Raw genomic sequence first — 57671 nt, forward strand, 5'->3', positions numbered from 1 at the left:
GTGGCCGAGTGGTTAAAGGCAGCAGACTGTAAATCTGCCCGCGTTAGCGTACGCTGGTTCGAATCCAGCCCCTTCCACCATCGCATTCAAATAGAGAGCGTCCGGCGAACGGAACGGCCCTCGCGTTTCAAAAATCTGCCGCCTACAGCGGCAGCGGTTCGGCCGGAGTCACGCGCGGGAAGCGCAGCGTGAAGGCGGTCCCCGCCCCCGGTGTGCTGTCCAGCCGCAGCCGACCGCGCAGGGTCCGCATGACCAGCGTATAGACGATGTTCAGCCCCAGCCCGCTGCCGCCGCGGTCGCGGCTGGTCGTGAAGAAGGGCTCGAACACCTTGCCATGCAGTTCCGCCGGAATGCCGCGTCCGTCATCGGCATAGACCAGCTCCACCTCTCCATCCATCGCCGTGACGGTCACCGTCAGCTGGCCGCGCACCCCCGGGTCGTAGCCATGCAGAAGCGAGTTGATGACGAAGTTGGTCAGGATTTGGCTGAACGCCCCCGGAAAACTGTCGATCGTCAGATCGTCCGGGCAATGGACGGCAACCGTATGACCGCTGCGGCGGATGCGCATACCCAGGCTGCGCAGAACCTCGTGGATGTAGGTGTTCAGTTCGAAGACGCGGCGCTCCTCGCTCGCCTGATCGACGGCGATCTGCTTGAAGCTCTGGATCAGTCGGGTGGCGCGCTCGATGTTCAGCAGCATCAACTGCGTCGCCTCGTCGGCGATGTCGATGAACTCGGCGAAATCGCCCCGCCGCAGCGCACCGGCCTCGAACAGGTGGCGCAGCGCGCGAGTCTTCTCCGCCAGCAGTGAGGCGCCGGTCAGGGCGATGCCGACCGGCGTGTTGATCTCGTGCGTCACCCCGGCCACCAGCGAGCCCAGCGCCGCCATCTTCTCCGCCTGGATCAGCTGGACCTGCGCCTCCTTCAGGTCCTGCAGCGCGCGTTCGGCCTCCTCCTTGGCGGCGCGCACGGCTTCGGCCGCGCGCACGCTCTCGGTGACGTCGGTGTGGGAGCCGACGATGCGGAAGGGCTTACCGTCGCCGCCCGCGACGGCAAGCGTTCGCGTCTCCAGGAAGACCGTGGCGCCCGAGCGGTGGTGAAAGCGCTGCAGCAGCCGGCCCTCCGACCGCCGGCCGGCCGCCAGATCCCGTTCCATCTCCAGTGCGGCGCCGAGATCCTCGACGTGGATCAGTTCCTCCCAGCGGCGGCGGCTGTTGTCCATCTCCGCCTCGGAATAGCCCAGCAGGCCCCACCATTGCAGGGAGAACCACACCTCGCCGGTGCGGAGATCCCATTTCGAGATGCCCTCGCGCGCCGCTTGGATCGCCAACTCCAGCAATTCCCGGCTGGAGGCGACCTCGCGCTCGGCCTGCTTGCGCTGGGTGATGTCGGTGTAGGTGGTGACGAATCCGCCGTCGGGCAGCGGCAGGGTCACCGTTTCGATGACGACGCCGTCAGGCCGCACGCGCTCGTTGTAAAAGGGCCAGGAGGCCTTGCGGATATAGTCCAGCCGCTGCGCCACCAGATCATCGACTTCGCCGCGGCCATAGCCGCCCTGCTCCGCGATGTGGCGGACCACCACCTCATAGGGCTGGGCATAGCGCGGAAATCCGGGATCGATGTAGAGCAGTTCCAGCACGCGCCGGTTCCAGGCGACCAGCCGCAGGTCATGGTCGAAGGCCATCACCCCTTGGCTGAGGCAGTCCAGCACCGAACTGGTCTTCGCCCAGGGCTCCTGCTCGGCCGGCGTCGCAACCGCATCGATCGCCGTCAGCAGCCATTCGTCCGCCCCGCCGCCGCCCAGCGCCAGGGTCACGGCGCTGCCGTCGGGGAGCCCCCGCGTCAATGGACAACCGCGGCGCAGGTCGGCAACGGCGGCACAACCCAGCAGGCCGCCGAACAGCCCCTCCAGCGTCGCATCGGCCGGCACGGCGAATCGGGCCGCGAAGGCGGCATTGGCCCATACCAGGCGTTCGTCGGCGTCAAAGCGGGCGAACCCGGTCTCCCCCATGCCCGTGCCTACTCCCTCCGCTGAAAGGCGGGTTGAATTCACGATCGGCGTCCAACCGACGGGAGAAACCCGGCGGCAGGACACGCGGCGTGACCCGCGATCGCATTCTTGTCTCTTGACGGTTGACGGGCAAGCGTCATTCCGCACCTGCCGGCGTCCGGACCCGGCCGGGAGACCGGTTGTTTTTACGAAACAGTGAAGCTTAATCCTGCGCCTGTCCAGGGGCCGTGGCGGCCAAGCCGTTGTCCAGGATAAGGATTTGCACGATGGCGGATGCGGCGGCCTGTGGAAGCACGTTCCTGGCGGAGCCGACCGCCGCGACGATTTTTCCTGCCCGGTCCGCGCTTCGGCCGGCAGGACCGCATGCATCGGCCAACCATCACGACGATATCCTGACACTGGTGGCCGACATCCTGCGCGTCGCGCCTGCGCCTGTCCTTCCTGTCGGTAACCGTCGGCAAGCCCTGACGGTGCGCTTAACTGATTGCTTTGCTGCAACACAGTATAGTCTCAGTATTGTGCGTGATACCTTTATTGCCGAACAATAATCAGCTTGTCGATTGGCCATCTGGCACAGTATTAACGGACCCCGAAACGCGGATCCCTCGAACCGGTGAAAAGCCTTAGATCTGGAATGGCTTTTCGGAATATCGACGTTGTTTGACAGAGGTCAAACACGCCGCACTGGTGGTCGAATATGCTCCGCGCCAACGTGGAACCGGAAATCAGGCGCATCGACATGCCAGACGGAAGCATCGTTCAGCAGGGCTCAGCCCAACCCGCCAAGGTCCCGCTGTACGAAAGCCATAAGACGATTCATCCGAAGGCAGTCAAGGGCCTCTATCGACGCCTGAAGACCGTCACCTTCTCCGTTCTTCTGGCGCTGTTCTTCATCGCTCCCTGGATCCGGTGGGAACGCGGTCCCGACGCGCCCGCCCAGGCGGTGTTGTTCGACCTGACCACGCCCCGATTCTTCCTGTTCTGGATCGAAATCTGGCCGCAGGAAATCTACTACCTCACCGGCATCCTGATCGTCGCGGCGCTGGGCCTGTTCCTGGCGACGGCGCTGGCCGGCCGCGTGTGGTGCGGCTTCGCCTGTCCGCACACGGTGTGGACCGACCTGTTCGTCTGGATCGAGCGCATCTTCGAAGGCGACCGGGCCGAACGCATCCGCATGGAAAAACAGCCCTGGACGACGCGCAAGGCCCTGCGCAAGGCCGGCAAGCATGCGGGCTGGCTGACGCTCAGCCTCGTCACCGGGTTCGGCTTCCTCGCCTATTTCACCGACGCCCCGGCCCTGCTGCATGATCTGCTGACCTTCCAGGCCAGCTACGAGGCGGTGTCCTTCTTCGCCATCTTCGTCGGCATGACCTATGTGATGGCCGGCTGGGCGCGCGAGCAGATGTGCATGTACATGTGCCCGTGGCCGCGCATCCAGACCGCGATGCTGGACGAACATTCGCTGATCGTCACCTATCAGGCCGACCGCGGCGACAACCGCGGCCCCAAGCGCAAGTCGCAGAATTGGGACGAGCGGCGCGCCCAGGGCTTCGGCGACTGCATCGACTGCGGCCAGTGCGTGCAGGTCTGCCCGATGGGCATCGACGTCCGCACCGGCGAGCAGGCGGACTGCATCAATTGCGGCCTGTGCGTCGACGCCTGCGACAGCATCATGATCCAGCAGGGGTTGCCCACCCGCCTGATCGCCTTCGACAGCCTGGCCGCCCAGGACACCCGGGCCTCCGGCAAGACCTATCAGTGGCGTCTGATCCGCCCGCGTATCATCGTCTATGCCCTGCTGATGCTGGTCATCGGCGGCGCAATGGCCTGGAGCTTCGCGCTGCGCCCCAGCCTGAACATCACGGTGCTGCGCGACCGCGCGCCGCTGTTCGTGACGCTGTCGGACGGCTCGATCCGCAACGCCTACACCTTCAAGGTCGCCAACAAGACCCGGCAGGACCGCTCCTACACCCTCAGCGTCGCCGGCCTGCCCAATGCCGAGATCAAGGTGATCGGCGAGGCGGAGGATGAGGCCGCCGCCCACACCGCCACCATCTCCGCCTCGCCGGACAGCGTCGCCACCTATCGCGTCTATGTTACGGCCCCGCGCACGGCGGTCTCCGCCACGTCGCTGCCGCTGACCTTCCAGCTGTCCGACACCGGAACGAACGAGAAGAACAGCCACGACAGCGTCTTCATGGGTCCGGCGAACTAGCGTCCGAACCCTCCTTGGCACGAGCGCGAAAGGCGGGGGCCGGCGGATCGGCCTACCGCCTTTCGTGTTTCTGCGCAAAGGGAGGGCACCCGCATGGGCAGTTTGCGCGAGCTGGCAAGCCACTCACCTGACTCAAGCGAACGAAGGCTGGGCCGCGGCGACGCCGGGCCTGCCTGTAGCGAGGTGGCAGAGAGGTGAGACACCCATGCTTTTCGACTTCGAGCCATCCGGCATCAACGACACCTACCTGCGCCTGACGCGGAACGGGCTGTCCTGCATCGTCGCTCCGGCCGGGGCGTGGAACGGACTTCTGCGGGTCAATTACATCGTCGCCGGCGCCCCCGGCGGCGGCGAGCCGCACATGATCTTCCGCAGCCTGGATGCCGGCTGGGACGATGGCCGCTTCTGCTGGAAAGGTCGGGCGGCGCCGGTGATGACCAGTTCCGCCATGGTCGACATCCTGCTGGAACGCGGGATGGTGACCGACGCGGAGGCGGAGCGGCTGCTGTTCGGCATCAACACGCCGGCGGCCGGCGCCACGTCGGACGAGACGCTGATGATCCGCGCGCTGCTCAGCGGCTGCAGCTTCACCCCCGTCTACGACCAGCAGCCGCTCAGCACCGAGCCGCCGGTGGTCGCCGGATTCGCAATGCGCACTCTGGCCGATCCCGGCGCCTACATGCTGGAGGCCCGCAACGGCCTGCCGGTTCTGGACGGCGAAGCCCGCGACGCCCTGCGCCGGCTGGTCGGTCTGGTGATGTGACGCCCTCCTTCTTTGGTCGAAGACGGGGGCGAAATCGACCGAATCCCACCCCTATGGCGTAGGGACTAGACCTTCGGGCGATAGAAACTGTCACGTTGCCGGGACATTCTTATTGCAACTGCTCACAGGAGCCATGCTGCCGCCGACCCCGATCCCTTGCGAGAGAGCCCGACCGCCATGAACGCCACTCTGTCCCATCGCTGCACCGCCCTGATCGACCGCGCCCGCGCCGCCTGGCTGAGCCAGCCGCTGGCCCGCAAGCTGGCGTCCCGCAATACCTCCGGGCGACGCCGGATGTCGATGGAACTGCTGGACATGGAACTCTTCCGCATCGACATCGGCGGCTGAAGGGGGCGGCTGAAAGGGTCTGCCCTATTTCGCCAGCAGGTGTTCGTACCGCGAGTCGGTCAGCGTCTTCATGAAGGCGACCAGCGCCTTGACGCGGCGGGTGTCCAGCGCCGGCGCCGATTCCAGTTCCTTCGTCGACAGATTCGCCGCCACCTCCGGCAGTCCCCAGGGCTTGCCGGCCTCCGGATTGATCGCGGCCTTTTCCGTCCGGTTGTTGTAGTGGTCGTAAAAGCGCACGACCGTCTCCAGATCCTTGAAGACGCCATTGTGCATGTAGGGGCCGGTCACCGCGACGTTGCGCAGGGTCGGCGTCTTGAACTTCCCCTCATAGGCGGGCTTGGCCGCGGCCGGATTGTCGTGCAGCCCGCGGTCGGCGAAACCAGGCTTGCCGGAGGCGTCGCGCAGGGCCGGATTGGCGGGCACGCCGATGTTGTGATGTTCGTAATTGGTGAACATCTCCCCCTCCGCGGCCGGCATCGCCTTCAGCTTGTGACACTGGTTGCAGTTGGTGAACTGGGTGGAGAAGAACAGGGTCATGCCCAAATCCTCCTCCGGCGTCATCTTGTAGTCACCGCGCAGATAGCGGTCGTATTTCGAATCGAAGGGCGCGAAGCGGTCGGTCTTTTCAAAGGCGGCGAGGCTGTCGGTCATCGCGTCATAGGCGCGCCCGGCATCATCCAGCACCCCGGCGCCGTAGAGCGCCACGAAGGCGCGGGCATAGTCGGGATTCTCCGCCAGCCTGTCTCGCGCCTGCTCTTTGGAGGTCAGCCCCATCTCCGCCGGGTTCAGCGGCGGCCCGCCGGCCTGATCCTTCAGCGTCGCGGCGCGGCCGTCCCAGAACTGGCCGCCGACCGCCTTGCCGTCCGCCTTGATGTGGAAGGCCGGCGTGAAAGCCGCATAGGCCGCCGTCGGCGCGTTGCGGTCGCCCACCGACTTGCCGTTGTCGCCGACCGACGCCGCCCCGCCCGCCCCGCCGGTGCGCGGATCGGCAAAGCCGAAATCCGGGTTGTGGCAGTCGGCGCAGGATTGCGTACGGTTGGCCGACAGCGCCGTTTCGGAGAACAGCGCCTCCCCGAGTTTCTCCTTGCTCGACAGATCCGCGGCATGAACGGACCCGCCCCCGGCCAGACCGGCCGACAGCAACGCCAGCGCAAGCGCGTGGCGGGACAGGGGAAAAAGACGGACGGACATGACGACGCTCCTGGCAACGGCCGCTGACTGGGGCAACAGACTGGGGCCAACACTGAGCGTCAAAGGTTAATCGAGAGTGAGAATCGTTATCAATTTGTCCGCGCATAAGGAGGGTGGGGCGAAAGGTCGCTGGCCCGCAAAGGGCGATGGCCGGTCAGACCGGCTCGCTCCCCTCCCCCTCCGTCAGCAACCGGCGGATGGCGTTGACCAGCGGCTTCATGTGGAAGGTCGACTCCGGGGAAACCGCGACGGTGCCGCCGGCTGACTCCACCGCTTCCGCCACCACCGGGCCAACGGCGGCGATGCGCGTCCTGGCAAAGCCCTGACGGAAGGCGTCACCGAGACCGCAGGCCTCCGCCACCTCGTGCAGGCGCCGCACCTGGGGCGAGGCGGTGAAGGCGACGAAGTCGATGCGCCCATCCGCCATGTCGCGGATCGCCGTCTGGACGGCGCCGGTCTCCGAATCGTTGGCGTAGCGGTAGGGAGTGACCGCCACCGGACTGCCGCCGCCGGCCCGCACCGCCTCCAGCAGAGGTTCGTTCGGGTTGTCGGGGTAGAGTTGGACGCCGACGCGGCGGCCGGTGAGGTTCTCCTCCCCCAGCATGGCGATGACGCCGTCGGTGGTCGGGGCCGGAGCGGATTTGTAGGGGGCGCAGCCGATCTCGCGCAGAGCCTTCACCGGCTTCGGCCCACGGACGAAGACGCGCGCGCGGCCAATGGCGGCGACCACGTCAGCCTCACGCTCCATGGCGCGGGCGACGGTCATCAGCCGCCGCAGCCCCTCGCCGGTCAGCAGGACGATGTCGTCGAACCCTTCGGTCAGCAGCCGCTCCAGCCAAGCCCTTGCCGGCGCCGGATCGTCGAGGTCGAGGATCTTGACCAGCGGGCAGCGGATCGTCTCGGCGCCATGCTGCTCCATCATGCCCGCGAACAGGTCGAGGTCCCGGCTTTCCGGCACCAGAATCCGCTTTCCCGCCAGATCGCCGCCCTGCTCGGCCATATTCCCGCTCCCATGATCGCGTGTGTGGTGACGGCGAGACCAGATCGGATCGCGTAAAATCGGAATCGATTTGGAGCGTGAATCCAATCGCCAACCATAAAGCTACAGCAGGCGGCGGACCCGGTCACGCGCGACGAACGGCCTTCTACCCCCGCCGGCAATGCAGCAGGCTGAACAACCCGAAGGGCGGCAGAGTGCGGATGCTTTCCACCGCCAGCCGCGAGCCGGCCATCATCGCGTCCAGCGTGAAATCGGGCCGCCAGCCGAGCTTCTTCGAAAGCGGCGACAGCCAGCCCTCCACCGCGCGGCGGACGCCGGGGCGGGGGGCGGCGAAATGGTTGACGATGACGATGTCGCCGCCGGGTTTGCAGACGCGCTCCAACTCCGCCATCGTGCCCTGGGGGTCGGGAACGACGGTCATCACATACATGGCGACCACCACGTCGAAACTGCCGTCGGCGAAGGCCAGCTTGCCGGCATCCATTTCCAGCAGCCCTTCGACATGGTCGAGCTTTTCGCGCTCCACCCGCTCCTGCGCCACCTTCAGCATGTCGGTGGACAGGTCGATGCCGACGACGCGGTTGTCCTTGCGATAGTCGGACAGCGACAGGCCGGTGCCGACCCCAACCTCCAGGATGCGCAGACCACCGCGGCGGTTCAGCCACTCCACCGCCGCATGCCGGCCGGAGGCCAGCAGCACGCCGAACACCCGGTCATAGAATCCGGCATAGCGGCGATAAGCGGCGCGAATGGATTCGGCGTCCATGATCCTGTCTCCCCCGTTTCGATCCCGTTGCCTGCATGCGCCGCAAGGTCCAGCCCAAGCCGGCAGCGGCGCACCATACCCGCCTTTTGCATGCCATGAAAGTGACGCAAACAACAGAAGCCCGCCAATGTCACCGCTGTCGGACCCGTTCATTTGTCATATCTGCTTGGTTGATTTGTGTTCGCACGACTCCTCGATATTTTTGATTGGACGTTCATTCAAGAACCCCGACCGTTTTACCAACCCGTCCGGCCGCCGGAAAAGGCGCTGGACAGCATCGCCCCGGCGGTCCCATAGACAGGCCATGGCCGACCCCGTTTCCCCCCGTTCGCTGCGCCACCGCCGGCTGGCGATCCTCGTCGCGGCGCTGGCCGCGGTGACGGCGCTGGCCTGCTGGGGCGCCTATCGCTGGGCGGAGGCGGAGGCGCGGGCGGCCCTGACCCTGAACGGCGACCAGCGGCTGGGTCTCTATGCCAGCAGCATCCGCAACGCGGTCGGCCGCTACGACTACCTCCCCTTTCTGGTCGCCCGCGACCATGAGGTGCTGGACCTGCTCGATGCGCCGTCGGAAGCGCGGCGCGACGCGGTGAACCGCCGGCTGGAGACGGCGAACGAGGCGGCGGGATCGGCCGCGCTCTATGTCGTGGACCGTTCGGGCCTCGCTCTGGCGGCCAGCAACTGGGCCGATCCGGCGCAGAGCTTCGTCGGCCAGACCTATGACTTCCGCCCCTATTTCCGTCAGGCGGTGGAGTCCGGCAGCGGCCGTTACTTCGGCATCGGCGTCACCACCGGCCTGCCCGGCTATTTCCTGTCGCATGCCGTGCATCGGGGGGAGGCGCTGATCGGCGTCGCCGTGGTCAAGATCGACCTGGAGCCGCTGCAACGCGATTGGGCCGCCGGTGGCGAGCGGGTGCTGGTGACCGACGAGAACGGCATCGTCTTCCTGTCCAGCCACGCCGACTGGAAATACCGCGCGCTACGCCCGCTGCCCGACACGGTAAAGGCCCGTCTGGCGCAGACCCGCCAGTATGACCGCAGCGACCCGGCCCCGCTCGGCCTGCGCGACGGCCCGCTGGCGGAAAATGGCGCGCGCCAAGTCAGCCTGCCCGATCTCAGTCTGCCCGACCCCCTCTCCCACGGCGCCCGCCACGCCTACCTGATGCAGGAACTCCCCCTGCCGGAATTCGGCTGGACCATCCGTTTCCTGTCCGATCTGGAGCCGGTGAAGGCCGAGGCGGCGGGCGCCGCCGTGCTGACAGCGATGGGAATCCTGCTGCTGGCCGCCGCCCTGGCGCTGGGCTGGCAGCGGCGCCAGACCCTGCGGCTTCAGCACGAGGCCCGCGTGACGCTGGAACGCCGGGTGGAGGAGCGCACGGCCGAACTGCTGACCGCCAACCACGTCCTGCGCGAGGCGCAGGAGGAGCTGGTGCAGGCCGGCAAGCTGGCGGCTTTGGGCCAGATGTCGGCGGCGCTGGCGCACGAGATCAACCAGCCGCTGGCCGCCATCCGCACCTTCGTCGCCTCCACCCGCCTGCTGGCCGAGCGGGGCGAGACGGCGATGGTCCGCGACAACCTCGCCATGATCGGCGATCTGGCGGAGCGGATGGCGGTGCTGTCCGGTCATCTCAAGGACTTCGCCCGCAAGGGTCCGGCGCGGGTGGAGGCGGTGCCGGTCGCCCGCGCCATGGACCGCGCGCTGGCCCTGCTGGCCTCCCGCCTGCGCGAGGAGGAGGTGCAGGTGGAGCAGAGCATCCCACCCGACGCCCGTGTGCGCGGCGACGCGGTGCGGCTGGAACAGGTCTTCGTCAACCTTCTGCGCAACGCCGCCGACGCCATGGCCGAGTGCGAGGAACGGCGCCTGACCCTGACCGCCGACCGGAATAGCGAGGGCTGGGAAATCCGCATCCGCGACACCGGCACCGGCATCGCCGAGGCGCACCAGTTCCAGCTGTTCGACCCCTTCTTCACCACCAAGGAGGTCGGCCAGGGGCTTGGCTTGGGGCTGTCGCTGTCCTATGGCATCGTGCGCGACTTCGGCGGCACGCTGCGGGCGGAGAACAATCCCAACGGCGGCGCCTGTTTCGTCGTCCAGTTGCCGGAAGCCCAATCGCCGACCGCCCAATGAGGACCAGATGAAGACCGATCCGCTCGCCACCCCCGTCCTGTTCATCGACGACGAGCTGGCGATGCGCGTGTCGGTGACGCAATGGCTGCAGCTGGCCGGCTTCGCTGCCCAAGGCTTCGAGACGCCGCAGCCGGCGCTCGACCTGCTGGCGCCCGACTTCCCCGGCGTGCTGGTCACCGACGTGCGGATGCCGCGGATGGACGGCATGGCGGTGCTGGAGCGGGCGCTGGAGCGTGACGCCGACCTGCCGGTGATCCTGGTGACCGGCCATGGCGACGTGGCGCTGGCGGTGGAGGCGATGCGGCGCGGCGCCTACGACTTCATCGAAAAGCCCTTCGAACCCGACCATCTGGTCGCCGTCATCCGCCGTGCGGCGGAGAAGCGGCGGCTGGTGCTGGAAAACCGCGGCCTGCGCCGCCGGGCCGGCGGTGGCGGGATCGAATCGAAGCTGATCGGCACCTCCCCCGCCATTGCCGAACTGCGGCGCGACCTGATCGACCTCGCCGCCACCAGCGCCAGCGTGCTGATCCATGGCGAGACCGGCACGGGCAAGGAGCTGGTCGCCCGCTGCCTGCATGATTTCGGTCCCAGGGGGGCGAAAGGTGCCTTCGTCGCCGTCAATTGCGGCGCCATCCCCGACAGCATGGCGGAAAGCGAGCTGTTCGGGCATGAACCCGGCGCCTTCACCGGCGCCACCCAGCGCCGCGCCGGCAAGCTGGAGCATTCCAGCGGCGGCACCCTGTTCCTCGACGAAATCGAGAGCATGCCGCTGGCCATCCAGGTCAAGCTGCTGCGCGCCCTGCAGGAACGCACCATCGAACGGCTGGGCTCCAACAAGCAGGTTCCGGTCGATCTGCGGCTGGTGGCGGCGACCAAGATCGATCTGCTCGACCTCAGCGAGGAAGGGCGGTTCCGTGCCGACCTCTATTACCGCCTGAACGTGGCGGAGCTGCACATCCCGCCGCTGCGGGCGCGGGCGGAAGACATTCCGCTGCTGTTCGACTATTTCACCGCGGAGTTCGCCGCCCGCCATGGCCGCGAGCCGCGCCCGCTGGAGCCGGCCGACATCGACGCGCTGCTGGCCCATGACTGGCCCGGCAATGTGCGGGAGCTGCGCAATCTGGCCGAACGCCATGTCCTGTCGGTCGGGCGCAGCGGCGTCGCCGGCCTGCTGCGCCGCCGTCCCGTCGGCGGAGAAGCGGCGGCGGCACCGCGCGCGCTGGCCGATCAGGTCGACGCCTTCGAGAAGCGGGTGATCGAACAGGCGCTGGACCGCTGCAAGGGCGACATCAAGTCGGTGATGGACCTGCTGGACATCCCGCGCCGCACCCTGAACGAAAAGATGGCTCGCCACGGGCTGGACCGCACGCGCTTCCTGCCCAAGGGATGACGGCGGCGACCGGTCACCAATGCCGCTGGTGGCGGCCGGTGCGCAGGCGGGCCATCTCGACGGTTGCTTCCGCCGGCTCCGCCGGCTTGCGCAGATCCTTCACCACCGCCAGCAGGGCGCCGTCGCGTTCGACCTCCGCCACCGTCGGACCGGTCATCAGCGCGTCGCAATCCTCCTGCGTCGGCGCGATGAAGAAGTCCGCCTTGTGCCAGTCGGTAACCCAATGCAGGTTGGCCGGCGCCAGCTTTTCGAATGCCAGCGGCTCGGCGCAGACGGCGACGCTGTAGGTCTTGTGATGGTGGGTGCGCGCCTCTTCCGCCGCGATCACCTCGGACAGGTCCTCCACCGCTTCCGGCAGGCTGTTGACCCAGTAATCGACATCATACTTGCGCACCGCGCCGGCGACGCCGCCGACCAGCTCGTTGAAATAGACATATTCGTCCGGATGCAGCGACTCCAGGACCGTTGCCTCGCGGCCCAGCACCAGCGCCAGCGCAACCCCGGCCAGGGCCGCCGCCGACAACCCGCGTCCGGTCCGCTGCGACACGCCGAACCTCCAGGCCCCGGCCCAACCGAGCAGCCGGTCGAGCCCGATGCCGCCCACCACCGCCAGCGGCGGCAGCACGAACAGGAAATGGCGGATCGCGGTGTAGCCGGGCGCATGGGTGATGGTGAACCATGCGACCGGGAACAGCGCCGCCAGCGCCACCAGCCCGCAGCCGACCGCGCGGACCCGCCCCTCCTCGCCCATCAGCCGGTCGCGATACATCATCATCGGCAGCACCAGCAGCCCCAGCGCCACCCCGCCCAGCATCACCAGCGGCAGCTTGACCCCGAGATACCAGACCAGATAGCTGCGCGGCACCTCGTACATCCAATATTCGGTGCCGCCCAGCATGGTGCGGATCGGGTAATGGAAATGCGAGAAATCGGCCAGCGCCCGCAGCGGGTTCAGCGGCTCCAGCACCGCCCAGGGCCAGAAGAGCGCCATCAGCCCATAGGCGACCGGCAGCGCCGGCAGCAGCCGCAAGGCCCCCCGTCCGGCGTCGCGCAGCCGTCCGGCGGAAACTCCGCCCACCAGCACCCAGCCCGCCAGCGCCGCCGCCGCATAGCCGGCCACCAGCAGCGCCCCGACCCGGATGCCCAGCGCCAGCCCGACGACCACGCCGAATCCCAGCACCGTGCCCCAACGCGGCCGCGGCATCTGCCCGACCAGCCGGATCAGCATCGCCACCGAGGCCATCATCAGCACGCCGAAGGGCACGTCCTTGGTGTGGTTGAACAGCCCGCCATACCAGGGTCCGCACAGCGCCAGCAGCGCCCCGGCCAGGAACCCGGCCCGCGACCCGGCGACCCGGCGGCCGACGCTCCAGACCACCGCGATCCCCGCCACCCCGATCAGGGCGCACAGCAGGTGCCGCGTCTCATAGGGGTCGAAGGGCAGCAGCGGGGCCAGCGCCACCGCAGCCATGTCGAACAGGCCACCGTAGAGAAAGAGGTTCTTGTAGGTGAAGGCCGAAGCGTCGGTGAAGCCGCTGCGGTACCAGTCGATCAGCTTGGCGCCATAGACATGCTGCACCTCCTCGTCGTTGGAGATGCCGTACTGCCGGAAGGTGACGGCGACCAGCACGATCAGGGCCAGCAATCCCAACGCCGCGGCAAGATCCCACGGCTCGCCCATCAGCCGGCGCAAAACGCTGCTCTTCCCCCGCACGCCCGGCTCCCCCGCTTCCCGTCCGCAAGCCCCCCAAGGCCAATCTGCAGAAAGCACCGGCCGCCGCAGCTTGTCATGTGAAATCTCTGACATGACCGTGGATGCGCGGACGCTCCTCACGACGCGACATAAAGTCCGCTTTAGCTCATTGACGTTGACTTCCCCCCGGCAGCCGTGGCGAAATCGTTGACGCAGGGGATTGTCCATGGCCGAACGGGATCGGGTGTATGGCGTGACGGAGTTGGCGGCGGAGTTCGACCTCACGCCGCAGGCGTTGCGCTTTTACGAGGAAAAGGGACTGCTGGCGCCGCAACGGGCCGGGGGACGGCGGGTGTTCACCTACCGCGACCGCGCCCGGCTGATGCTGATTCTGAAATTCCGGCGGGTCGGCTTCTCGCTGGAACAGATCGCCGAATACCTTGCCCATTACCGCTCCGGCCGGCCCAGCGCCGGGCAGTACCGCGACGGCCTGCGCAAGATCCGCGCCCGCCTGACCGAGCTTGAGCGCATGCAGTCGGAAATCGCCGAGGTGATCGGCGAGTTGAAGGCAATGGAGGGCGATGCCGAACGGCGGCTCGCCGCCTGCTTGCCTGACTCCTGCTTGCCTGACGAAGACCCAAAACAGACCGTGCCCACACAGAAGAGAAATGAACCGGGAGTGAAACGATGCTGCGCGGAATGATGATGAATGGCCCGCTGCTGGTGACGTCGATCCTGCGTCACGCGGCGCTCTACCATGCCGACACCGAGATCGTGTCGCGCACCACGGAGGGGCCGATCCACCGCTACACCTATGCCGACGCCTGGGTCCGCGCCCAGAAGCTGGCCAATGCGCTGGCGGCGCTGGGGATGCAGCCGGGCGACCGCATCGGCACGCTGGCCTGGAACGGTTACCGTCATCTGGAATGCTATTACGGCATCGGCGGCTCGGGCATGGTCTGCCACACCATCAACCCGCGCCTGTTCCCGGAACAGATCGCCTACATCGTCAACCACGCCGAAGACCGGCTGCTGTTCACCGACCTGACCTTCGTGCCGCTGCTGGAGGGCATCGCCCACGAACTGACCGGGCTGAAGGGCATCGTCGTGATGACCGACCGGGCCAACATGCCGGCCTCCAGCCTGCCCAACCTGCTGTGCTACGAGGATCTGCTGGCCGAACAGCCGGACAGCTTCGAGTGGCCGGAGCTGGACGAGAACACCGCCTGCGGCATGTGCTACACCTCCGGCACCACCGGCAATCCGAAGGGCGTGCTGTACAGCCACCGCTCCTCCTACCTGCATGCCATGGCCGCCTGCATGCCGGACGTGTTCGGCCTGTCGGCGTCGGACGTGGTGCTGCCGGTGGTGCCGATGTTCCACGTCAATGCCTGGGGCGTCCCCTATGCCGCACCGATGGTCGGCGCCAAGCTGGTCTTCCCCGGCGGCAAGCTGGACGGCGCCAGCCTGTACGAGCTGTTCGAAAGCGAAAAGGTCACCAACACCGCCGGCGTGCCGACCGTCTGGCTGGCCCTGCTGAACTGGCTGGACGCCAACAAGAAGAAACTCACGACCATGCGCCGCATCGCCATCGGCGGCTCCGCCTGTCCGCCGGTGATGATCCAGCGCTTCCAGGAGATGGGCGTGGAGGTTCTGCATGCCTGGGGCATGACGGAGACCAGCCCGCTCGGCCTCGCCAACATGCCGAAGGGCAAGCATCGCGGGATGGACGCCGACGCGGCGCTGGCGCTCGCCTCCAAGCAAGGGCGACCGATCTGCGGCGTGCAGTTCCGCGTGGTCGACGGCTCCGGCAACGACGTGGCCCGCGACGGCACCAGCTTCGGCCGGCTGCTGGTGCGCGGGCCCACAGTCTGCTCCGGCTATTTCGGCGTGACGGAAAGCCCCGCCCATCAGACGGTGCCGGGCTGGTTCGAAACCGGCGACGTGGTGACGATGGACGCCGACGGCTATGTCCAGATCGTCGACCGCACCAAGGACGTCATCAAGTCCGGCGGTGAATGGATCAGCTCCATCGACCTGGAGAACATCGCCGTCGGCCATCCCGGCGTCCAGGAAGCCGCCGCCGTCGCGGTTCCCGACGAGAAATGGGGCGAGCGCCCGGTGCTGGTCGTCGTCCGCAAGCCGGACTCCACCCTGACCCGCGAGGAATTGCTGGCGGTCTTCGACGGCAAGGTCGCGAAGTGGTGCATCCCCGACGACGTCCGCTTCGTCGACAGCCTGCCCCACACCGCCACCGGCAAGCTGCTGAAGAGCGAGATCCGCCACATACTGACCAGCCCGGACGGGGTGTGACCGAGCACGGCCGGGGGCGGTCTTCTTCCGTCCCCGCCGCGTTCATTCGGCAGCGATCAATTCGGCAAGCCGCCGCCGCTGGATGTCGGCACCGATCTTCGATGCGATGCGCGCAAGCTCGACCGACCGGGGATCCGGGTGGAGATCGGTGTTGCGGTCGAACCAGACCAGCACCTCTGCCAGACGCCACAGGCTGGGATTGCCGGTATAGACCGGATCGGGGAAGGCGGCTGCCACCGTCCTGATCTCGCCCGCGGCATATTTCCGGATGTTCTGGCGCGAACAGCCGACGATCTCCGCCAGATCGGCGAGGTTGACCAGATCGGGCGAGATCTCGGTCAACTGCGCACCGGGGATCGCGGTCAGCACGTCGGCGATGGCGGAGCGGACAGCGGCATCGGCCGAGACCGCCTCCCGCGAGAAGTCCAGCGCGATGGCCCCACGTCGCCCCACGCCGATGGTGGCGTCATCGCAGCCGGCTTCGAACAGGGCATCCAGCCACGCCGTCGGCTCTTCCCGGTCGGGCGGCAGGCGGAACTTCAGCACGAACTCCCACATCTCGCACCCACTCCCTAGGGTTTGCCCGCGGTCGGGCGGCCCGCATAAATACAGCCGTCGACCGCCCGGCGAATCTTGCGCGCCTCGTTCTCCGGCACCCGCGGTGTACTCCAGACCGAGATCTAGCAGAACTCCCCGCACCGGCAGTCGGCCTCGTTTTCCGGGCAACGCAGCAAGCCCCAGCAGTGTCCATGGCCCTTCTGCCACGTCCAGCCCCGATGCTCCGCATAGAGGACGGCCTCCTCGATCTCCTTCTTCGGATGCCTGTTCCGCGGCACGCCCGTCTCCAGCACATGATTATGGGATAGGCCATATGGTTGTCAACAGACAACCGGGTTGTTTATGACCCTTCCCTGTTCTCTCTTTTCATGCCGACGACCATCATGCAAGTGGATGGCATTGCGGTCGTGCCGGAAAAAGAAATCGGGCCGGACGGCATGAACCGTCCGGCCCAGTGTCCTCGCGGGAATGGCGAGGACGACGCACCCGAGGGAGGAGCGCGCAACCAAGGTCAATCTACCGGCCGACGAAGATGGCGACTTGTTCGTCTGCGCCACAAACTCTGCAAATTCACGCCATCAAGGCTGCTTCAGCGCTCCGACCGCACCCGCGCTACGGCATCGCGCCAGCCGCCATAGAGGCGGTCGCGCCTGTCCTGCTCCATGTGCGGTTCGAACCGGCGCTCGCTGCGCCAAGCGTCGGACACAGAATCCAGCCCGTCGAACACGCCGACCCGCAGTGCCGCGAGGCAGGCGGCACCCAGCGCCGTGGTTTCGATCACCTTCGGCCGTTCGACCGGCATGTTCAGCAGGTCGGCCAGGAACTGGCAGAGCCAGTCGTTGGCGGCCATGCCGCCGTCGATGCGCAGCGCGTTGATGGTGCCGCCCCAATCACCGGCCATCGCCTCCATCAGGTCGCGGGTCTGGTAGGCGACCGCCTCCAGCGCCGCGCGGGCGATGTGGGCGGGGCCGACGTCCAGCGTCATGCCGAAGATCGCGGCGCGCGCATCCGAATCCCAATGCGGCGCTCCCAAGCCGACGAAAGCCGGGACGAAATAGACGCCGTGGCTGTCGGGAACGCGGGTCGCCATGTCGTCGGTCTGGCTGGCATGGGTGATGATGCCGATGCCGTCGCGCAGCCACTTGATCGCCGCCCCCGCCACGAAGATCGAGCCTTCCTGAGCGTAAGCAGTCTTGCCGTTCAGCCGATAGGCAACGGTGGTCAGCAGCCGGTTCTTCGACACCACCGGCGTCTCTCCGGTGTTGATCAGCGCGAAGCAGCCGGTGCCGTAGGTCGATTTCGCCATGCCCGGCGTCAGGCACGCCTGCCCAAAGGCCGCCGCCTGCTGGTCGCCCGCCACCCCGGCAATGGGGATCGGCCGGCCGAGCAGCTCCGGCTCGGTGGCGCCGAAATCGTCGGAGCTGTCCAGCACCCGCGGCAGCATGGCGCGCGGCACCCGGAACAGCGCCAGCAACTCGTCGTCCCAATCCTGGGCATGGATGTCGAACAGCATGGTGCGCGAGGCGTTGGTCGCGTCCGTCGCATGCACCCGGCGTCCGGTCAGGTGATAGATCAGGAAACTGTCGATGGTGCCGAAGCACAGCTCGCCGCGTTCGGCCCGCGCACGGGCGCCCGGCACATGGTCGAGAATCCAGGCGATCTTGGTGGCGGAGAAATAGGCGTCGATCAGCAGGCCGGTCTTGGCGCGCACCAACTCGGCATTCCCTGCGGCGACCAGATCGTGGCAGAGCGACGCGGTGCGGCGGTCCTGCCAGACGATGGCGCGGTGGATCGGCTCGCCGGTGGCGCGGTCCCACACCACGGCGGTCTCGCGCTGGTTGGTGATGCCGATGGCGGCGATGGACGCGACATCGACCCCGGCCTTCTCCACCGCCTCGCGCGCCACGGTGCGGATGTCGCGCAGGATGTCGGCGGGATCATGCTCGACCCAGCCGTCGCCGGGGTAGTGCTGAGGAAACTCGCGCCGCGCCTCGGCCAGCGGAGTCCCCCTGCCATCGAACAGGATCGCCCGCGACGAGGTGGTGCCCTGGTCGATGGCGAGGATATGGCCGGCCTTGGTCATGGAAGCGTTCCCTCGTGATTTCTTGGGCTTTTATACCCTCTCCCGCCCCGGGAGAGGGAGGGACCCGCCGAAGGCGGGAGGGTGAGGGGTGATCCGAACATGGATTTCTATCATTGGATAACCCCTCACCCTTCCCAAGCTTTGCTTGGGCCCCTTCCCTCTCCCGGGACGGGAGAGGGGAATTAAAGAAAAGGGGCGACGGCATGCCTTTTAAAGAATGGCCGCCGCCCCAGGGTCACCTCCGACGCAACCAGGACGCCCGCCGGAAGGGTAAACCCGTCACCGCATCCCGGATCAGCGGGCGCGGCCTTCCTTCCAGGCCTTCAGCAGGTCGTCATAGGCAACGGTCTCGCCCTTCGGCTTCTCGTTGGCCAGCTTCGGCTTCGGCGCGCCCGGCTTGTCGAACCAGACCTTGGCGTCCTCCGGCTTGTTCAGCTGCGGGGCGCACTCGCCGCCGATCTTGGCGCGCTCCATGCGGGCCATGACCTGCTCCATCTGGTCGGCCAGATTGTCCATCGCCTGCTGCGGGGTGCGCTCACCCGTGACCGCCTCGGCGATGTTCTGCCACCACAGCGGGGCCAGCTTCGGATAGTCCGGCACGTTGGTGCCGGTCGGCGTCCAGGCGACGCGGGCCGGGCTGCGGTAGAACTCGACCAGACCGCCCAGCTGCGGCGCGACCTTGGTCATCGCCTCGGACTGGATGTCGCTTTCGCGGATCGGGGTCAGGCCGACCAGCGTCTTCTTCAGCGACGCGGTCTTCGACACGGTGAACTGGGCATAGAGCCAGGCGGCCTTGCGGCGTTCCAGCGGGGTGGACTTCAGCAGCGTCCAGGACCCGACGTCCTGGTAGCCGAGCTTCATGCCCTCTTCCCAGTACGGGCCGTGCGGCGAGGGGGCCATGCGCCACTTGGGCGAGCCGTCCTCGTTGACGACCGGCAGGCCCTTCTTGGTCATGTCGGCGGTGAAGGCGGTGTACCAGAAGATCTGCTGCGCGACCGCACCCTGGGCCGGCACCGGACCGGCTTCGGAGAAGGTCATGCCCGAGGCTTCCGGCGGCGCGTACTTCTTCAGCCAGTCGATGTACTTGGTCAGCGAATAGACGGCGGCCGGGCCGTTGGTGTCGCCGCCGCGCTTGACCGAGGCGCCGGCCGGGCGGCAGCCCTCGACGCGGATGCCCCACTCGTCCACCGGCTTGCCGTTGGGCAGGCCCTTGTCGCCGGCGCCGGCCATCGACAGCCACGCATCGGTGAAGCGCCAGCCGAGCGACGGGTCCTTCTTGCCGTAATCCATGTGGCCGTAGACGCGGGTGCCGTCGATTTCCTTCACGTCGTTGGTGAAGAAGTCGGCGATGTCCTCATAGGCCGACCAGTTCTGCGGCACGCCCAGATCGTAGCCGTACTTGGCCTTGAACTTCTCCTTCAGGTCCGGACGGGCGAACCAGTCGGCGCGGAACCAGTAAAGGTTGGCGAACTGCTGGTCGGGCAGCTGGTAGAGCTTGCCGTCCGGGCCGGTGGTGAAGCTGGTGCCGATGAAGTCCTTCACGTCCAGCGTCGGCAGGGTGACGTCCTTGCCCTCGCCGGCCATGAAGTCGGACAGCGCGACGGCCTGACCGTAGCGGACGTGGGTGCCGATCAGGTCGCTGTCGTTGACATAGGCGTCATAGACGTTGCGGCCCGACTGCATCTGCGTCTGCAGCTTCTCGATGACGTCGCCTTCCTGGATCAGGTCGTGCTTCAGCTTGATGCCGGTCAGCTCGCTGAACAGCTTGGCGAGAGTCTTCGATTCGAATTCGTGCGTCGTCAGCGTCTCGGAGACGACGTTGATCTCCATGCCCTTGTACGGCTCGGCCGCCTTCACGAACCATTCCAGCTCCTTCATCTGCTCGTCCTTGGAGAGCGTGGAGGGCTGGAGTTCCTCGATGATGCGCTTGGCGACGGCTTCCTGGTCCGGCGTCATGGCGGCGGACGGGGCCGCCGAGGCCATCGCCAGCAGAACGCCGATGCCGCCGGCCATCACGGCCCCGGTCAGGCGGCGCCGCAGAGTCTGGTGCTGAAGCATGCTTCCTCCCACTTGTCGACTTGGTGTCTGGTTGACGTTTGATTGTTGAGCTACCGGCGGAAACCACCGTTCTTCCCGTCACCCCCGCAGCCCCGCGGAGGAACGGATCCCGTGAAAACCCTGTCTCTTCGCCCTCAGCCGAAACGGATCACGAAAGCGACCCACAGCAGCGAGACCGCGGAGGCGCCCCACAGCGACACGTCGGTCGCGGCGAGCCAGCCCAGATGGATGAAGGCGCTGCCGAGCAGGCCGATGAACAGGCGGTCGCCGCGGGTGGTGCGCATCGGCAGGAAGCCCTTGGCCTCCACCGTCGGCGACAGCACCTCCCACACCGTCATGCCGGCCAGCATCAGGGCGATGCAGACGAAGAAGATCGCGGTCGGCGCGGTCCACGCCATCCAACCCATATCCATGACGCGGCCTCCCTCAGACCCGGCCCAGGGCGAAGCCCTTGGCGATGTAGTTGCGGACGAACCAGATCACGAGCGCGCCCGGCAGGATGGTCAGCACGCCGGCGGCGGCCAGCAGGCCCCAGTCCATGCCCGACGCGCTGACGGTGCGGGTCATGGTGGCGGCGATCGGCTTGGCGTCGACCGAGGTCAGCGTGCGGGCCAGCAGCAGCTCGACCCAGCTGAACATGAAGCAGAAGAAGGCGGTGACGCCGACGCCGGCCCGGATCATCGGCAGGAACACCGTGCCGAAGAAGCGCGGGAAGCTGTAGCCGTCGATGTAGGCCATCTCGTCGATCTCGCGCGGCACGCCCGACATGAAGCCTTCCAGGATCCACACCGCCAGCGGCACGTTGAACAGGCAGTGGGCGAGCGCCACGGCCAGATGCGTGTCGAACAGGCCGACCGTCTGGTACAGCTGGAAGAAGGGCAGCAGGAAGACGGCCGGCGGCGCCATCCGGTTGGTCAGCAGCCAGAAGAACACATGCTTGTCGCCGATGAAGCGGTAGCGCGAGAAGGCGTAGGCCGCCGGCAGCGCCACCGTCAGCGAGATGACCGTGTTCAGCGTGACGTAGTAGATCGAGTTGATGTAACCGCTGTACCAGCTGGGATCGGTGAAGATGGTGACGTAGTTCTGCAGCGTCGGATTGCGCGGGAACAGCGTCAGGCCGGACAGGATCTCCTCGTTCGTCTTGAAGGACATGTTGACCATCCAATAGATGGGCAACATCAGGAAGACGATATAGCAGACGAGAACGATCGTCCTGTTCGACACCCTTGCGGTGGACCGGCGGACATTGGCCGGAGCGGCCAGCGAGCCGGGAGCGAGAACCGCAGCCTTGCTCATTTCTTCTCTCCCGATCCGGAGTTGGTGATGACGGTGTAGAAGATGAAGCTGAACAGCAGCACGATCAGGAAGTAGACGATGGAGAAGGCCGCGGCCTTGCCGATGTCGAACTGCCCCACCGCCATCTGCGTCAGATACTGGCTGAGGAAGGTGGTGGAGTTGCCGGGGCCGCCGCCGGTCAGCACGAACGGCTCGGTGTAGATCATGAAGCTGTCCATGAAGCGCAGCAGCACCGCGATGATCAGGACGCCGCGCATCTTCGGCAGCTGGATGTAGCGGAACACCGCCCATTTGGACGCGCCGTCGATCTTGGCTGCCTGATAGAAGGCCGGCGGGATCGACTGCAGCCCGGCATAGCACAGCAGAGCCACCAGACTGGTCCAGTGCCAGACATCCATGACCAGCACGGTCATCCAGGCATGGGCCGAATTGTTGGTGTAGTTGTAATCAATGCCGAGGGCGCGGAAGGTGGCGCCCAGCAGGCCGATGTCGCCGCGGCCGAAGATCTGCCAGATGGTGCCGACCACGTTGAACGGGATCAGCAGCGGCAGGGCCAGCAGAACCAGCGTCAGCGACGTCTTAGCGCTGCGACCGCCGGGCATGCCGAGAGCGATCAGGATGCCGAGCGGGATCTCGATCGCCAGCACCGCCAGCGAATAGATGATCTGGCGCACCAGCGCGTCATGCAGCCGGTCGTCGGTCAGCACCGCCTCGAACCATTCGGTGCCAACGAAGAAGGTCTGGCCGGGGCCGAAGATCTCCTGCACCGAATAATTGACCACCGTCATCAGCGGGATCACCGCGCTGAAGGCGACGATCAGAAAGACCGGGATGATCAGGAACCAAGCCCGGTTGTCCTGGACCTTATCCATGGCTTGTGCCTCCGACCAGATGGCTGTCGCGGTAGAGCTTGGTCCACCGGGTGGGGAAACGGATGGCGGCGTCCAGCGCCGGGATCTCCTGCTCCTCGCTCAGCCGCGCCTTCAGCGTGTGGCTGCCCATCCGGACCGTCGCCAGCTTGGAGGTGCCGAGATCGTCGACACCGGTGACCTGCACCGGGATCGATCCGGCGCTGCCGCTGCGGGTCAGCTCCAGGAATTCCGGCCGGATGCCCAGCTCGAACTTGCCCCCAACCGCAGGCACGGCGCGGTCGGGCAGCGGGATGGCGATGCCGTCGACCAGCGCATGGTCATTGCCCAGCGTGCAGGGCATCAGGTTGATGCCGGGACTGCCGATGAAATAGCCGACGAAGGTGTGCTCCGGGTTCTCGAACAGCTCCTGCGGGGTGCCGAGCTGGACCATCGCGCCCTCGTACATCACCGCGACCTTGTCGGCGAAGGTCAGCGCCTCCACCTGGTCGTGGGTCACGTAGATCATGGTCAGGCGGTATTCCTCGTGGATCTGGCGCAGCTTGCGGCGCAGGATCCACTTGGTGTGCGGGTCGATGACGGTCAGCGGCTCGTCGAACAGGATGGCCGCCACGTCCGAGCGCACGAGGCCCCGCCCCATCGAGATCTTCTGCTTGGCGTCCGGCGTCAGCCGCTGGGCGCGCTTCTTCAGATCGTCGGTCAGGTCCAGCGCCTCGGCCACCTGCCGCACCCGGCGGTCGACGTCGGCGGCCGGAACCTTGCGGTTGCGCAGCGGGAAGGCGAGATTCTCGTACACCGTCATGGTGTCGTAGATCACCGGAAACTGGAACACCTGGGCGATGTTGCGCTCTTCGGGCGTGCAGCGGGTCACGTCCAGCCCGTCGAACAGCACCCGTCCCTCGCTAGGCACCAGCAGGCCGGAGATGATGTTCAGCAGCGTGGACTTGCCGCAGCCCGACGGCCCGAGCAGCGCGTAGGCCTTGCCGTCCTCCCACTCCTGCGACAGGCGGCGGAGCGCGTAATCCTCCGGCTTCGTCGGGTGCGGGTGGTAGGAGTGGCCGAGATTGTCGAATTGGATGGTCGCCATCGCTCCCGCCCCCCTTAAGCGATGTTGCGCAGCGCGCCGCGCCGCCAGTTGGGTGCCGCCACCAGCTGCCCGGCGGTGGAGAAGACGAAGATGCGGTCGGGATCGGCATAGACCTGGATGTCGCTGCCGATCGGATGGCTGTGCACCCCCTCCTCCCGCGCGATCAGCGTGGTGTCGCCGTGGCGCAGATGGACGAAGGTCTCCGACCCGCTGATCTCCGACAGGGCGACCCGGCCCTTGATCGGCACCAGCCGCTCGCTCCGCCGCAGCACCGTCAGGTGGTTGGCGCGGATGCCGACCTTGCAAGGGCCGGCCGGCAGGTTGCGGTCATGGGCGGACAGCGGCAGGCTGGTGCCATCGGACAGGGCGACGCGGTCGTTGGTCAGGATCGCGTCCATCACGTTCATCGGCGGATCGCTGAACACCTGCGCGCATTCCAGCGAGGCCGGCGTGTGGAACACGTCGCCGGTCGCCCCGGTCTGCAGCATCCGCCCCTCATGCAGCACCGTGACGTTGCCGCCAAGGATCAGCGCCTCCTGCGGTTCGGTGGTGGCGTAGACCACTGTGGTCTTGCCGTCCGCGAAGATGTCGCGAAGTTCGGCGCGCAGCTCCTCGCGCAGCTTGTAGTCGAGGTTGACCAGCGGCTCGTCGAGCAGAAGCAGGCCGGCGCCCTTCACCAAAGCCCGCGCGATGGCGCAGCGCTGCTGCTGGCCGCCCGACAGTTCGGCCGGCAGACGCTCCAAATAGGGCTCGATGCGCAGCATGGCTGCGGTCCGGCGCACCTTGGCGTCGATCTCCGCCTTGTCCTTGCCCTGGCGGCGCAGCGGCGAGGCGATGTTCTCGTAGACCGTCATCGCCGGGTAGTTGATGAACTGCTGATAGACCATCGCCACGTCGCGATGGCGCACCGACGTGCCGGTGACGTCCTTGCCGTTTTCCAGCACGCGCCCGGCGGTCGGCTTGTCCAGCCCGGCCATCAGCCGCATCAGCGTCGTCTTGCCCGCCAGCGTCCGCCCCAGCAGGACGTTGAAGCTGCCGGCTTGCAGCTCCAGCGACAGGGGGTGGAGATGCTGCTCGGCGCCGACGCGCTTGGCCACGCCTTCCAGTGTGAGTGTCACCGCATTCCTCCCATCGACCGCAGGCCGGCGGTGTCACCGCCCGTGTCCCTGTTGGCCGTAGCTTCTCGGCGCCGGTCGAACCAGCCGCCGATGGCGTCCCGGATCGCAGCGTCCAGGTGCAGCCCAAGTTTGGAACGCCGCCACAGGAAGTCGTCGCCGGTCATGGCGAACTCCTCCCGCGCGGCATAGTCGAGTTCGGCCTCGTAAACGCCGCCCCCGAAATCGATGCCCAGATCGTCCAGCCCCTTGGCGTCGCCCAGCAGCCGCTCCACCCGCGTGCCGTAGGCCCGCGCCAACCGGAGGGCCAGCGCCTCGGGCAGCCAGGGCCGGCTGCGCTTCAGACCGGCCAGGAAGCCGGCGAAATCGGCGTTGGCGATGTCGCCGCCGGGAAGCGCCACGGCGGCGGTCCAGGTGACGCCGCCCTTGCCGAGCGCCTTGCCCAGCTTCTCCGTCGCCTCCTCCGCCAACCGTCGGAAGGTGGTGATCTTGCCGCCGAAGATCGACAGCATCGGCGCCTGCCCGGCCGGCTCGTCCATCTCCAGCACATAGTCGCGGGTGACGGCCGAGGCGTTGCCGCTGGCGTCGTCGAACAGCGGCCGGACGCCGCTGTAGGTCCACACCACGTCGCTCTCGCGCACCGGCTTGGCGAAATAGCGCGACACCGCCCGGCACATGTAGGCGATTTCGTCCTGGCTGATCGCCACCGCACCGGGATCGCCCGAATAATCGAGGTCGGTGGTGCCGATCAGGGTGAAATCGCGCTCATAGGGAATGGCGAAGACGATGCGGCGGTCGTCATTCTGGAAGATGTAGGCGTGTTCGCCTTCGAACATCTTCGGAACGACGATGTGGCTGCCCTTGACCAGACGCACCGACTTGTCGACGGTGACGCCGGTGCGCTTGGCGATCATTTCGCGCACCCAGGGACCGGCGGCATTGACCAGCGCGCGGGCGCGGACGGTGCGGGTGGCGCCCGTGGTCACGTCGACCAGCGTCGCTTCCCACAGCCCGTCACGCCGCTCGGCCTTCTCGCAGCGGGTGCGCGTCAGGATTTCGGCCCCGCGCGCCTGCGCGTCCATGGCGTTCAGCACGACCAGCCGGCTGTCCTCCACCCAGCAGTCCGAATATTCGAACGCCTTGGTGAAACCGCCCGACAGCGGCTTTCCCGCCGGCGCGCTGGTCAGATCGACCCCGTGCGAGCCCGGCAGCAGCTTGCGCTTTCCCAGATGATCGTAAAGGAACAGGCCGATGCGCACCATCCAGGCCGGGCGCATGCTGCTGTCGTGGGGCAGAACGAACCGTAGCGGCCAGATGATGTGCGGAGCCGCGCGCAACAGAACCTCGCGTTCCTGCAGAGCTTCGCGCACCAGACGGAATTCGTAATATTCGAGATAGCGCAGGCCGCCATGGATCAGCTTGGTGCTGGCCGACGAGGTGGCGCCCGCAAGGTCGCCCTGTTCGCACAGCACCACCGACATCCCGCGCCCGACCGCATCGCGGGCGATGCCCGCCCCGTTCACGCCGCCGCCGACGATCAGAAGGTCAGCCACCACGGAACCGGCAGCCCCGGGTCCGCTTGCACCGAGCCGGCCGTCCGTTCCTGCAGGGCTCGCGTTTGCCATTGGGTTCCTCTCCGTACCGCGCCGGTTCCTTGCGAACCCGGCCGCTTTCGTTTCGGAACATAGAATGTTCGTTCGCGTTTGAAAAGGAAAATGTTTGTTCCGCGGACCATGTTTTTGAGGCTACGCCGGATCGAGCATCTTTCCTATCGGAAATATGGCCGATCCGGCGTGGTCTGTGCGAAAGCGCTCATGCCGCGCGGATGCCGCCCAGCAGGCGGTCGATGTCGTTGCTCAGGCTTTCGGAGCGTTGCGAAAGCGCGCGGGTGGCGTCCACCACCTGGGCGGCGGCACTGCCGGTGCGGTTCACCGCGTCGTCCACCGACACCACCGTATCGGCGATGCTCTGCACCGCATCGGAGGCATGGTTGATGCTGCGCGCGATCTCGTCGGTAGCGGCGGACTGCTCCTCCACCGCAGCGGCGACCATGGCGGTGATCTCGTCGATGCGGCTGATCGTGCGGCCGATATCGTCGATGGCCGAGACGGCCCCCTGCGCTGTGCTGCGCACCGCCTGGACCTGCTGGGCGATCTCCTCCGTCGCCTTGGCGGTCTGGCCGGCGAGGCTGCGCACCTCCTCCGCCACCACGGCGAAACCTTTCCCCGCGTCGCCCGCGCGGGCCGCCTCGATGGTGGCGTTGAGCGCCAGCAGGTTGGTCTGGCCGGCGATGGCGTTGATCATGCCGACCACGTCGCCGATCTTCTGCGCGGCGGCGGCCAACGCCACCATAAGCTCGTTGGTGCTGCGCGCCTCATCCACCGCGCTGCGGGCGATCTGGCTGGAATCGCCGACCCGCCGGGTGATCTCGCCGATCGAAGCGGAGAGCTGGCTGGCGGTGGCCGCCACCGTCTGCACGTTCGTCGCGGTTTCGGCGACGGCGGAGCGCACGTCGGTCATGCGGCGGCAGGTCTGCTCGGCGGTGGCGGACATGCCTTCCGACGCCTCGCGCATGTCGGCAGAGGCGGCGGTGATGTGGCGCGAGGCCTCCTTCACGCTGGCCTCGATGCTGGCGGTGATGGACTGGATGGTGCGCGACCGCTCGGCATCGGCGGCCTGCTTCATCGCGTCCTGTTCCTCCTGCAGACGGGCGATCTCTGCGCTCTTGTCGCGGAAGACGCCGACGATCCCGGCCATTTCGGCGATCTCGTCGCGCCCGCGGACCTTGGCATCGGCCGTCAGATCGCCGGCGGCGACGGCCCGCATGGCGTCGATCACCCGCAGCAGCCGGCGGGTCAGCCGGTTGCGGACATAGAACCAGGCGATCAGCAGGCTCGAAAGCACCACGACGGCCGCGGCTCCGCCCTGGACGGCGACGGCCCCGGCAATCGCGCTTTCAGTCCGCGTCACGTCGGCGCCGGTGCGCTCCTGCTGGTGGGCAACCACCGTATCGATGGTGGCGTTCAGTTCGACGGTCAGCCGGACGGTCTCGGCGAGCGCGCTTTCGATGTCGGCGGTGATGCGCGCCTGATCGTCGCGTAGGCGAAAGACGCTGCCGGCACCACTGCCGAAGGCAGCCAGTCCGTCACGCGCCTTGACCAGCGACGGCCGGTCGGCGCTGTCCTTCGGGTAGGCCTCGATGGCATTGTCGACGCGCAGCAGCGCCCAATTGTACTTCGACCGGATGTTGTTCAGCGTCGCGCCATAGGGCACGCTGGACGCGGCGGCGATCATGCCGAAGGCGAGGTTGCCGTTGGCCTGTACGTTCATCAGTTGGGTGATGACCGGCAGTTCCTCCTGCGCCAGCCGACGGCCCAGCCCGGTGGCGGCATCGACCGTCTGCGCCGCCGCCAGATCGCCCACCACATTGTTGACCGACAGGGTCGACACCTCCAGCAGCGGCGCCACCAGATCGGTGAAGTCCTCGTGCGCCATCACCGCGTCGGCCATCAGCGTGTTGAGCTTCTCCTCCAGGTCCAGCCTCTCGGCAGTGCGCTTGCCCAACGTGTCCAGCGCCGCCCCCATGCGCTCCGCCAGCTTGGCGACCGCGTCGGCATCCGCCGCCATTCCTCCGGCGCCCGCTCCCGACTGGTTGCGCATCGCCGCGATGCGGTCGCGCAGACCCACCAGCCGCTTGGTCAGGCCGTCCATCCGCTCCGTCAACTCGGCCGTGTCGCGCGATGCCGCCACCGCCGGCGCATCGGCGGCGATCGCCGTGCTGTCCTTCGCCAGATTGAGGGAGCCGACGATGGCCGGCACGCTGCTGCGGCCGATCTGGCCCATCGATTGCCCAGTCTCGGTCAACGACCACCAGGCCATGACGCTGGCGAAGGCGGCGAGCATCGCCACCCCGCCGAAGGCCAGGAACAGCCGCCCCTGAATGCCGAGCCGAATGCTCCGCCGCTCCCCTTCCGGCGTCAGTTGCGTCATATTCCTCTCCTATACGTTAATTTTTTGTCAACAGGCCGGACCGTTTGGAGTCACGACAAGTTTGAAAGATGGCGACGATGGCCGTCAGTCGCGGCAAACCCTGATCGGGCGCATATCGGAACCGCGTGCGTCCTCTCTTAGCATGCGCGTTCATTTTCGTAAAGAAACATGCTTGTGTTGCGAACAATATCCAGCGTACATATTTGCCGTACGGGGCCGTAGGTTCACCGTGTGACCGAAACGCCCGGCCGGCCTGGACCGAAGGCGCCGCAACTCACCGTTTTTCGCTTTGACCCATTCCGCGCATCTGATTCACTGACGCCCCACCCCTAGCCGACCGGAGACAGCCCCCCGATGGATGCGCGCCTGGACGCCGAACGCCGCCAGCAGGAAATCGTGGCCCTGGTCCATGCCAAGGGCATGGTGCAGATCCAATGGCTGGCCGAACATTTCGACGTCACGCCGCAAACCATCCGCCGCGACATCGAACATCTGGCCGGGCAATCCGCCGTGCGGCGCTTCCGCGGTGGCGTCACCGTGCCGTCCAGCGTGGAGAACATCGCCTATTCCACTCGCCAGACCCTGATGGCGGAGGAAAAGCGGCGCATTGCCGAGATGGTCGCCCGCCATGTACCGGAGGACGCCTCGCTGTTCCTCAACATCGGCACGACGACGGAGGCGGTGGCCCAGGCCCTGCTCGGCCACAAGCGGCTGCGGGTGCTGACCAACAACCTGAACGTCGCCACCATCCTGCATAAGAACACCAACTTCGCCCTCTCCATCGCCGGCGGCCTTGTGCGCGAGCGCGACGGCGGCATCATCGGCGAGGCGACGGTGGAGTTCATCCGCCGCTACAAGGTCGACATCGGCATCATCGGCATCAGCGGCATCGACGCCGAAGGCGACCTGCTGGATTACGACGAGCAGGAGGTCCGCGTCGCCCGCGCCATCATTGAAAGCTCGCGCCGGGTCTTCCTGGTCACCGACCATACCAAGTTCGGCCGCAACGCCATGATCCGCATGGCCGACGTCAGCGTGCTCGACGCCCTCTTCACCGACCGCCTGCCGCCGCCGGAATTGATGGAGGTGCTGGGCAACGCCGACTGCCAGGTCCATGTCGCCGACGGCAGCGAGCCGGCCAATGGCGACGGCGAGGATGCGGAGGAGTAAGGGGATATCCCCCGTTTCTGCGAAACTGCTTCAAACGCGGCACCCCCACCTGCGGTCCTGATGACGCTTGCCGAAGCGGGGCATCGCCTCCACTCTGTGATGTTGGGCCTTATGAAAGCGGTTGGCCCGGCAAACAGATATCAGCAGGTGTGCGGTGATCATCGAAAGCGACCTCAAGCTCGACTTCAAGGATGTGCTGATCCGGCCGAAACGCAGCACGCTGCAGAGCCGCAACGACGTGGACGTCAACCGGACCTTCACCTTCCTGCACACCCAGCGCGACTGGACCGGCTTCCCGCTGATCGCCGCCAACATGGATGTCACCGGCAGCATGGGCATGGCCCGTGCGCTGTCGCGCTTCGGCGCCATGACCGCCCTGCACAAGCATTACAAGGCCGACGAGCTGGTCGCCTTCTTCCAGGCTGAGGCGGAATCCGCCGTCCAGTCGAACGTCTTCTATTCGATGGGCATCGCCGATGCCGACCATGACAAGTTCCAGTCGGTGAAGGCGAAAGCGCCGGTGGGCAAGATCTGCCTGGACGTCGCCAACGGTTATACCGAGCGCTTCGTCGAGGTCATCGCCCGCCTGCGCGAGGAGAACCCGGAGACCGTCATCATGGCCGGCAACGTCGTCACCGGCGACATGACGGAGGCGCTGCTGCTGGCCGGCGCCGACATCGTCAAGGTCGGCATCGGTCCGGGGTCGGTCTGCACCACCCGCAAGATGACCGGCGTCGGCTATCCCCAGCTGTCGGCCATCATCGAATGCGCCGACGCCGCCCACGGGCTGAAGGGTCAGGTCTGCGGCGACGGCGGCTGCACCGTTCCGGGCGACATCTCCAAGGCCTATGGCGCCGGCGCCGACTTCGTCATGCTCGGCGGCATGCTGGCCGGCCATGACGAGTGCGAGGGCGAGATCCGCTACGAGGACCGTGACGGCGACCGCGTGCCGGTGGCCATGACCTTCTACGGCATGTCATCGGACACGGCGATGCACAAATACTCCGGCGGGGTGGCCTCCTACCGTGCCTCGGAAGGCAAGACGGTGGAGATCCCCTATCGCGGCCCGGTGGAGAACACGATGCAGGAGATCATGGGCGGCGTGCGCAGCATGATGACCTACATCGGCGCCACAAAGCTGAAGGAGGTGCCGAAACGCACCACCTTCGTCCGCGTCGGTGCCCAGCTGAACACCGTGTTCGGGGGCTGATCCACTCCGGCGCCGCATGGCAGATCCCTGCCGCCCCACCCCGTCCGATTCTTGTCTCTTGGACCCGTTCCGTTCTACTGCTTGGGTAAGCGGCGAATCGGAGCATTGCGGGAACGAGACAGCTTATGGACGGGGTGCCCGGCAGCGGAGCGGACGTCATCCGCGCCCAATTGCCGACCCTGCCGGACACGCCCGGCGTCTATCGGATGCTGGCGGCCGACGGGTCGGTCCTTTATGTCGGCAAGGCGAAGAACCTGAAGCGCCGGGTGGCGAGCTACACCCGGACCGACGGGCTGCCCAACCGCACCCGGCGGATGGTATCGCTGACCCGCGCCATGGAGTTCGTCACCACCCACACCGAGGCCGAGGCGCTTCTGCTGGAAGCGAACCTGATCCGCAGCCTGCTGCCGCCCTTCAACATCCTGGTGAAGGACGACCGATCCTTCTCCTACATCGTCATCGGGAAAGGTCATGACTTTCCCCGCCTGATGCAGCATCGCGGCAGTGCCGAGCGGCGCGGCACCTCCGGCAAGGGTAACCGCAGGGATTCCGACCTGTTCGGCCCCTACGCCTCGCCGCATCTGGTCGGCATGACCATCGCCGCTCTGCAACGCGCCTTCCTGCTGCGCAGTTGCGACGACGGCGTGTTCGCCTCGCGCACCCGGCCCTGCCTGCAACACCAGATCAAGCGCTGCTCGGCCCCCTGCGTCGGCCGCGTCAGCGAGGAGGAATATGCCGATCAAGTCCAGGGCGTGCGCGACGTGCTGTCCGGCCGCAGCGCGGAGGTGCAGGCGGAGTTCGCCCGCCACATGCTCGACAGCTCCGACCGGCTGGAATACGAGGACGCCGCCCGCTGGCGCGACCGCATCCGCGCGCTGACCGCCTTGCAGAGCCGCCAGGACATCAATCTGGAGGACACGCTGGGCGACGCCGACGTGCTGGCCCTGCACCGCGAAGGCGGTGCGGCCTGCGTCCAGGCCTTCTTCTTCCGCGGCGGCCGCAACCAGGGCACCCGCGCCTTCTTCCCCCGCATCGACGCGGAGGAGGAACCGGGCGACATCCTCGCCGCCTTCGCCGCACAACTCTATGCCGACACCCCGCCGCCGGCCCTGTTGCTGCTGAGCGACCCGGTCGAGTCACCGGACCTGCTGGAGGAAGCGCTGAGCCTGTCCGCCGGTCACCGCGTCGCCATCGAATGCCCCAAGCGCGGCCCGAAGCGCCGCGCCGTCGAACATGCGCAGACCAACGCCCGCGACGCTCTCGGCCGCCGTCTTGCCGAGCGCTCGACCCAGGCGACGCTGCTGGAGGGGGTGGCGCGCGTCTTCGGCCTGCCGGCCGCGCCGCGCCGCATCGAGATCTACGACACCTCGCACATCCAGGGGGCCTTCCCGGTCGGCGCTATGGTGGTGGCCGGGCCGGAGGGGTTCCAGCGCAACGCCTACCGCCGCTTCTACATCCGCGATCCGGAGGCCGCCGGCGACGATTACGCCATGCTGCGCGAGACCTTCACCCGCCGCTTCCACCGCAGCAGCAAGTCCGACCCCGATTCTGCCCAATGGCCCGACCTCGTGCTGATCGACGGAGGGCTGGGGCAGCTGAACGCGGTGAAGGACGAACTGGCGATGCTGCAGATCACCGACATACCGCTGGTCGCCATCGCCAAGGGTCCCGACCGCAACGCCGGGCGCGAGCGCTTCTTCCGCCCCGGCCAGCCGCCGCTGACGCTGGAGCCCAACGATCCCGTGCTGCATTTCCTGCAAAGGCTGCGCGACGAGGCCCACCGCACCGCCATCGACAGCCACCGCGCCCGCCGCATGAAGGCGATGTCGCACACCCGCATCGACGGCATCCCCGGCATCGGTCCCGCCCGCAAGAAGGCCCTGCTCCACCATTTCGGCAGCGCCACCGCCGTCGCCTCCGCCGGCCTGAAGGACCTGGAGGCCGCCCCCGGCATCAGCGAGACCATCGCGCGGAAGCTCTACGAACACTTCCACGGATAGAGGGTTACGGCACCGTCTTCCCCGTGAACGGGTTCCAGCCCACCGCCGCCAGCGCCGCCCAGGCGGTGGCGCCCAGATGGGGACGGCGGTAATAGAGGAAGTCGTCGGTCTTGCTGTCCGGCCCGATGGCAAGCCCGGTGGACAGCACCTGCGGCCTGGTGGCGTAGAGATAGCCGCCGGGGCTGATCTCCTTCAGCAGTTCGCCGAACAGCCGGTCGGCATCGCCCCGGCGGCCGACGAAGCGATAGGCGAGCGCCGCCTGCGCCGTGCCCTCCACCCACATGCCGTCGCGGTCGTCGTTGAAGTCGAAACCGCCGTCGGCGCCATGGGCGCGCTCCGCATAGGACAGGGCGGCGCGCCAGGCCTCCGGCGCCTTCGGCAGCAGCAGCGGCCAGAGCTGGGCATCGAGGCCGGAGGTGGAGGTGCTGACCGTCACCCCGTCCGGCGCGGTGCCGATGGGGAAATGGTCGCCGCCCGCCGTCCACATTTTATCGAGGAAATCGCGCGCCTCCTTCTCCGGCCCGGCAAAATCGCCGCCCATATCTCTGGCCAGCCAGCCGAACAGCGCGACCAGATCGGTGTTGTGCTCGGTCGATTTCCAGGTCAGCGGCTGCGGTGCGTCGTCGAAGCCCTGCAAACCGCCGTTGAAGCCGCCGGGGCCGCGCGGGTCGCGGGTATGCTCGACCACCCAGCGCGCCAGCTCCGCCGCTCCGTCGCGGAAGCGCGTCTCGCCGGTCGCATCGCCGAGCGTCAGCAGGGCCAGCCCGGCCCAGGCGACGTTGCCGGTGGCGGTGCCGACCTGATAGGGGTCCTCGCCCCAATGGTTGCCGACGGCATCCCACCAGCCATTCGGCGGGATCGGCCGCTGCTTCTGCGCGCCGGCTCGATAGGTGTTGCGCAGCCGCCCCTTCCAGCCGGCGCGGTCGAGCGACACGGCGTCGAGCAGCGCCTCGCCGATGCGCAAGGCCTTGTCGCGCTGGCCGCAACCGGTCAGCGCCATGATCGCCAGCGCGTTGTCGTAGGTGAAGGCGGCGTTGGACAGCGCCGGCTCCGAGGTCGGGCCGGGCGCGTAGGAATTGTCGTAGCTGCGCAGGAACAGCGGCCCGCGCCCGGACACCTCGTCGACCCGCGACGCGAGCGTGCCGCAGGTCTTCTGCGCCAGCTCCTTCGCCGGAGGGGCCGGGGCGGCCGAGGCGGGAACGGCCATCAGCGTGGAAACCCCGAGCAGGGCAGCCGCCAGCGCGGCACGGCCGAACCGCGCACCCCGCCGGGAGAGCATTCGCTTGACGCTGACACGCTTGGACATCGACACCGCCGGCCAGTTCCAGAAAGCCCCAGATATGGTCCTTTCGCCGGCCGACGGCAACCAAACGGGATGGCGTAGCCCTCCTTACAGCGGCGCCAGCCCGGCCATGATGTGCTTCTTGCGGTCGTCATAGGCGCCGCCCAACTCGGCCGCGCGGTCGTCGTCGAGGACGTCCCTGGCCTCCTCGAACAGCTCCTCTTCCTCTTCGTCCAGGTGGTGGCGGACCAGTTCGCCCAGCACCTGCAGCTTTTCCTTCCAGCCGCTGTCGGTGGTCTTCATCGCGTTCAGCTCGTCGAGCAGGCCATTGATGAGGTGATGCTCGTTCAGCCCCTCGACGGTTTCCGACTTCGCTTCCTTGGCCTTCTTCAGCGAGGCGTAGAAGACGCCTTCCTCCACCTTCGAATGGGCCCACAACTCGCGCTGCAGTTCCTCGAACACGGCGCGGCCGCTGCCGTTGGCCTTCTCGGTCTTGTCCAGAAGGCTGCGGATGGTGTCGTGATCGGTCTTGATGCGGGCGAAGATATCAGCCTGGGTGCCGGTGGTCTTGCTGGCCATCGTCGGGGTCCTTGGCAATTGTCGAGAGGCGGCTGCCGGAGGGCAGTCGCGAAAAAGCTTGCCAGTAGAACCCCGCCGCAGCCGGACTGTTCCCGGCCTTCTCACCCTCAGCCTTGCGGATGCGTTTCCACGAATTCCCGCAGGGTGTGCATCAGTTCCACCGCATGGTCGACATGGCCGTGGGCACAGGCGTCCGCGATGTCGTCGGCGATGATATGGGCAATGCGGTCGGGTCCGCCGGGGCAGTGGGCAAGGCAATGGCCCATCTCCACCGCCACCATTTCCGGCAGATGTTCGTGTTCGGCGATCGCGTCGATCTCCGCTTCGGTGAGATCGCTCAGAGCGATGCAGTCCTTGATCGTCAACATGGCGCGTTCCTCCCGGGAACGGCCGGGATGCCCTGCGGGCAGGGTCGAAAACGGTCCTGCTGATCGCCCCACCGCAAATACCGGAGCCGCACGGGATCCCCGCCAGAAAAAGCGGCAGGGAAACCCGCGCGGCCGAAGACCGGCGACTATCAGTGAGCCATCAGAACCGGCAGCCCGGCGTGGTTCAGCACGTAGCGCGTGACACCGCCCAGGATCATTTCCCGCATCCGGCTGTGGCCATAGCCGCCCATAACCAGCAGGTCGGCGCCCAGCTCCACGGCTTTCTTGGTGACCGTCTCCCCAACGGGTTCCGATCCCGGATGCAGTATAGTTAACTCCGGGTTAACTCCCTGCCAAGCGAGATATTGGGCAATGCGGCGTCCTGTCGCGCCTTCCGTCACCGAAGTTTCGGCGGTCAGCACATGGGCGCGGTCGGCGCTGCGCAGGAAGGGCAGGGCCGCGGCGACGGCGCGGGTGGCCTCCGTCTTGCCGTTCCAGGCGACGGCGACGGTGTGGCCGATCTCCGCCGGCAGGGTCTTCGGCACCAGCAGCACCGGCCGGGCGGATCCCAGCAGCGCCGTTTCCATGGTGGTGTAGCCCTGCGTGTCCGCTTCGATCGAGGTGTGGGCGCAGACGATCAGGTCGGCAAGACGGCCCTCGGCCGGCACCACGTCCTCGATCCGGCCGACGACCTCGCGCCAGGAGGCGGACGGCGCCTCGACCCCGCCGGGGACCTCGCGCATCTCGAACCCCGCCTCGGCGACGGCGGCGTCGAAGGAACGGCGGGCGGCGGCGCGATGGTTGTTCGATTCCGTCTCGGCCGCGCGCATGATTTCGTCGACCATGGCGCCGGACATGCCCTCGCCCAGCATCGGAACGGCATCACGCGGGTCGAGGCTGACGAACAGGCCGACAAGGTGGGCGTCGAAATCGCGCGCCACCGAAATCGCGCCCTTCAGGGCCACCGGATCGTTCTCACTGCCGCAGAGCGGCACTAGGATGGTCTTGTAGGTCATGGACTCCTCCCGGACCGGTTCGAGCGGCCCTTCCCGGACGGCGGCGGTCCGTCCGCCGGTGTGGCGGGCGATTCTCACCGGGCCGTCATTCGCCCCATCGTCGCTGCGGTCCGCGGTCCGGGGCAAGGGCCGCAAACCTTGAAGATTCAGTCCATAAGATGCTGTCACTCCTGGAATTAGGCCAAGCTTGCACGGGCGTCGTCCAGCACATCCGCTGCAACCCTGCCAGAATCCAGGCGCGTCCAATCGATTGTACCCAAATCATAGGATTCCTGCCGTTCGACCACGTCGGCTGTGGCGTCGGACGCATCGTTGCGACGATTGGTCACACGCTCCACCCGTTCCGACAACGGCGCCTCCATCCAGATCCCGTCGAACCGCACCCCCGCCTCCGCCGCGACCGCTTCGATCCGGCGGCGCTCGTCCGGCCGGGCGCTGACCGCATCGACCACCACGGCTTGGCCCGTTCCCAGCACCGCCGCCGCCCTCCGGTACAACTCATCATAGACCCGTTCCGTCACCGCCGGGGCATAGCCGTCGGCCGGCAGCCGGTCGGTGTCCGCGACTCCGTACAGCCGCTTGCGCAGCACGTCGCTGCGCAGCACCACCGCACCGGGCGACGGACCCAGATCGGGCGCGATCCCCTTGGCCAGCTTGGTCTTGCCGGTGCCGGACAGCCCGCCGACCGCCACCAGCCGCGCCGGCGTCGGGTCTAGCGCGGCGAGCGCTTGGTCCAGATAGCGCCGCGCCTCTCCGGCCAGCCCCTCCGCCTTTCCGCCAAGCCGCAGCGCCGCAGCCGACACCTTGGCCCGCACCGCCGCGCGCAGCGACAGGAACAGCGGCAGCGCCGCCAGCCCGCCGTAATCCTCCGTCTCCTCCAGATAGCGGTTCAGCACGGCGTTGCCCAACGGCCGCAACCCGCGGTGATCCAGATCCATCAGCAGGAAGGCGAGGTCATAGAAGACGTCGGCCACCGCCAGCGCCTCGTCGAATTCGATGGCGTCGAACAGGGTCGGCTCGCCGTCCAGCAGGACGATGTTGCGCAGATGCAGGTCGCCATGGCCGTGGCGGACGAAGCCGTCCCGCCGCCGCGTCTCCAGCAGCGGCGCCAGCCGGTCGAGCGCGTCGCCGGTGCGCTCCGCCAGCCGGGCCACAGCGTCGGCGGGAAACAGATCCGGCGCGGCGCGCAGGTCCTCCAGATTGCCGTCCGCCACCGCGCGCAGCGCTTCCACCCCGCCGCCATTCGGCCGCGGAGCGGCGTCGCGGTGGAAGGCGGCGATCCGCTCTGCCAGCCGGCGCATCAGGACAGGGGTCAGGCCGCCCCGCTCGGCCATGCGGTCGAACAGCGCCTCGTCGGGGAAGCGCGCCATCGACACCAGCCAGTCGGTGGCGTCCCTTGGCACATCCCCTGCCGCGTCCCCACCCTCTTCGTCCAGCCGCAAGCGGCCATCGGCCTCGCGGCGGATTGCGACCACGCCCCGATAAAGCGTCGGTGCGGTGCGACGGTTGATCGCAAATTCCGCGACGCAGGCCGCATGGCGCTTCGCAACCGTCGAATAGTCCAGATAGGGATAGCGCACCGCGCGCTTCAGCTTCAGCGCCCGGTCACCGGCCAGGAACACCAGGGCGGCATGGGTGTCGATCCGCTCCACCGGCTGCCCGCCATGGGTGCGCGGATCGCCGAGGAAGGCGATCGCCTCCTCCTGCGGCGCAGGGCAGGACGCTGGCTCGGCGGGATGCACGCTCATGAGCATATGGTAACAGACAACCGTCCCGCACCGCTCATGCTTTCATGGTTGAAACGCGGATGGCGATCACGACATCCTAGGGGTAGTGCCGATACTCCATGGGTCAGTCGCCACGCCCCATCGTTATAGTGGCCGGACCGCGTGGTGCGATCCGACGCGTCACCGGGAGGGGGTGCCCGTGAACCGCCTGTTCAGCCGCCAGGGGAATTGCCGCCATAGGATTTGCCGGCCGGCCGTCTTGGCCGCCTGCCTGCTCGCGCTCGCCGTCACTCTTCCGGGCGCCGGATCGGCGCGGGCGGAGTCGATCGACGCGGACGGCCGGTTCGGCAACTGGGCGGTCGGCGGCCTCGCCTACAGCCTGCAGCCGCCGGCGGAAAGCAACCTCACCATCCTGAACAGCAAGATGCGGATCGGGTCGTCGCTGGTCCCGCAGGCCGAACCCTATGTCAGCATCCAGCCCTGGATCGGGCCGGGCAGCGGCAGCAGCCTGACCCCGCGCGGCGCCGTGACCGGTGTCGGCACGGGACTGACCGGTGGCCTGAGCGGCGGCGTGCTGGTCGACGTGCCGCTCGGCTCCTTCGTCTTCACCCCCAGTTTCGGCGCCGGCACCCTGCCCACCGCCCGGCGCGAGGGCGCCCCCACCACCGAGTTCCGCTCGCAGCTGGAATTGGGATACGAGTTCGACAACAAGTCGCGCTTCAGCCTGGGCTACAGCCGCATCGTCAACGACGCCGCGGCGGGCGATCCGGCGGCCGGCACCAACAACGTCTTCGGCTTTTATTATCGCTTGCCTTTCGGTGGCCCCTGACTGGTCGCCGAGCTCAGGACATCGTGTCGCGGCGTCTGGCGCCGGCAAAAGGCGCGCAAGGGTAGCCTCTTAACCACATCTTAAACATGGTTGGTTCAAGTGGACGCGGACCGAACGCTCCCCGGGGAACCCACCATGGCCACCAAGCGCAAGACCGCCTCCTCCGCCGCTCCCGCAACCGCTCCCGCCGCGACTGCCGCCGCCGCTCCGGTGTTCGAGGCTCCGGTGGAAAGCTGGGCCGACACCATCCTGCGCACCAACTTCGCGTCGGTGGAACAGGACAGCATCGTCCTGCTGCAGGCGGCCAGCACCCTGCTGGAATCGGATGAGCCGGAAAAGGTCAACCTCGCGCTGGACCAGAACCTGAAGCTGTGGATCGCCATCAAGACGGTCCTGCTGAACGATGACTGCCCGGTCGAGCCGGAGGTGAAGGCCAACCTGCGCAATCTGGCGCAATATGTCGTCTCCACCACCATGCTGGCGACCCAGGGCGCCATCGAGACGCGCAAGCTGGTCTCGCTGGCCCGCCTGAACATGAACATCGCCGAAGGCCTGCTCAGCGGCCAGCGCAACCGCATGATCCAGGAACGCGCCTATCAGATCTGGCAAGAGGAAGGCTGCCCCGAAGGCCGCGAGCAGGAGCACTGGCTGCGCGCCGAAGCCGAAATCTCCGGCCTGTTCAAGGTCTAAGCGAAGGTCGGACGCTCCGGGCCGAGCGTCGGCGCGGCTTTACGCAACACCGCCATACCGCCCCGACATGACCGCCCGCGTCGCGACATCGTGACGCGGGCGGCAACGCTTGGTAGGCTCGGCGCACCGTGACAGTCCCGCCGCAAACCATCCACAAGCCGCACAAGCGCGTCGACAACACCCCGCTCGGCATCGCCTCGATGCTGATTTCCGTGCTGTTCTTCTCGCTGATGAACGTCCTGGCGAAGCTCCTGATGGACCGCTTCCCGGTGACCGAGGTCATGTTCTTCCGCAGCCTGTTCGCGCTGATCCCGGTCTGTCTGGCGATCCATTTCGGCATGGGCTTCGTGACGACGCTGCGCACCCGCTATCCCTGGGGCCATCTGGGGCGGTCGTTGATCGGGCTCAGTTCCATGGCCGCCATGTTCTGGTCCTTCCATCTGCTGCCGCTGGGCGACGCCATCTCGCTGAATTTCGCCGCCCCGCTGTTCCTCACCGCGCTGTCGGTGCCGCTGTTGAGCGAGAAGGTCGGCATCCACCGCTGGAGCGCGGTTCTGGTCGGTTTCGTCGGCGTGCTCATCATCGTCCGGCCCAGCGGCGACGTGCTGAATCTGGGCGCGCTCATCGCGCTGTTCGGCGCGCTGACCAATGCGCTGGCGATGATCGCCATCCGCCAGCTGAGCCGGACGGAACTTCCGAACACCATCGTCTTCTACTTCACCCTGCTGACCACCGTCCTGCTCGGCCTGACCCTGCCCTTCTCCTGGATCACGCCGGCCCCGATGGACTGGCTGCTGCTGCTGGCGACCGGCCTGTGCGGCGGCGGCGGCCAGCTGATGCTGACCCGCGCCTATTCGCTGGCCCCGGCCGCCCTGGTGGCGCCGCTGAATTACACCTCGCTGCTGCTGGCGGTCGGCTTCGGCTGGCTCCTGTGGGGGGAGGTGCCGACCACGACCATGGCGGTCGGCGCCGCCGTGGTGATGGCGAGCGGCCTCTACATCCTGCACCGCGAAACCCGGCGCGGCACGGCCGTGACCAAGCCGCTCCCGGCCGGCGAAGGCGACTGACGGCACCCCGCGCGCCCCGAAATTTCGGCGGATCGCCGCGCGTCATAGTTTCGCCATGGCGCAATGATGGGCTGTAGCATTGCGCCGGTGAACGAGTCGGTGGGCAAAAGCCGCAGGCGGCACCTATATGATTGTCTCGCGCAGCATGACCGGTCGGCGGCGCCAAGCGAACCGCCGGACCGGCTGCATTTCGGCGCGGAGGGGGCGGCATGAAGCAGAACGAGCGACGCGGCGACTCCGGACCCGGCCAGAATCAGGCTGCCCAGAACCGGGCTGCCGATGATCGTGGCGACAGCGACGGCGTGACCGAACCGCGCCTCCGCCTTGCCCAGGCGCGCGCGGCGCTGCTGTGGGAACGGCTGGGGCCGGCGCTGTGGGCACCGCTGTCTGTGCTGGGCGCCTTCCTGGCGCTGGCGTTGCTGAATCTGCTGGTCCTGCTGCCGGGCTGGCTGCACGGGCTGGCTCTGCTGGTGCTTGCCGCCGCCTTCCTGCTGTCGCTCGTCATCGGGGTCCGGCGCTTCCGCAGCCCGGCCGAGGATGAGGCCCGCCGCCGGCTGGAACGGGACAGCGGCCTCGCCCACCGTCCGCTGCACACCCTGCGCGACCGGCCAGCCGGCAACGACCCGACCGCCCAGGCGCTGTGGCGCCTGCACCAGGAGCGCACGCGCGCCGCCATGCGCGGCCTGCGCGTCGCCTGGCCGGGCACCGAAGTGCCGTCGCACGACCGCTATGCCCTGCGCGCGCTGGTGATCCTGACTCTGGTGGTCGCCGGCGCCGCGGCCTGGGGTGACTGGCGCCCGCGCATCGCCGCCGCGCTGACCCCCCATTTCGCCGGCGGCACCGCCACGGCGGCGGCGACGCTCGACCTCTGGATCAACCCGCCCGACTATACCGGCCTGCCGCCGGTCTTCCTGAAATCCGGCTCTGCTGCCAAGCCGGCAAGCCAGCAGACCGCCGGTTCCCCCACCACCAACCACTCCGGCGACCACCCCGCCGACCAGCCGGTGAAGGTGCCGCAGGGCAGCCTCGTGCTCGCCCGCGTCACCGGCGGCGGCGGCACCCCCAGCCTGGAGGCCGGCGACCAGACCGGCCCGTTCGAGGCGGTGGATTCGACCAACTTCCAGGTGCAGAAGCCGGTGACCGGCGGCACCCGCATCGCCGTCACCCAGGGCGGGCGCACGCTGGGCTCCTGGCCGATCGAGGTGGTGCCCGACCGTGTGCCCATCATCGCCCATGCAAATCCGCCCGCCGCCGGAGAGCGCGGCGCGCTGAAGCTGGACTATGCCGCCCGCGACGACTATGGCCTGACCGAGGTGAAAGCGCAGATCCGCCGCGCCCCCGATGTTCCGCCGCAGCCCGGCACCACGAACAATGGCGCCGCGAAAACCGAGGCGCCGAAGGCCGAAGCCGACCCGGTACTGGAATTCCCGCTGTCGCTGCCCGGCGTCCGGCCGAAGGAGGCGCACGCCACCGCCTTCCAGGACCTGACCGCCCATCCCTGGGCCGGGATGCCGGTGACGGTGCGGCTGACCGCGACCGACGGCGCCGGCCAGACCGGCCGGTCGGAGGATGCTGCCATCATCCTGCCGGAACGGACCTTCAACCACCCCGTCGCCCGCGCCATCATCAACCAGCGCAAGGTCCTGACCCGCAATCCGCAGGAGTCGCGGGTCCAGGTCGCCCGCGCGCTGGCGGAGATTTCCTCGCGCCCCGGCACCTATGGCGACGACATCGTCGCCTTCCTGTCGCTGCGCACCGCCATGGCCCGGCTGATGCTGGACCAGAGCGCCGACTCCGTGCCGGCCCTGCAGCAGCTACTGTGGGAAACCGCGCTCCGCATCGAGGATGGCGGCTTGTCGCTGGCGGAGAAGGACCTGCGCGACGCCGAGAAGCGCCTGTCCGAGGCGCTCGACAAGAACGCCTCCGACGAGGAGCTGAACCGCCTGATGGACGAGCTGCAGGCGGCGCTCGACAAGTTCATGGACGCCATGGAACAGCGGATGATGGAGGCGCTGCAGCGCGGCGAAAAGATCCCGATGGTCCCGCCGGAAATGGCCGACCAGATGACCGACCGCAACGACCTGCAGCAGATGCTCGACAAGATGCGCGAGATGGCGCAGACGGGGTCGCGCGACGCCGCCCGCCAGATGCTGTCGCAGCTTCAGCAGATGCTGGAGAACATGCGCTCCGGCGCCATGGCCCAGATGAACCAGCAGCAGGCCCAGCAGCAGAACCAGACCTGGGAGATGATGCAGCAGTTGCAGAAGCTGGCGCAGCAGCAGCAGCAGCTCCTCGACCAGAGCTTCCGCCAGTCGCAGGAGTCGATGGACCAGCAGCAGCAGGGGCAGCAGGGCGAACAGCCCCGCGGCCGCCAGCCCAACCAGCGCCGCAACCAGAACGGCCAGCAGCAGAATGGTCAGCAGAATCCGGGCAGCCCGACCCTGCAGAAGCAGGCCGAACAGCAGGAGGCTCTCCGTCGCCAGCTGGGCGAGCTGATGCGCCGCATGGGCGAACAGCAGGGCGGCGAGATCCCGCAGCCTCTGGGCCGCGCCGAACGCGCCATGCGCGATGCCGCCCAGGCGCTGCAGCAGGGCGCCCCCGGCGCCGCGGTGCCGTCGCAGACGGAGGCGATGGAACAGCTGCAGCAGGGCATGCAGGGCATGGCCGAACAGATGGCCCAGCAGATGATGGGCCAGGGGGGGCAGGCGATGATGGGCCAGCAGGGCCAGATGCCCCGCCAGGGCCGGGGACGCGACCCGCTGGGCCGCCGCCCGTCCGGCTACGGCATGCAGGATTCCAACGACGTGAAGATCCCCGAACAGTCGGAACTCCAGCGCGCCCGTGAAATCCTGGACGAACTCCGCCGCCGGTCCGGCCAGTACGGCCGCCCGCAGGAGGAACGCAACTACATCGACCGGCTGCTGAAACAGTTCTGATACCTGTCGGGGAATTCCGGCAATTCGGGTCGGAATTCCCGCCCGCCGAACCGCTTCGACTTGCAACGCTCCGCTCCCGCCGTCATTTCCTCACAAATTCCGGCCAAACCGGAGCGGAGCGGTCGGTAAGTGGGGGAGCGGGCGTATGAAGGTCATCATCTGCGGGGCGGGACAGGTCGGGGCCAGCATCGCGCGGCATCTCGCGCTGGAAGACAACGACATCACGGTCATCGACACCTCGACCGAGCTTGCCCAGCGGATGGATGAGAGCCACGACGTGCGCGGCATGGTCGGCTATGCCTCCCACCCCGACGTGCTGGCCCAGGCGGGGGCGCGCGACGCCGACATGCTGATCGCCGTCACCCACTCCGACGAGGTCAACATGGTGGCCTGTCAGGTCGCCCATTCGGTGTTCGACATCCCGCTGCGCATCGCCCGCATCCGCAAGCAGGCCTATCTCCAGCCGGAATGGTCGAAGCTGTTCGCCCCGGAGCATCTGCCGATCAGCGTCGTCATCTCGCCGGAGGTGGAGATCGCCCACAGCATCGCGCGGCGCCTGCGCTCCCCCGGCGCGTTCGAGATGGTGCCGCTCGCCGACGCCAAGGTGCATCTGATCGGCGTCCACTGCACCAACAGCTCGCCGCTGCTGAACACGCCTCTGCGCCGCCTGACCGAGATGTTTCCCGACCTGCGCGCCGCCGTGCTGGCGGTCTTCCGCGACGGCACCGGCTTCGTGCCGAAGGGCAACGACCAGTTGCGGCTGGGCGACGACGTGCATCTGGTCTGCCGCACCGCCGACATCGTCCGCGTCGTCGCCCTGTTCGGCCACAGCGAGGCGCCGGCCCGCCGGCTGGTCATCGCCGGCGGCGGCAATGTCGGCTTCAATCTGGCGCAGATCGTCGAACGTCACATGCGCGGCATCTCGATCAAGATGATCGAGGGCAATGCCGACCGGGCGGAGCTGATCTCGCGCTCGCTGCGCTCCAGCACGGTGGTGCTGAACGGCGACGCGCTCGACCATGAGATCCTGGAGGAGGCGCAGGTCGGCCGGGCCGAGACCATCGTCGCCGTCACCAACGACGACGAGACCAACGTCTTCACCTCGCTGCTGGCCAAGCGCGCCGGCTGCGGCCGGGCGATCACGCTGCTGAACAAGACCTCCTACGCGCCGATCGTCGCCGGGCTGGGGATGGATGTCGTCGTCAACCCGGCGGCGGTCACCGTCTCCTCCATCCTGCGCCATGTCCGGCGCGGCCGGGTGGCGGCGGTGCAGACCATCGGCGACAATTTCGGCGAGGTGGTGGAGGCGGAGGCGCTGGAGACCTCACGCGCCGTCAGCGGTCCCATCGGCACCATCGACCTGCCGGCCGGCATGATGATCGGCGCGCTGGTCCGCGGCGGCGAGGTCATCATCCCCACCAGCCAGACGGTGATCGAACCGCGCGACCGCGTCATCGTGATGGCGACCGCCGATCTGGTGCGCAAGGTCGAAAAGCTGTTCGCCGTCGGGCTGGAGTTCTTCTGATCGGCCGCCTTTCCCTCCGCCGCCCGCCCCTTCTGCCGCCCGTCCAGAGACATCATGCCGAATTTCAGGCCGATCCTGTTCATCATCGCCATCGTGCTGCTGGCGCTCGCCGCGACGATGCTCATCCCGGCCGCGGTCGACTATGCCTATGGGAATCCGGATGCGCGGGTCTTCCTCTATTCCGCCGCCTTCACCGGTGCCTGCGGGGCGGCGCTGGCGTGGTCCGCACGCTGCCATCTGCACGGCGGACTGTCGCTGCGGCAGGCCTTCCTGCTGACGCCGCTGACCTGGACCACCACCGCGGCCTTCGCTGCCTTACCGTTTCAGTTCGGCCATTTCCCCGACCTGTCGCTGAACTACGCCAACGCCTTCTTCGAGACGATGTCCGGGCTGACCACCACAGGATCGACCGTGCTGGTCGGGCTGGACCTGACGACGGAGGGGATCCTGCTGTGGCGGGCGCTGCTGCAATGGCTGGGCGGCATCGGCATCATCGGCGTCGCCATCGCGGTGCTGCCGGCGCTCAGGGTCGGCGGCATGCAGCTGTTCCGCACCGAATCCTCCGACCGCTCGCAGAAGGTGCTGCCGCGCGCCCAGCAGATCGCCAAGGCCATCACGGCGGTCTACACCGGACTGACGGTGATCTGCGGTGTCAGCTATTGGCTGGCCGGCATGACCCCGTTCGAGGCGGTGGTGCATGCGCTGACCAGCCTGTCGAGCGGCGGCTTCTCCACCTCGGACGCCTCGGCCGGGCACTTCCGAAATCCAGTGCTGCACTGGCTGATGACGCTGTTCATGCTGGCGGGCAGCCTGCCCTTCGTCCTCTATGTCCGCACCCTGACCGGCCAGCGCGACGCGCTGTGGCGGGACAGCCAAGTGCGCACCTACCTGACCTTTCTGGCGGCGGTGATCCTGCCGCTCAGCCTCTGGCTGGCGCTCAAGCACGGCTACGGCTTCGCCGATGCGCTACGGCTGGTCGCCTTCAACGTGGTGTCGGTCGTCACCACCACCGGCTACGCCTACACCGATTACAGCCAATGGGGAAATCTGGCGGTCGGCGTCTTCTTCGGCCTGACCTTCATCGGCGGCTGCACCGGATCGACCGCCGGCGGCATCAAGATCTTCCGGTTCGAGGTGATGGCGACGGTGCTGCGCACCCACTTCCTCCACCTGATCTATCCCCGCGGCGTCTTCCCGCGCCAGTACGGCAACCGGCAGCTGGACGACGACGTGCTGGGATCGGTGATCGTCTTCTTCGCACTGTTCTTCACCGCCTACAGCATCACCACCATCGCGCTGATGGCGCTGGGGCTGGACTTCATCACCAGCGCCAGCGCCGCGGTGACTGCGCTGGCCAATGTCGGCCCCGGCCTGGGCGACGTGATCGGCCCGGCCGGTACCTTCGCCTCCCTGCCGGATTCGGCCAAATGGCTGCTGTCGCTGGCGATGCTGCTGGGCCGGCTGGAGCTGTTCACCGTGCTGGTGCTGTTCATGCCCCAGTTCTGGCGGGGCTGAAACGGCGACGGGACCGGCTTTCGCACGGTCCCGTCCCGAAACACCTCAACCGGTGCCCGGCATCATTCGTCAGGATTGTGGTTGGCGGCGTGGTCCTGCATCTGTTCGGTCTGCACGGCCTTGCTGTCCAGGCCGCGGGCGTCGGAATGACGGGACTTGTCGCGGTTCGACAGCACCTCGTTGTCGCCGATGGAGCCGGCGGGCAGGTCGGTGGTGGCGCCGGTGCCGGTGCCCTTGCCCTGTCCACTCGGGCTCATGTGCTTCTTGCTGGCGTTCGCCATCGCGTTATCTCCGTCGGTTGGCCGTGTCGTTTGGCTGTACGGGGCCGCCGGGAAGACGACCCCCGGCGGCCAACGGCTGAATGCGGGATCGGACGTGACCGTCAGACCCGCGCTGGCTCACTGCGGGTTGCGCGGCTTGGTGCTGTCCAGGCTGTTGGCCGTGCCATGGGCCGCGTCGCCGCCGGACATGCCGCTATGGTTGGCATTGCTGCCCGTGCTGCCGGTGTTGTGGTCGCCGTTGCGCTTGCCCAGCGAGACGGTGTTGTCGTCGTACTTGAACTCCGCCATCTGCTTGACCTGATCCTCGGTCACCTGACGGGCGACGACGCGGTCGCCGTCGGTCCGCAGCAGGTTGTAGTCCAGCGCCACCTGCTTGGCGCCGATGCCCAGCACGCCGCCGCGGTTCAGGATCACCTGGGTGGCCTTGCCGCTCTGGGCGTCGAGGATGATGTCGGCGACGTCGCCCAGCTTCTTGCCGTTCTCGCCGTAGACGTCCTTGCCCATCATCTTTTCGATGCTGGCGCCCTGCTGGGTGGCGGCGCCGGCCCCGGCACCGGCGGAGGCGACGTTCGGGCGCTGGTCGCGGGCCATGCGCAGATGCTGTTCCAGCGTCGGCAGGGTCTGCTCGGCGAAGCGCTTCAGGTCGGCGTCCTTGCCGTTCTGCGCCTGGTCGCGGAACAGGGAGACGGCGGTCTGGTGGGCGTCGACCTGACCCTGCATATAAGCGGAATCAAACTGCTCGCCCTTAGCGCCGCGCAGCTTGTCCAGCTTCTGCTGGTGTTCGGAATCGAGCTTGGTCGGCAGCGTCATCGACTTCTTCTGCGCCATCTCCTTCATGGCGTCGGAGGTCTTGGTGTGGTCGGACACCATGTGGCTGCCGAACTGCTTGACGTCCTTGTCCTTCGCCTGGTCCTGCGCCAGCTTGCCCGCCTGGATTTCGAACATGTCGCTCATCGCCGCCTTGGTGGCGAAATTCATGTCCTGCTGCGCCAGCTGGCCCTTCTCGGTCACCTTGGCGGTCGGCGTCGGCGTCTGGGCCAGGGACAGGGCGGGGGCCGCGAACAGAACCATGGCGGCGGTCGCGAGAAGATGATGGCGTTTCATGGAGGCGGCTCCTGCAATTTCATGGTTTTCCGGTCGCCGACAGTCCGACCTCGCGGCCGGGCCGAAGCGCCCTTCTTCGCCACCTCAACCGTCGAGCGCGGCGGTCGTTCCCTTCCACCCGGCAGACTGGCCGGCAGACTGGCCGGCCGCCCACCCACCCATCCGCCCCCCATCCGGACCACCCCGTCCGGTTCGTCCGGGGTGCCGCGCTTGTGCGCCGGATCGGTCAGTGGGGACGCGCCGGGGGTATAGCCAAAAGAGCACTCGGCCTAGGCCGCGCGTCCGGGGCAAGAAGGGTGGGCTTATGACCCCGGTATGGAGGCCTGCTTGCTTCGTGACGCCCGCCATGTCCTGAACGGCACGCACATCGACTGCGATCTGTGCGTGATCGGTGGTGGTGCCGCCGGCCTGACCATCGCGCGCGAACTGGCGGGCGGCAGCTTAAGCGTCGTCCTGCTGGAAGGCGGCGGGCTGGAGGTCGACGGCATCTCCCAGGCGCTGTACGCCGGCCGCAACGTCGGCCTGCCCTATGAACGGCTGACCACCGCGCGCAGCCGCTATCTGGGCGGCAGCACCAATTGCTGGGGCGGCTTTTCCCGTCCGCTGGAGCCGGGCGATTTCGCCGAGCGCCCCTGGATGCCCGGCAGCGGCTGGCCGATCCCGCGCGACACGCTGATGCCCTATTACGAGCGCTCCCACGACGTGCTCGGCCTCGGTCCCTTCCAGTACGACAACGATTTCTGGATGGAGCGGGTCGGCGGGCCGAAAACGGCGCTGATCCCGCTGGAAAACGACGGCAATGGCGGCGGCGATTTCGAAAACCGCGTCGCCCAGCTCAGCCCGCCGATCCGCATGGGCGAGGCCTATCGCGCCGAGATCGGGCGGGCGGCCAACATCACCGCCTTCCTCAACGCCAACGTCACCGGGCTGGACACCAACCCGACCGCCACCGCGGTGGAACGGGTACAGGTCCGCACCCTGGCCGGCCCCAGCTTCACCGTCGGCGCCCGGCTGTTCGTGCTGGGCTGCGGCGGGATCGAGAATGCGCGCATCCTGCTGCTGTCCAACAAGGTGCAGGCGGCGGGGCTGGGCAACGGCAACGATCTGGTCGGCCGCTATTTCGCCGACCACCCGCGCTTCAAGACCTCGCCGATCCGCCTGACCCGGCAGGGGCAGCACCGCACGCTCTACGACGTCAGCCTGTGCCTCGCCCGGCGGCGGCTGCGCCGGCCGCATCCGTCGATCGCGCTGGCCCTGTCGCCGACGGCGGAGCTTCAGGAACGGCACGGGCTGCCCAACTCGCGCACATATCTGGTCGCCTCCTACCATTCCGGGGCGCTGGACGCCTTCAAGGCGATGCGCGACCTGCGGCTCCTGCCGTCGCGGCACAGCTGCCGCCGCTTCGGCGTGTCGGAGGACGAGGCGGCGAGCCTGCTGCGCAATGCCGGCCCGCGCATCCTGCGCAGCCTGCCGCAGCTGACCCATGCGCTGTTCGACAGCACCATCGACCCCGGCTGGCTGTCCCGCCGCTTCACCCTGGAGACGGTGCTGGAACCGGTGCCCAACCCCGACAGCCGGGTGACGCTGGACCACGCCACCGACCCGTTCGGCTGCAACCTGCCGCGGGTCGACTGGCGCCTGACCGATCAGGACCGCCAGGGCGCCACCGAGACCCAGCGCCTGCTGCGCGAGGATCTGTTGCACCGCGGCCTGATCACCGTGGAGAACGGGGGCGAGGCGTCGGCCGAGGCGACGATGGCCGATGTCGGCTGGTGCTGGCACCATATGGGCACCACTCGCATGCATGAATCGCCGCGTCACGGCGTGGTCGATCCGGACGGCCGCGTCCATGGCGTCGGCAATCTCTATGTCGCCGGCAGCTCCGTCTTCCCGACCATGGGGGCGGACCATCCGACCATGACCATCGTCGCGCTCGCCCTGCGGATGACCGACCGCATCCTCGCCCTGCTGCAGGACGAACGCAGCAGTCCGCCCGCTCCCGCGGTCGCCGCCTCGCTTTGAGCGGGGCGGCGGCATCCTATATTCCTCTCCTTCGCGGAGAGGATTTCACCATGGATCTGTTCGACGATGTCCCGGCCCCACGTCCGGAGGGGTTGCCGCCTCCCGCCGGGCCGCTGCCGGACATCGTGGCGCCGGGGCTCGACTGCCTGTTCGTCGGCTTCAATCCGGGGCTGCGGTCGGGGGCGCTCGGCCATCATTATGCCGGGCGCGGCAACCAGTTCTGGCGCCTGCTGGCCGAGGCCGGCCTGACCCCACGCCTCTACCGGCCGGAGGAGGACGTGACCCTGCCGGCCATCGGCCTCGGCTCCACCAACCTCGTCGCCCGCGCCACCGCCAGCGCCGCCGAGCTGTCGCGGGCGGAATTGCGCGGCGGGGTGCCGCGGCTGGCGCGGATCGTCGCCTTCGTCCGGCCGCAAGTGCTGGCCTATACCGGAAAGGGCGTCTATCTGGCGGCGACCGGCCTGCCCGACGCGCCTTGGGGGCTGCAGGACCGCGGCCTGTTCGACGGCGTCGCCGACGTGGTGGTGCCTTCGCCGAGCGGCCTCGCCCGCCTGCCCTTCGAGGAAAAACTGCGCTGGTTCCGCGAGGTCCGGGCCGAGATTGGGCGGCGGCGGCCCGGCTCCTTTGCAATTCCTGGCTAGGCGGTAGAGATAACGATCCGGACGGGGAATGCCGGCCGGCGGTGGGGGAACGCGGGTGGCAATCCCCCTGCCCTGGCGGTTCGCCGGGAAAGGCTGGAGGCAACGGCACCGCCTTGAGCGATGCTGTGCCCCGCATGACCGCCATAGAACGCCACAGCACCCGTCACGATCCACTGCCCCCGCCGGAGACCGACATTGTCGCCCGGCAGCTGCGCCGCCGTCATTGGGCGGTTCTGGCGCTGGCCGTCCTGCTGCTGGCCGGGGTGCTGCGCGCCGCCTTCTACCTCACGGCGCTGACGCCCGCCCTGACGGAGACCGCCGCCGATCCTTGGGGGCCGCAACTGCCCCGACCGTCCCTTCCGGTCATCCAGTCCCAGCAGCTCACCCAGCTTCTGCGCATTCAGCCGCCACGCAAAAAAGAACCGGCGGAGACGTCCGTCCCCGCCGGTCCGATGCGGGTCGATCCCGCAGTGAGGCTGCTGGTGGATCAAGGCTGGCCCGGCCGCCGGCCGGCGGCGATTCCCGCCACCGCCCGGACTGCCAGCATAGGGGCGGCCAGCATCGGAACAGCCAGCATCGCCCCGTCCCCGCAACTGACCTCGGCCCAACCGGTCCCCGCCCAACTGAAGGCGGAGACCAAGTCGGCCTCACCCTAGCCGCCCCTACTCAGCTGACGATGCCGCCACGGCTGAAGGGCAGCGTCTGCAGCGGCTGTCCGGTCACCGAGAAGACGGCGTTCGCCACCGCCGGCGCCACCGTCGGAACGCCGGGCTCGCCGGCACCGGTCGGCCGTTCATGCGACGGCACGATGTGGACCTCCACCGCCGGCATGTCCGACATCCGCATCGGCAGATAGCTGTCGAAGTTGGCCTGATCCACCTTACCGTCGGTCATGGTGATCTCGTCCCGCAGCGCATGGCCGATGCCCCAGCCGGCGCCGCCCTCCATCTGCGCCTTGACGATGTCGGGGTTGACGACCTCGCCGCAATCGACGGCGACGACCACCCGATCCACCTTGATCTGACCCTTGGCGTCGACCGACACGTCGGCGACATGGGCGACATAGGTGTTGAAGCTTTCATGCACGGCGACGCCGCGGCCCTTGCCCTGCGGCAGCGGCTGGCCCCAGCCGGCCTTCTCCGCCGCCAGTTTCAGCACGCCGGCCAGACGCGGATGGTCCTTCAGCATCTCCATGCGGAAGGCCACCGGGTCCTTGCCGGCCGCCTTGGCGAGGCGGTCGATCATCACCTCCTTGGCATAAGCCGTGTGGGTGTGCCCGACCGAGCGCCACCACAGCGTCGTGACCGGCGAGGCGACGGTGTGCGCGTCGACCGCAAGGTTCGCCACCGGATAGGCCATGTCCGAGGCGCCCTCGACCATCGTCGCGTCGACACCGTTCTTGATCATCACCGCTTCGAACGGCGTGCCGGCCATGAAGCTCTGGCCGACGATCCGCTGCTTCCAGCCGACCAGATCGCCCTTGGCATCGACCGCCGCCGTGATCCGGTGCAGGACCAGCGGACGGTAGCGGCCGCCCTTGATGTCGTCCTCGCGCGTCCAGACCAGATGCACCGGGGCCTTGGGATAGGCCTTGGCGATGGTCACCGCCTCGGCGATGTAGTCGGCGCTGGGGGTGGCGCGCCGGCCGAAGCTGCCGCCGGCCCACTGGGTCTCGATCTTCACCTGCTCCGGCTTGCAGCCCAGGATGTGGGCGGCGGTCATCTGCTCGACCGTCTGGAACTGCGACCCGGCCCAGATGGTGCAGCCACCCTCCGGGTTCAGCGCCACCACGGCGTTCAGCGGCTCCATCGGCGCGTGGGCGAGGTAGGGGAAGACGAACTCGCCCTCCACCACATGGCCGCCCTTGGCCTTGGCGTCGGCGATCGCCTTCTCCGCATCGCCCTTGGCGGCGGCGACGTCACCCGGCTTCTCCGCCGCCTTGCGATAGTCGGCCAGCATGGCGTCGGTGCCGCGGGTCTCGGCCTTGGCATCGTCCCAGGCGACCGTCAGCGCCTCGCGGCCCTTGATGGCCGCCCAGGTGTTCTTCGCGATCACCGCGACGCCGACCGGCAGGGTCAGCACCTCGATGACGCCCGGCACCTTGCGGGCGGCGGCGTCATCGACGCTCTTCACCGTGCCGCCGAAGCGCGGGCTGCGGGCCAGCACCGCCGTCACCTGACCCGGACGGCGGATGTCCATGGCGAAGATGGCGGTGCCGTTGGTCTTGCTGACATGGTCCAGACGGTGCAGGTCCGGGTTGCCGATCAGCACATAATCCTTTTGGTCCTTCAGCTTGACCTGCTGCGGGACCGGCAGCTTCGATGCCTCCTCCGCCAGCTCGCCGAAGGTCAGGCTGCGGTTGCTGGCGGCATGGCGGACCACGCCCTTCGACACCGTCACCTCGCCGGCCGGCACGTTCCAGCGGGCGGCGGCGGCGGCGACCAGCATGGCGCGGGCGGCGGCGCCGGCCATGCGCAGCTCGTCCCAGCTGTTGGCGACGGCGGTGGAGCCGCCGGTGCCCTGGACGCCGAACATATGGTTGGCGTACAGCTTCTGGTTGGCCGGCGCGAAGGCGCCGCGCACCTGGGACCAGTCGGCGTCAAGCTCCTCCGCCGCGATGGTGGCGAGGCCGGTGACGATGCCCTGGCCCTTGTCCAGATGCTTGGCCAGCACGGTGACCGTGTTGTCCGGCGCGACGATGATGAAGGCATGCGGGCGCGGGTCGGCCGGTCCGACGATCTTCGGCGCGGCTTCGGCGGCCAGCGCCGGCATGGGCAGGTGCGCGCCGATGACCAGCGCGCCGGCCCCGACGCCGATCGCCTTCAGGAAGCCGCGGCGCGAGGGGGCCGGCAGCGGACCGGGAGCGAAACCGGACTCCGGAAACCCATGCTCGGCGGCGTGGCGGATCAGATGATGCAGCATGGATCAGGCCCTCATCGTCTGGGCGGCATCCTTGATCGCCGCGCGGATTCGGACATAGGTGGCGCAGCGGCAGACATTGCCGTCCATCGCCGAATCGATGTCCTGGTCGGAGGGGTTCTGGTTGTCGGTCAGCAGCGCGATGGCGCTCATGATCTGGCCCGACTGGCAGTAGCCGCACTGGACGACGTCCAGCTTCTGCCACGCCGCCTGGACGGCCTGGGCGGCCTTGCCCTTCACGCCCTCGATGGTGGTGATCTTGCTGTCCGGCGTCAGCATGCTGACGGGGGTCTGGCAGGCGCGGGTCGGCGTGCCGTCGACATGGACGGTGCAGGCGCCGCACTGGGCGATGCCGCAACCGAACTTGGTGCCGGTCATGTTCAGCTCGTCCCGCAGAACCCACAGGAGCGGCATGTCCTCCGGAACGTCGACCTGACGCTCCTCACCGTTGACGTTGATGCGAACCATGGCTCTTGCCTCTTTCTCCCTGAACGGAACCGCCGGCTTTTTGGGGGCGACGACAGGTCCGCTGCCCGGCTATGGGCGTTGGCTAGGAATTGAAAGTTTTTTGATTGTCGGCTGTTGGGTCAGCTCTGCCTCGACAGAATACACCGTCCAGTGCACAATGAAGTAGGTGGCTTTGGTTCATATCGTCATGAAAGCTATTCATAACCCCGCGCTCGATCTCAACCTCATCAAGGTGTTCGACGCGCTCTTGGAGACCCGCAACGTCTCCCGCGCCGCCGACGCGCTGGGCGTCAGTCAGTCGGCGGTCAGCCACGCGCTGGCCCGGCTGCGCACGCTGGTCGGCGACCCGCTGTTCGTGCGCACCGGCAACCGGATGGAGCCGACGCCGCGCGCCCAGCGTCTGGCCGAACCGCTGCGCGACCTGCTGGTGGGGGCCGCCCGCGCCCTGTCGGCGGAGGAGGATTTCGACCCCCAGCGGGAGGAGCGGAATTTCACCATCTCCACCTCCGATTCGATGCAGGCGGTGCTGCTGACCGGCATCCTGCGCGATGCGGTGGAGGGCAACCAGCGCGTCACGGTCTCGCTGCTCAGCCTCGATCCCGACGCGATGATGACCGCGTTGGACGACGGCACGCTGGACCTCGCCATCGGCTATCTGCCGGAGCTGCGGCGCTGGCACGACCGGCAGGTGCTGTACCGGGAAACCCATGTCTGCCTGTTCAATCCGGCGCTTGTGCCCGTCACCCCACCGATCGGGCTGGAGGACTACACCCGCTATCCGCACCTGATGCCGTCGTTGCGCGGCGGGCTGACCAGCTTCATCGACGACGAACTGGCGGCGCTGGGCACAAGGCGGCGCGTCGCCGCCTCCACCACCCAGTTCCTGGCGATCCCGATGATCCTGACCCAGGCGCCGATGCTGACCTCGCTGCCCGCCCGGCTGGCCCAATTGTGCGCCGATGCGCTGGGGCTCGCCACCAGCCCGCTGCCCTTCGACGTCGGCGATTACGAGGTGTCGATGATCTGGCACCGCCGCAACACCGGCTCCCCCTCCCACGGCTGGCTGCGGCAACGGATGGCCGAGGAGGCGGCGAAGCTCTGACACGAAAAGGGCGCCCACATCGGGGCGCCCCTCCTTTGCCGTCCTGTCCGCCGTCCCTCAATCCGCGGTGACGGAGCGGATCTCGTCCTGGCTGAAGCGCTGCTGCTCCTCCATCACCATCTGGGACAGCTCGCGCTTCAGGCGGTTGAACTCCGGGGCGGAGCCGTCGCGGGGACGCGGCATGTCGACCAGCACGTCGCGCTTGATGGTGCCCGGCCGGTAGGTCATCACGATGATGCGGTCGGCCAGATAAATGCTCTCCTCGATGGAGTGGGTGACGAACAGGATGGTCTTGCCGACCTCCTCCCAGATGCGCAGCAGCTCGTCCTGAAGGGTGCGGCGGGTCAGGGCGTCGAGCGCGCCGAACGGCTCGTCCATCAGCAGGATCGGGCTGTCGAGCGCCAGCACGCGGGCGATGGCGACGCGCTGGCGCATGCCGCCCGACAGATCCTTGGGGAAGCGGTTGCGGAAGTCCTGCAGGTGCAGCTTCTGCAGCAGCCACTCCACCCGCTCCGCGATCTCGGCCTTGGACATCCCCTTGATCTCCAGGCCGAAGGCGACGTTCTGCGCCACCGTCATCCAGGGGAACAGGGCATATTCCTGGAACACCATGCCGCGGTCGGGACCGGGTTCGGTGATGGTGCGGCCATCGACGGTGACGGTGCCCTTCGTCGGCGGCTGGAACCCAGCCACCGCGTTCAGCAGCGTGGACTTGCCGCAGCCCGACGGACCCAGCAGGCAGACGAACTCGCCCTTGCGGATGTCGAGGTCGATGTTCTGCAGGGCGACGATCTTCTGCGCACCGACGGAGAAGGTCTTCTCCACCCCGCGCACCTGGATCTGCACGGGCGCGGTGTCGGGAACGGGCGTGGTGTCGGCAACGGTCTTCAGCATGGACATCATCTCCAGTCCCTCCCCATCAATTCTCAAGCCCGCGGTGCCAGCGCAGCAGGTGGTTGTTCAGGCGGTTCATGCCGATGTCGATGGCGAGACCCAGCAGGCCGATGGTGAACATCCCGGCGATGATCTTGTCCGACCACATGAACTCGCGCGCTTCTAGGATGCGGAAGCCGAGGCCGGAGTTGACGGCGATCATCTCCGACACGATGACGACGATGAAGGCGGTGCCGATGCCGATCCGGGCGCCGGCCAGGATATAGGGGGTGGCCGCCGGCAGGATGACGCGGACAAACATGGTCAGCCGGCCGGCGCCCAGGTTGCGGGCGGCGCGCAGATAGATGCCGTCGACATGGCGCACCCCGGCGATGGTGTTCATCAGCACCGGGAAGAAGGCGCCGATGGCGATCAGGAAGATTGCCGGCGGGTTGCCCAGCCCGAACCACAGGATCGACAGCGGGATGTAGGCGATGGGCGGGATCGGCCGCAGCACCTGCATCAGCGGATCGAACAGCGCGTAGATGCGCGGGTTGCCGCCCATGGCGAGACCCAGCGGAAGGGCCAGCCCGGCGCCGACGGCGAAGCCCAGCACCACGCGGTACAGGCTGGACCAGGCGTCGAACAGCATCTCGCCCGACAGCGCCCACAGGATCCAGCTGGATTGCGCCGGATCATAGGGCTCGGTCGGCAGCAGATAGGCCCACCAGCGCTCCACCACCGCGACGGGCGACGGCAGAACCACTTGGTTGATCAGGCCGGAACTGGACAGGGCCTGCCACAGCGCGATGGCGAGGACCGGAACCAGGGCGCCGCGTGCGACGGCGGCGGGCGAGAAACGGGACTTGGCTTGGGACATCGGGCGTCCTCCTTCCGCTGGGTGTGGCTCAGTTCGCCTTCACGGTGCCGGCATCAGCCGCCTTGGCGCCGGCCTTCGCCTTCTCCAGCAGGTCCAGCTTCACCCAATCCTCGGCCTTCGGCGGGGTGTCCATGCGGCCGACGCCGAACTTCTGCATCATGTCGGTCGTGACCTGCACGTGATGGACCGAGATGTCGTAGCTGTAGGGCGAGTTGCCGATGGCGTCCTTGAAGTCCTGGCTGCTCAGCTGGCCCTTGAACATCTTCTCGCGGACATAGGTCTCGGCCAGATCGGGATTGGCGATGAAGGTCGCCGTCGCCTCGACGAAGCAGCGGACCAGCCGCTGGGCGACGTCCGGCTTCTTCTTGTAGAAATCCTCGGTGACCACCAGCGACCGCACCGGCTCGCCCAGTTCGGTGTCGTAGGGCTTCACCACCTCGACGCCGAAGCCCTTGTTGATGGCCTGGCTCGACTGCGGCTCGGACTGCGACATGGCGTCGATGCTGCCGGCCAGCAGGGCCTGATTCATGTCGGCATAAGCCATGTAGACGATCTGCACGTCCTTGCCCGGACGGTCGGACCAGCTCAGCCCATGC

At 67.8% G+C, this 57671-nt stretch carries 48 protein-coding genes (1 of these 48 running past the window's edge); 21 read left to right on the forward strand and 27 right to left on the reverse strand.

The window, feature by feature from the left end:
* Positions 1-142 precede the first annotated feature (142 nt).
* Complete coding sequence (locus tag TSO5_RS12475) at positions 143-2011, reverse strand: PAS-domain containing protein (protein ID WP_109151905.1); 1869 nt, start codon at positions 2009-2011, stop codon at positions 143-145.
* Between the two features lie 266 nt (positions 2012-2277).
* Between TSO5_RS12475 and TSO5_RS32200 the strand changes: the two genes are divergently transcribed.
* The 4 genes from TSO5_RS32200 (at position 2278) to TSO5_RS32925 (ending at position 5337) form a co-directional block, all read left to right on the forward strand.
* Positions 2278-2559 carry a hypothetical protein gene (locus TSO5_RS32200; RefSeq protein WP_146203731.1) on the forward strand — a complete coding sequence of 94 codons (282 nt, stop codon included), beginning with the start codon at positions 2278-2280 and terminating at the stop codon, positions 2557-2559.
* Between the two features lie 191 nt (positions 2560-2750).
* A complete protein-coding gene (gene ccoG, locus TSO5_RS12480) occupies positions 2751-4226 on the forward strand; it encodes a cytochrome c oxidase accessory protein CcoG (protein WP_247870725.1) in 1476 nt (491 codons plus the stop codon).
* 205 nt (positions 4227-4431) lie between these two features.
* Positions 4432-4989 (forward strand): hypothetical protein, encoded by a 558-nt coding sequence (locus TSO5_RS12485; RefSeq protein WP_109151907.1) that lies wholly within the window; start codon positions 4432-4434, stop codon positions 4987-4989.
* A gap of 177 nt (positions 4990-5166) precedes the next feature.
* The gene (locus tag TSO5_RS32925; protein ID WP_199230873.1) at positions 5167-5337 is read left to right on the forward strand and encodes a hypothetical protein; all 171 of its coding nucleotides are present in this window, start codon (positions 5167-5169) and stop codon (positions 5335-5337) included.
* Between the two features lie 24 nt (positions 5338-5361).
* Here TSO5_RS32925 and TSO5_RS12490 read toward each other — a convergent pair whose 3' ends face one another.
* From TSO5_RS12490 to TSO5_RS12500, 3 genes are all read right to left on the reverse strand, one after another.
* Positions 5362-6528 carry a cytochrome c peroxidase gene (locus TSO5_RS12490; RefSeq protein ID WP_109151908.1) on the reverse strand — a complete coding sequence of 389 codons (1167 nt, stop codon included), beginning with the start codon at positions 6526-6528 and terminating at the stop codon, positions 5362-5364.
* Positions 6529-6682: 154 nt separating this feature from the next.
* Positions 6683-7528 carry a uroporphyrinogen-III synthase gene (locus TSO5_RS12495; protein WP_109151909.1) on the reverse strand — a complete coding sequence of 282 codons (846 nt, stop codon included), beginning with the start codon at positions 7526-7528 and terminating at the stop codon, positions 6683-6685.
* A 145-nt stretch (positions 7529-7673) separates the two neighbouring features.
* Positions 7674-8294 carry a class I SAM-dependent methyltransferase gene (locus TSO5_RS12500; protein ID WP_085091122.1) on the reverse strand — a complete coding sequence of 207 codons (621 nt, stop codon included), beginning with the start codon at positions 8292-8294 and terminating at the stop codon, positions 7674-7676.
* 304 nt (positions 8295-8598) lie between these two features.
* On the opposite strand from TSO5_RS12500, the gene TSO5_RS12505 reads away from it, so the two are divergent.
* The gene (locus TSO5_RS12505) at positions 8599-10419 is read left to right on the forward strand and encodes an ATP-binding protein (RefSeq protein WP_109151910.1); all 1821 of its coding nucleotides are present in this window, start codon (positions 8599-8601) and stop codon (positions 10417-10419) included.
* A gap of 7 nt (positions 10420-10426) precedes the next feature.
* Positions 10427-11809, forward strand: a complete 1383-nt coding sequence (locus TSO5_RS12510; protein WP_109151911.1) for a sigma-54 dependent transcriptional regulator — start codon at positions 10427-10429, stop codon at positions 11807-11809.
* A 13-nt stretch (positions 11810-11822) separates the two neighbouring features.
* Here TSO5_RS12510 and TSO5_RS12515 read toward each other — a convergent pair whose 3' ends face one another.
* Complete coding sequence (locus TSO5_RS12515; protein ID WP_158282412.1) at positions 11823-13523, reverse strand: glycosyltransferase family 39 protein; 1701 nt, start codon at positions 13521-13523, stop codon at positions 11823-11825.
* A gap of 205 nt (positions 13524-13728) precedes the next feature.
* Between TSO5_RS12515 and TSO5_RS12520 the strand changes: the two genes are divergently transcribed.
* Together TSO5_RS12520 and TSO5_RS12525 are read left to right on the forward strand one after the other, a co-directional pair.
* Positions 13729-14205, forward strand: a complete 477-nt coding sequence (locus TSO5_RS12520) for a MerR family DNA-binding transcriptional regulator (protein ID WP_109151913.1) — start codon at positions 13729-13731, stop codon at positions 14203-14205.
* Positions 14190-15815 (forward strand): 3-(methylthio)propionyl-CoA ligase, encoded by a 1626-nt coding sequence (locus TSO5_RS12525; RefSeq protein WP_109151914.1) that lies wholly within the window; start codon positions 14190-14192, stop codon positions 15813-15815. The genes TSO5_RS12520 and TSO5_RS12525 overlap by 16 nt, the downstream gene beginning before the upstream one ends.
* Before the next feature lie 42 nt (positions 15816-15857).
* Here the strand turns inward: TSO5_RS12525 and TSO5_RS12530 are convergent, their stop codons facing one another.
* From TSO5_RS12530 to TSO5_RS12580, 10 genes are all read right to left on the reverse strand, one after another.
* On the reverse strand, positions 15858-16373 hold the full coding sequence (locus TSO5_RS12530; protein WP_109151915.1) for a DNA-binding protein: 516 nt from the start codon (positions 16371-16373) through the stop codon (positions 15858-15860).
* Positions 16374-16962: 589 nt separating this feature from the next.
* Positions 16963-18456, reverse strand: a complete 1494-nt coding sequence (glpK, locus tag TSO5_RS12540) for a glycerol kinase GlpK (RefSeq protein WP_109151916.1) — start codon at positions 18454-18456, stop codon at positions 16963-16965.
* Between the two features lie 294 nt (positions 18457-18750).
* Positions 18751-20514 carry an ABC transporter substrate-binding protein gene (locus TSO5_RS12545; RefSeq protein WP_109151917.1) on the reverse strand — a complete coding sequence of 588 codons (1764 nt, stop codon included), beginning with the start codon at positions 20512-20514 and terminating at the stop codon, positions 18751-18753.
* A 134-nt stretch (positions 20515-20648) separates the two neighbouring features.
* Positions 20649-20927 (reverse strand): DUF2160 domain-containing protein, encoded by a 279-nt coding sequence (locus TSO5_RS12550; protein WP_244560968.1) that lies wholly within the window; start codon positions 20925-20927, stop codon positions 20649-20651.
* 13 nt (positions 20928-20940) lie between these two features.
* Positions 20941-21738 (reverse strand): ABC transporter permease subunit, encoded by a 798-nt coding sequence (locus TSO5_RS12555; protein WP_208621288.1) that lies wholly within the window; start codon positions 21736-21738, stop codon positions 20941-20943.
* A 68-nt stretch (positions 21739-21806) separates the two neighbouring features.
* Positions 21807-22682, reverse strand: a complete 876-nt coding sequence (locus tag TSO5_RS12560; protein WP_109073443.1) for a sugar ABC transporter permease — start codon at positions 22680-22682, stop codon at positions 21807-21809.
* Positions 22675-23766, reverse strand: coding sequence for an ABC transporter ATP-binding protein (locus TSO5_RS12565; protein WP_109151918.1), 1092 nt, complete (start codon positions 23764-23766; stop codon positions 22675-22677). Before TSO5_RS12565 ends, TSO5_RS12560 begins: the two co-directional genes overlap by 8 nt.
* 14 nt (positions 23767-23780) lie before the next feature.
* Positions 23781-24884, reverse strand: coding sequence for an ABC transporter ATP-binding protein (locus tag TSO5_RS12570; RefSeq protein ID WP_109151919.1), 1104 nt, complete (start codon positions 24882-24884; stop codon positions 23781-23783).
* Positions 24881-26506, reverse strand: a complete 1626-nt coding sequence (gene glpD, locus TSO5_RS12575; protein ID WP_109151920.1) for a glycerol-3-phosphate dehydrogenase — start codon at positions 26504-26506, stop codon at positions 24881-24883. Before glpD ends, TSO5_RS12570 begins: the two co-directional genes overlap by 4 nt.
* Positions 26507-26693: 187 nt before the next feature.
* Positions 26694-28871: a HAMP domain-containing methyl-accepting chemotaxis protein gene (locus TSO5_RS12580; RefSeq protein WP_109151921.1), complete on the reverse strand. Its 2178-nt coding sequence runs from the start codon at positions 28869-28871 to the stop codon at positions 26694-26696.
* A 366-nt stretch (positions 28872-29237) separates the two neighbouring features.
* Here TSO5_RS12580 and TSO5_RS12585 point away from each other — a divergent pair, with 366 nt between their 5' ends.
* From TSO5_RS12585 to uvrC, 3 genes are all read left to right on the forward strand, one after another.
* Positions 29238-30041, forward strand: coding sequence for a DeoR family transcriptional regulator (locus TSO5_RS12585; protein WP_247870730.1), 804 nt, complete (start codon positions 29238-29240; stop codon positions 30039-30041).
* Between the two features lie 154 nt (positions 30042-30195).
* Positions 30196-31251: a GMP reductase gene (locus TSO5_RS12590; RefSeq protein ID WP_109151923.1), complete on the forward strand. Its 1056-nt coding sequence runs from the start codon at positions 30196-30198 to the stop codon at positions 31249-31251.
* Positions 31252-31376: 125 nt separating this feature from the next.
* Positions 31377-33251 carry an excinuclease ABC subunit UvrC gene (uvrC, locus tag TSO5_RS12595; RefSeq protein ID WP_109151924.1) on the forward strand — a complete coding sequence of 625 codons (1875 nt, stop codon included), beginning with the start codon at positions 31377-31379 and terminating at the stop codon, positions 33249-33251.
* A gap of 4 nt (positions 33252-33255) precedes the next feature.
* Here the strand turns inward: uvrC and TSO5_RS12600 are convergent, their stop codons facing one another.
* The 5 genes from TSO5_RS12600 to TSO5_RS12620 all read right to left on the reverse strand — a co-directional run bounded on the left by TSO5_RS12600 (position 33256) and on the right by TSO5_RS12620 (position 38244).
* Entirely contained in the window at positions 33256-34557 is a 1302-nt protein-coding gene (locus TSO5_RS12600; RefSeq protein ID WP_109151925.1) for a hypothetical protein, read from the reverse strand.
* Between the two features lie 84 nt (positions 34558-34641).
* Positions 34642-35112: a hemerythrin domain-containing protein gene (locus tag TSO5_RS12605; protein WP_109151926.1), complete on the reverse strand. Its 471-nt coding sequence runs from the start codon at positions 35110-35112 to the stop codon at positions 34642-34644.
* Between the two features lie 107 nt (positions 35113-35219).
* Positions 35220-35480: a hypothetical protein gene (locus TSO5_RS12610; RefSeq protein WP_109151927.1), complete on the reverse strand. Its 261-nt coding sequence runs from the start codon at positions 35478-35480 to the stop codon at positions 35220-35222.
* Positions 35481-35629: 149 nt separating this feature from the next.
* Positions 35630-36622 (reverse strand): universal stress protein, encoded by a 993-nt coding sequence (locus TSO5_RS12615; RefSeq protein ID WP_247870726.1) that lies wholly within the window; start codon positions 36620-36622, stop codon positions 35630-35632.
* A 50-nt stretch (positions 36623-36672) separates the two neighbouring features.
* Positions 36673-38244 carry a bifunctional aminoglycoside phosphotransferase/ATP-binding protein gene (locus tag TSO5_RS12620; RefSeq protein ID WP_109151956.1) on the reverse strand — a complete coding sequence of 524 codons (1572 nt, stop codon included), beginning with the start codon at positions 38242-38244 and terminating at the stop codon, positions 36673-36675.
* 178 nt (positions 38245-38422) lie between these two features.
* Here TSO5_RS12620 and TSO5_RS12625 point away from each other — a divergent pair, with 178 nt between their 5' ends.
* The 6 genes from TSO5_RS12625 to TSO5_RS12650 all read left to right on the forward strand — a co-directional run bounded on the left by TSO5_RS12625 (position 38423) and on the right by TSO5_RS12650 (position 46785).
* Positions 38423-39052 (forward strand): hypothetical protein, encoded by a 630-nt coding sequence (locus TSO5_RS12625; protein ID WP_247870727.1) that lies wholly within the window; start codon positions 38423-38425, stop codon positions 39050-39052.
* Between the two features lie 135 nt (positions 39053-39187).
* Positions 39188-39742, forward strand: a complete 555-nt coding sequence (locus TSO5_RS12630; protein WP_109151928.1) for a DUF2934 domain-containing protein — start codon at positions 39188-39190, stop codon at positions 39740-39742.
* 128 nt (positions 39743-39870) lie between these two features.
* A complete protein-coding gene (locus tag TSO5_RS12635; RefSeq protein WP_247870728.1) occupies positions 39871-40809 on the forward strand; it encodes a DMT family transporter in 939 nt (312 codons plus the stop codon).
* 209 nt (positions 40810-41018) lie between these two features.
* Positions 41019-43745, forward strand: coding sequence for a TIGR02302 family protein (locus tag TSO5_RS12640; protein WP_109151929.1), 2727 nt, complete (start codon positions 41019-41021; stop codon positions 43743-43745).
* 145 nt (positions 43746-43890) lie between these two features.
* Entirely contained in the window at positions 43891-45270 is a 1380-nt protein-coding gene (trkA, locus tag TSO5_RS12645; RefSeq protein WP_109151930.1) for a Trk system potassium transporter TrkA, read from the forward strand.
* A 54-nt stretch (positions 45271-45324) separates the two neighbouring features.
* Positions 45325-46785, forward strand: a complete 1461-nt coding sequence (locus TSO5_RS12650) for a TrkH family potassium uptake protein (RefSeq protein WP_109151931.1) — start codon at positions 45325-45327, stop codon at positions 46783-46785.
* Between the two features lie 62 nt (positions 46786-46847).
* Here TSO5_RS12650 and TSO5_RS12655 read toward each other — a convergent pair whose 3' ends face one another.
* Together TSO5_RS12655 and TSO5_RS12660 are read right to left on the reverse strand one after the other, a co-directional pair.
* Entirely contained in the window at positions 46848-47066 is a 219-nt protein-coding gene (locus TSO5_RS12655) for a hypothetical protein (protein ID WP_109151932.1), read from the reverse strand.
* Between the two features lie 117 nt (positions 47067-47183).
* Positions 47184-48170 (reverse strand): DUF4142 domain-containing protein, encoded by a 987-nt coding sequence (locus TSO5_RS12660; protein ID WP_109151933.1) that lies wholly within the window; start codon positions 48168-48170, stop codon positions 47184-47186.
* Positions 48171-48497: 327 nt separating this feature from the next.
* On the opposite strand from TSO5_RS12660, the gene TSO5_RS12665 reads away from it, so the two are divergent.
* From TSO5_RS12665 to TSO5_RS12675, 3 genes are all read left to right on the forward strand, one after another.
* Positions 48498-50192 (forward strand): GMC family oxidoreductase, encoded by a 1695-nt coding sequence (locus tag TSO5_RS12665; RefSeq protein ID WP_109151959.1) that lies wholly within the window; start codon positions 48498-48500, stop codon positions 50190-50192.
* 50 nt (positions 50193-50242) lie between these two features.
* Positions 50243-50833, forward strand: coding sequence for a mismatch-specific DNA-glycosylase (locus TSO5_RS12670; RefSeq protein ID WP_109151934.1), 591 nt, complete (start codon positions 50243-50245; stop codon positions 50831-50833).
* Positions 50834-50967: 134 nt separating this feature from the next.
* A complete protein-coding gene (locus tag TSO5_RS12675) occupies positions 50968-51489 on the forward strand; it encodes a hypothetical protein (RefSeq protein ID WP_199230876.1) in 522 nt (173 codons plus the stop codon).
* A 10-nt stretch (positions 51490-51499) separates the two neighbouring features.
* On the opposite strand, the gene TSO5_RS12680 is transcribed toward TSO5_RS12675, so the two are convergent.
* Positions 51500-53755: a xanthine dehydrogenase family protein molybdopterin-binding subunit gene (locus TSO5_RS12680; protein ID WP_199230877.1), complete on the reverse strand. Its 2256-nt coding sequence runs from the start codon at positions 53753-53755 to the stop codon at positions 51500-51502.
* Positions 53756-53758: 3 nt separating this feature from the next.
* Positions 53759-54220 carry a (2Fe-2S)-binding protein gene (locus tag TSO5_RS12685; protein WP_109151935.1) on the reverse strand — a complete coding sequence of 154 codons (462 nt, stop codon included), beginning with the start codon at positions 54218-54220 and terminating at the stop codon, positions 53759-53761.
* 187 nt (positions 54221-54407) lie between these two features.
* Here TSO5_RS12685 and TSO5_RS12690 point away from each other — a divergent pair, with 187 nt between their 5' ends.
* Entirely contained in the window at positions 54408-55322 is a 915-nt protein-coding gene (locus tag TSO5_RS12690) for a LysR family transcriptional regulator (protein ID WP_109151936.1), read from the forward strand.
* Between the two features lie 57 nt (positions 55323-55379).
* On the opposite strand, the gene TSO5_RS12695 is transcribed toward TSO5_RS12690, so the two are convergent.
* The 3 genes in view from TSO5_RS12695 to TSO5_RS12705 are tightly spaced (at most 28 nt apart) and all read right to left on the reverse strand, a layout consistent with a single transcriptional unit that may run on beyond the window.
* On the reverse strand, positions 55380-56216 hold the full coding sequence (locus tag TSO5_RS12695; RefSeq protein ID WP_109151961.1) for an ABC transporter ATP-binding protein: 837 nt from the start codon (positions 56214-56216) through the stop codon (positions 55380-55382).
* 25 nt (positions 56217-56241) lie between these two features.
* Complete coding sequence (locus TSO5_RS12700) at positions 56242-57075, reverse strand: ABC transporter permease (RefSeq protein WP_109151937.1); 834 nt, start codon at positions 57073-57075, stop codon at positions 56242-56244.
* 28 nt (positions 57076-57103) lie between these two features.
* Positions 57104-57671: the 3' portion of an ABC transporter substrate-binding protein gene (locus tag TSO5_RS12705; RefSeq protein ID WP_109151938.1), read on the reverse strand. The gene runs 434 nt beyond the window's last position; the window shows 568 of its 1002 coding nt (coding positions 435-1002); the start codon falls outside the window, past its right edge — the gene reads right to left on this strand; the stop codon is at positions 57104-57106.

It is taken from the genome of Azospirillum sp. TSO5, assembly GCF_003116065.1.
Lineage (GTDB): Bacteria > Pseudomonadota > Alphaproteobacteria > Azospirillales > Azospirillaceae > Azospirillum.

Coding starts and splice junctions, on each gene's coding strand:
- TSO5_RS12475 (WP_109151905.1), bottom strand. CDS start 2,011: ATGGGGGAGACCGGGTTCGCCCGCTTTGACGCCGACGAACGCCTGGTA.
- TSO5_RS32200 (WP_146203731.1), top strand. CDS start 2,278: ATGGCGGATGCGGCGGCCTGTGGAAGCACGTTCCTGGCGGAGCCGACC.
- ccoG (WP_247870725.1), top strand. CDS start 2,751: ATGCCAGACGGAAGCATCGTTCAGCAGGGCTCAGCCCAACCCGCCAAG.
- TSO5_RS12485 (WP_109151907.1), top strand. CDS start 4,432: ATGCTTTTCGACTTCGAGCCATCCGGCATCAACGACACCTACCTGCGC.
- TSO5_RS32925 (WP_199230873.1), top strand. CDS start 5,167: ATGAACGCCACTCTGTCCCATCGCTGCACCGCCCTGATCGACCGCGCC.
- TSO5_RS12490 (WP_109151908.1), bottom strand. CDS start 6,528: ATGTCCGTCCGTCTTTTTCCCCTGTCCCGCCACGCGCTTGCGCTGGCG.
- TSO5_RS12495 (WP_109151909.1), bottom strand. CDS start 7,528: ATGGCCGAGCAGGGCGGCGATCTGGCGGGAAAGCGGATTCTGGTGCCG.
- TSO5_RS12500 (WP_085091122.1), bottom strand. CDS start 8,294: ATGGACGCCGAATCCATTCGCGCCGCTTATCGCCGCTATGCCGGATTC.
- TSO5_RS12505 (WP_109151910.1), top strand. CDS start 8,599: ATGGCCGACCCCGTTTCCCCCCGTTCGCTGCGCCACCGCCGGCTGGCG.
- TSO5_RS12510 (WP_109151911.1), top strand. CDS start 10,427: ATGAAGACCGATCCGCTCGCCACCCCCGTCCTGTTCATCGACGACGAG.
- TSO5_RS12520 (WP_109151913.1), top strand. CDS start 13,729: ATGGCCGAACGGGATCGGGTGTATGGCGTGACGGAGTTGGCGGCGGAG.
- TSO5_RS12525 (WP_109151914.1), top strand. CDS start 14,190: ATGCTGCGCGGAATGATGATGAATGGCCCGCTGCTGGTGACGTCGATC.
- TSO5_RS12530 (WP_109151915.1), bottom strand. CDS start 16,373: ATGTGGGAGTTCGTGCTGAAGTTCCGCCTGCCGCCCGACCGGGAAGAG.
- glpK (WP_109151916.1), bottom strand. CDS start 18,456: ATGACCAAGGCCGGCCATATCCTCGCCATCGACCAGGGCACCACCTCG.
- TSO5_RS12545 (WP_109151917.1), bottom strand. CDS start 20,514: ATGCTTCAGCACCAGACTCTGCGGCGCCGCCTGACCGGGGCCGTGATG.
- TSO5_RS12550 (WP_244560968.1), bottom strand. CDS start 20,927: ATGGATATGGGTTGGATGGCGTGGACCGCGCCGACCGCGATCTTCTTC.
- TSO5_RS12560 (WP_109073443.1), bottom strand. CDS start 22,682: ATGGATAAGGTCCAGGACAACCGGGCTTGGTTCCTGATCATCCCGGTC.
- TSO5_RS12565 (WP_109151918.1), bottom strand. CDS start 23,766: ATGGCGACCATCCAATTCGACAATCTCGGCCACTCCTACCACCCGCAC.
- glpD (WP_109151920.1), bottom strand. CDS start 26,506: ATGGCAAACGCGAGCCCTGCAGGAACGGACGGCCGGCTCGGTGCAAGC.
- TSO5_RS12580 (WP_109151921.1), bottom strand. CDS start 28,871: ATGACGCAACTGACGCCGGAAGGGGAGCGGCGGAGCATTCGGCTCGGC.
- uvrC (WP_109151924.1), top strand. CDS start 31,377: ATGGACGGGGTGCCCGGCAGCGGAGCGGACGTCATCCGCGCCCAATTG.
- TSO5_RS12600 (WP_109151925.1), bottom strand. CDS start 34,557: ATGTCCAAGCGTGTCAGCGTCAAGCGAATGCTCTCCCGGCGGGGTGCG.
- TSO5_RS12605 (WP_109151926.1), bottom strand. CDS start 35,112: ATGGCCAGCAAGACCACCGGCACCCAGGCTGATATCTTCGCCCGCATC.
- TSO5_RS12610 (WP_109151927.1), bottom strand. CDS start 35,480: ATGTTGACGATCAAGGACTGCATCGCTCTGAGCGATCTCACCGAAGCG.
- TSO5_RS12620 (WP_109151956.1), bottom strand. CDS start 38,244: ATGAGCGTGCATCCCGCCGAGCCAGCGTCCTGCCCTGCGCCGCAGGAG.
- TSO5_RS12630 (WP_109151928.1), top strand. CDS start 39,188: ATGGCCACCAAGCGCAAGACCGCCTCCTCCGCCGCTCCCGCAACCGCT.
- TSO5_RS12640 (WP_109151929.1), top strand. CDS start 41,019: ATGAAGCAGAACGAGCGACGCGGCGACTCCGGACCCGGCCAGAATCAG.
- trkA (WP_109151930.1), top strand. CDS start 43,891: ATGAAGGTCATCATCTGCGGGGCGGGACAGGTCGGGGCCAGCATCGCG.
- TSO5_RS12650 (WP_109151931.1), top strand. CDS start 45,325: ATGCCGAATTTCAGGCCGATCCTGTTCATCATCGCCATCGTGCTGCTG.
- TSO5_RS12655 (WP_109151932.1), bottom strand. CDS start 47,066: ATGGCGAACGCCAGCAAGAAGCACATGAGCCCGAGTGGACAGGGCAAG.
- TSO5_RS12660 (WP_109151933.1), bottom strand. CDS start 48,170: ATGAAACGCCATCATCTTCTCGCGACCGCCGCCATGGTTCTGTTCGCG.
- TSO5_RS12670 (WP_109151934.1), top strand. CDS start 50,243: ATGGATCTGTTCGACGATGTCCCGGCCCCACGTCCGGAGGGGTTGCCG.
- TSO5_RS12675 (WP_199230876.1), top strand. CDS start 50,968: ATGACCGCCATAGAACGCCACAGCACCCGTCACGATCCACTGCCCCCG.
- TSO5_RS12680 (WP_199230877.1), bottom strand. CDS start 53,755: ATGCTGCATCATCTGATCCGCCACGCCGCCGAGCATGGGTTTCCGGAG.
- TSO5_RS12685 (WP_109151935.1), bottom strand. CDS start 54,220: ATGGTTCGCATCAACGTCAACGGTGAGGAGCGTCAGGTCGACGTTCCG.
- TSO5_RS12690 (WP_109151936.1), top strand. CDS start 54,408: ATGAAAGCTATTCATAACCCCGCGCTCGATCTCAACCTCATCAAGGTG.
- TSO5_RS12695 (WP_109151961.1), bottom strand. CDS start 56,216: ATGCTGAAGACCGTTGCCGACACCACGCCCGTTCCCGACACCGCGCCC.
- TSO5_RS12700 (WP_109151937.1), bottom strand. CDS start 57,075: ATGTCCCAAGCCAAGTCCCGTTTCTCGCCCGCCGCCGTCGCACGCGGC.